Here is a 54,721-nt window from a genome sequence, read left to right as displayed (position 1 = left end):
AACTCTATCTGGATCTGGAACAGGACTGTATCGACCTCTTTGCCCTCCAACAGCCCGTCGCGGGCGACCTGCGCTTCATCGCCGCCTCGTTCAAGATCATCACCGACCTCGAACGGATCGGCGACCTCGCCACGAACCTCGGGGAGTACGCGCTGGAGGCCGAACGCGACGTGTTCCCCGACGTGGACATCCAGTCCATCGGCGACGAGACCCTGGACATGGTCGAGGACGCGATGGCCGCCTACGCCGCACAGGAGCCCGAGGACTGCTTCGAGATCGCCGAGCGCGACGACGACATCGACGCCCACTGCGAGGCCGCCTCGGAGACCGTCGTCCGCGACCTCATCGAGACCGAACTCGACGAGCGCGAGGGCATCGACGAAGACGACATCGAGACGTTCATGACCGAAGTCTCGCGGCTCCTGTTGACCATCCGGGATCTCGAACGCGTCGGCGACCACGCCGTCAACATCGCCGCCCGCACGCTGTACATGGTCGAGAACGACGACGCCCTCATTTACTAGCACCTTTTTTAACGGGGGCATCGCGCTCGCCTCTGACGAGCGCTCAACCCCCGCGAAAAAACGTGCGTGAAAAAAGCCGGACGCTCGGCTTCGCCTCGCGTCCGGTGAACCGCCTCGTGCGCGACGCGCAACCGCTACGGCACGTCCTCGACCGACTGCAGTCCCTCACCGGTGATCGTGAACTGCACCGAGTCGCCCGCGGGTTTGGCCTGGTGTTTCTCCAGCGTCGCCCGGCGGTTCCCGCCACGGAACCGCTCCAGCCGGAGGACGACGCCCGACCAGTGGGTCAGGGTGTGTCCGCCCAGCGGTCGCGCGCGGTCGCTGTCCGGATCGGTGAACACCTGATTTGTGATGACGACCGCCAGGTCGTGTTTGCGGGCCAACGAGAGCAGGTGTGTCACCTGCCTGGCGACGGTCCGGAGGGCGTCGCCGGCCTCCTCGTCCTCGGTGCGGCGGATGCGGTAGAAGCCGGTCGCCGAGTCGAGGACGATCAACTCCACCTGGTCGGCGAACTCCTCGGCGTCCCGGACGGCCTCGCCCTGCTGATCGAAGTCGAGTACGTCCGAGACGATGATTCGGGAGGCCAGGTCGTCTACGTCCGACGTGCGGGCGCTGGCCAGTTGTTCGAGCCGGTCGACGGAGATGCCCTCGGTGTCGATGAAGAGGGCCGACTCACCGCGGGCCGCGGTCTCGACGGCCGCCGAGAGCGCCAGGTTGGTCTTGCCGGCGGCTGGCGGCCCGTACAACTGCGTGACGACGCCGCGCTCGAAGCCGCCGCCCAGCAACTCGTCGACGGCCCCACAGCCAGTCGGGATCGGCTCGCTCACGACTGAGGCTTGTGCGGCACCGCCCAAAAACACTCCCACTCGTCGCTCAGGCCCGTGGCAGGGACTCCGCCAGCGCGTCGAGCAGTTCGTCCTCGTCATCGATCTCGTCGCGCCAGCAGCGGAAGTCGGGCTGCCACCATCCCGCTCGCCGGAGCACGATCGCGTCTTCGGTCACCGAAAACGACTCGAAGGCGTCCCACTCGTAGAGCCGCCGGTGAATGTAGTTGCTCCGCTCGACCCCGACCGGGTCGAGCCGATAGGAACGAGGCTGGCCCAGGCCCAAGAACGCACCGCCCACGACGAACGCCGGCCCACCGAGCCACGAGAGTCGGCCGAGACCGACGAACTCGCCACCCCAGAGCAACGCCATCCCGCCGACGTAACAGATCAAGCCGCCGACCTGGACTCGAGTCCGGAGCGGCTGAGGCCAGCCGGCCTTCCAGGTCGCCCGGACCGCGTCGCCGTCGACGACGGCCGTCGCGTATCGCGTCCGAGACATCGCGACGAGGGCCAGCCCCGTGACGATCCCGACCACCGACAGGCCGATTCCCGCGATCAAAGCGCCGTCGGTGCCCGACGCGTCGACACCGGCCGCGGCGACGCCGTACCCGATCGTACAGAGGCCCGCGACGACGCCGAGTCCCCTGACGAACCGTGACGCACCGAGTCGTTCGGCGATGCCGGGCATCCGGCCGACGGCGACCGTGACCGCGGCTGTGAGTGCGGTCACCGTCGCGAGCAGGCCGATGTATAGCCCACCCGCGCCGAGCGGTATTGCGACCGTCGCCGTGAACACGACGGCGGGCGAGACCAGGAGGGCGACGTACAGCCCGGCGACGAGGGCGAAGACCGTGTCCGGCCGGTCCGGAGACTGGAGGGCGGGCTGACGAACCGTCTCGTGCATATCCGTTCGTTCGATTGACACGGACAAATCCTTTGGGGAAGCCGTGCGCTACGCGGCTGACAGGTGCTGGGAGACGGCCTCACGCACGCGGTCGGGTTCCTCGGTGTCGGTCAGCGAGAACCGGACTGCGGGCCAGGGGCCGGACCGGTAGAGCGTCATCGCCTCGTCGCTGGCCTCGTACCCCTCGAAGTCGCTCCAGTCGTAGGTGCGGGTTCGGAGCCGGCCGCTGCGCCGAACGCCGCTCTCGGAGAGCCGGTAGCTATCGCGGTGGCCCAGCAACCAGCTCCCGAGCAACCAGACGCCGCCGACGAAGATGAGGTTCGTGAGTCCCGGCACGTCGACGACGAACGGACCGAGCGTTCCGACGACCGTCGCCAGCAGGGCCGGAATCCCGGTCAGGATCGTCACGCGGCGGCGCAGGGCGTCGGGCGGCCCGGCCTCGAACTCCACGTCCATGGGCGGGGATTCGGACCTCGCCCCAAAGCGGTTGCGGTTGGATGGGACTAAGACGCCCGCGTGCCAAATCGGGCTGTGATCGTCGTCGCCACCGCGGATTTCGAGGTGTACCACGGCGTGGTCAACGAGCTCCGCGACCGCGGCGTCCATTTCACTACCGTCGAACCCGACGAGGACCTGCCCGACCGCGCGTCGGTCGTCGTCACCGGTCCCGACGGCGACCTCGACGTGTCCGTGCCCGTCGTCGCCGCCGATCCCGACGACCCGCGACGGGCCGTCGAGGACGTGCTGGCCGTCCTCCGCGGCGGTGACGGCCGCACCGTGATCGGGATCGACCCCGGCGACCGGCCCGGCGTCGCGGTCACGGTCGGCGACTCGGTGGTCGCCGCCTTTCACGTCCCGGCCGCACAGACCGGCGACGTGGTGGCCGACGAGTGTGAGGACGCCGTCGATCCGCTGATCCGCATCGGCGACGGCGCGCGGCTGACCGGCGCGCGGATCATCGACGACCTGCCGGACGTGCCGGTCGAACTCGTCGACGAGACGGGGACGACGCCGTATCTGGGCACCGGCGCGCGCGGGATGGGCGACGTACTCGCGGCGGTCAACATCGCTCGCATCGAGGGCGAGGAAGTCGAGTCACGCGACGTCGAACCCACCGCCGGCGAACTCGAGCGGATCAAAGAACGGTCCCGCGAGCAGTCAGAGACCAACCGGGCCATCGACGAGGCCCTGGCCCGCCGGGTGGCCGTGGGAGAACTGACCGTCACGGAAGCACTGGCCGAACACCGCGGCGACGACGGCGGAGACGGCGACGGTTAGTTCTCTTCGCCGCCCTCGTCGCGAACGGTGTCCTCCGCGCGCCGCATCACGTCCCGGACTGGCAGGTCGGTCTCCTGGGCGACGGCCAGTGCATCGTCGTACTCGGCGCTCACGTCGTAGGTCGTTCCCTCGGCGTCGCTCGCGACTTTCACCGCCACGTCGTAGGTCTCGCCGTCCACCGTCACCGTCGTCGTCGTCACGTCCCGCGAGGCGACCCAGCGGTGACCCGCGCCGTGTTCCCGAACGCCCAGGGTCCCGGTCTCCTCGGCCAGTCGCCGGGCGACCCGATCCGCGTCCTCGGGCTTGACGATCACTTTCACCAGGTGGCCCGGCCGGGATTTCTTCATCGTCAGCGGGACGATGGACACGTCCCGTGCGCCGGCGTCGGCGAGGCGGTCCTGCAGGCCGCCCAGCACTTCCGGGGGTGCGTCGTCGAGGTTGGTCTCCAGCACGGTGATCTCGTCGCGCTGGAGGCCGCCGCCACCGTCACCGACGACCGCCCGGAGGACGTTGGGGTGGTCGGCGAAGTCGTAGCCGCCGGCCCCGTAACCCGAGGCGTCGACGCGGAGCGAGGGGAGGCGGTCGACGCCCTCGGCGACGTGTGCGAGGATGCTCGCGCCGGTCGGCGTGAGGAGTTCGACGTCGACCGGGCCGCCACGGAGCGCCCAGTCGGCCCGCTCGGCGATCTCGACGACGGCGGGGGTCGGGACGGGGTAGGTCCCGTGGCTCATCGCCACCTCGCCGCCGCCGGTCGACAGCGGCGTCGTCACGACCCGGTCCACGCCGAGGTCGTCCAGCAACAGGCAGGCGCCGACCACGTCCGCGATGGCGTCGTCGGCCCCGACCTCGTGGAAGTGCGTGTCCGCGAGGTCCGTGCCGTGGACGGCAGCCTCGGCCTCGCCGAGGATCTCGAAGATCGACCGCGCGTCGGCCGCGACGCGGGCGGGCAGGTCCAGTCCGTCGACGATCTCGACGACCTCCGCGTACGTGCGGTGTGGCCCGTGGCCCTCGGCGTGGGTGTGTTCACCCTCGCGGGTGTGAGCGTGTTCGTCGTTCCCGTCACCGTCTCCACCGTGGCCGTGTTCCGCATCCGGCGAGTGGTCGTGCGTGCCGTCGCCGGTGTGGTCGTGGTGGTCTTGGTCGTGACCGTGCTGGTCCTGATCAGCGCCGCTCTCCTCGTCGGTCAACAGCACGTCGACCGCGGTCGCGCTGATGCCGGTCTTCTCGACGGTCCGGAGCGCGTAGGTCACGTCGAGGGTCGGGGCCGTCTCGACGGGCGCGAGGGCGTCGCGGTCGGCACCGGCCGCGAGCAGTGCCCCCAGCAGCATGTCGCCGCTGGCCCCCATCCGGCCGTCGAACGCGAGTGTTCGCATACCCGTGCAACTGTCGCGGTCCCGGAAAACGATTCGGTCCCGCAGTCGCTGATTGGCTCGGGCAGGCCCCGGTATCCCACCCCTGGTAGGTACCCGTCAATATCGGGGGTCAATCTTACCCCTCCCAGAACCGGATGCTCGACTGTCATGTCGCCACCGATCCCGACCGACCCGACGCTGGTGGTCCCCTCGCTCGACCGGTCCGACGCCACGCTACCGGCCGTGTTGCTCGGATACGTCCTGCTGATGCTCCTGTTGCTCGCCCGCGGGGTGAAACGAAGCTGGTTGCGGGATCGAAACCCGAACGCGCACGGAGGTCGCGACGCGTCCGACGCCGACCCCGAGTCCGAACCCGACGACTCGCTCGCCGAGAGCCGTGAGGAGGCCTCGCCGTAACGTTGCCGACGCGAACGGGGAGCCACCCGGCGAAAGAGATTGACAACCAGACCGCCGGGACTGGGCGGTATGGCACCCGTCGATCCCGTGCTGTTCGTGCCCTCCCAGCCGGGCGGCCCGGAACTCCTGCTCCCAGTCATCACGCTCGCGTTCGGCCTCCTGATCGGCTACCTGTTCGGCCGGACCGACTGGCTTCCCGGGACGGAACCGTAACCCGGTAGACCCGGGCGTACCAACTCCGGCCGATGACGGACTCGTTGGGCACACGAGCGACACTGTGGGTCGTCGTCGCCGCGGCCACGCTGACCGTGATGGCCGGCGCGATTCTCGGCCCCGTCGTCCCGGCCATTCAGGACGGACTGGGTGTCTCCGAGTCGGCGGCCGGGCTCATCATCACGACCCACGGCGCGTTGATCGTCCTCGTGAGCCCCATCGCGGGCGCGCTCGTCGACCGGGTGGGTCCGCGGCGGCCGTTCGTCGCCGGCCTCCTGCTGTACGCCGCTGGCGGGAGCGCGGGGCTGGTGATCGACGCCTTCGGCCCCCTCCTGCTCTCTCGGGCGGTGCTGGGCGTCGGCGTGGCCTTCGTCTACACCGGGATCACCGTGCTGATCTACCAGCGATTCGAGGGCCAGCGGATGGACCGGGCGCTGGGCTTGCGCAGCGGAGCCAACAGCGCCGGCGCGGCCGTCTGGCCGCTGGTCGGCGGTGCGCTCGGCACCGTCTCCTGGCAACTCCCCTTCGGCGTCTACCTGATCGCGCTCCCGCTGGGCCTGCTCGCGGTGGCATTGATCCCCGAATCAGCCCGACCCGCCGCGGCCGATGGGGGGGCCGGGCGCGACGGCGGGACCCCGGCAGACGACGAACCGGACCGAAACGACGCCGCAGGTGGGGTGGCGGGCGTCCTCGCGGTCGTCCGGCGACGGCCCGCACTACTCGGGGTGTACCTGCTCTACTTCGGGGCGAACGCGCTCCTGTACAGCATCGTCGTGTTCTACCCGCAGTTGCTCGCGAGGATCGGGACGACCTCCTCGCTGTCGATCAGCCTGTACCTGGCGGCCAACGGCGCGGCCGGCGGGGTCTCGGCCGCGCTGTACGACCGGCTCGTCCAGCGAGTGGGCCGGCACGTCCTCGTGGTCGCGGCCTTCGCCCTGTGGCTCGGTGCGTTCGCGACTGCGACGGCCGCCGATTCGCCGCTCGCGGCCGTCCCGCCCGTCGTCGGGTTCGGCCTGGGTCTGGGGCTGGTCTTCCCCTCGGCCTTCGCCTGGATCGAGGCGCTCGCGCCGGTCGACCGGCAGGGCCAGTTCAGTTCGTACCTCGCCTCGGCGGGCTACGTCGGGCAGTTCCTCTCACCAGTCCTCTTCGGCACGCTGGTGCCGTTGTTCGGCGTCCGTGGCGTGTTCGGGGCCGCGGCTGTCGCCGCCGGTGGTGGCGTGCTCGTGCTCGTCGCTGGGCTCGCCGCTCGCCGGACTGCCTGAACTGGTAGCTCTCTCCTTCCGGATCGACGACACGACGGTATGGACGCGCCGGTGCTGGAGCCGACGAGCGGGAACCTGCGGCGGGCCGCCGACTGCATCGCCGACGGCGGGGTCGTCGTCGCTCCATCGGACACGAACCTCGCGCTCACCGTCGATCCCTGGCAGGACGAGCCAATCGAACGCGTCTACGAGATGACCGACCGGCCGCCCGAGAAACCGCTGACCCTGTTCGTGCGCGACCCCGACGAGTGGCGGACGTACGGCACGCACGCCGACCCGGAGCTGGTCGAGCAGTTCGTCGAGGCGTCTTGGCCCGGGCCGCTCGATCTCGTCTCGCGGGCGACCGACGCGGTGCCCCACGATCGCGTCCGGAAAGACGGCACCGTCGCCCTCGGCTGTCTCTCGAACCCCACCTGGCGGGACCTGGTGAGTCACCTCGACCGCCCGGTCGCGATGACCTCCGCGAACAGGGCGGGCGAGGCCGACGACCGCCTGGTCGACCTGGCGTTCGCGCGCGAGCAGGTCGGCGACCACGTCGACTACCTGATCGAAGGGGGTCCGCGGGGGAGCACCGAGTCGAGTACGATCCTCGACCTCTCCGGGGAGCCGTCGGTCCTCAGACACGGCGACGTGACCGTCGGGGACCTGAACCGGGTCGCGAACGTGATCCCCGAAGTGGAGAACGACCGGTAACCGATCGGCAATGAGTCGGAGAGTGGACCACCGGTAGCAAAAAGCATATCTCTCGGGGTACCCGAGTGTGCTACATCCCCACAGAGTATGAATGAAGTTCAACTAGAGGTGGCGAAGGCGTACCCGAACGACTCGGGTCGTGGAATCGCCCGCCTCGATCCCGATACGTTGTTGCATCTCAAGCTCTCGCCGGGCGACATCATCGAGATCGAAGGCAGCGACACTACCGCAGCGAAGGTGTGGCGCGCGGACCGGCAGGACTGGAACACGGACACCGTCCGCATCGACGGGTTCACGCGTCAGAACGCCGACGTCGGCATCGGCGAACGCGTCACCATCCGCAAAGCTGAGGCACAGAAAGCAGACGAACTCGTGCTCGCACCGCCCGAGGAGGCCTCCGTGCAGTTCGGCTCCGACGCAGCCGGCATGGTCAAACGGCAGATCCTCAAGCGGCCGGTCGTCGAGCGCGACATCGTGCCCGTCATGAGCAGCACGAACCACCCGTTCATGCGCTCGCCGGGCCAGGCGATCCCCCTGATCGCCGTCGAGACCGACCCCGAGGGGGTCGTTCTCATCACAGAAGACACCGACGTGGAACTCCGCGAAGAGCCCATCAGCGGCTTCGAGAAAACTGGCGGCGGCATCACTTACGAGGACATCGGCGGCCTGCAAAACGAGATCCAGCGGGTCCGGGAGATGGTCGAACTCCCGATGAAGCACCCCCAGATCTTCAAGAAACTGGGGATCGAGCCCCCGCAGGGCGTCCTGCTCCACGGACCACCCGGGACCGGGAAGACCCTGCTCGCCAAAGCGGTGGCCAACGAAACCTCCGCGAGTTTCTTCTCCATCGCCGGGCCGGAGATCATCTCGAAGTACTACGGCGAGTCCGAACAACAGCTCAGGGAGATCTTCGAGGACGCCAGCGAGGAAGCCCCCTCGATCATCTTCATCGACGAACTCGACTCCATCGCGCCCAAGCGTGAGGACGTGACCGGCGAGGTCGAGCGCCGGGTCGTCGCCCAGCTGCTGACGATGATGGACGGCCTCGAATCCCGGGGCCAGGTCATCGTCATCGCCGCGACGAACCGCGTCGATTCGGTCGACCCCGCCCTGCGTCGGCCGGGTCGGTTCGACCGCGAGATCGAGATCGGCGTCCCCGACGAGGTTGGTCGCGAGGAGATCCTCCAGATCCACACTCGCGGGATGCCCCTCTCCGACGACGTGAACCTCTCGAAGCTCGCCGAGGAGACCCACGGCTTCGTCGGCGCGGACATCGAGAGCCTGACCAAAGAATCCGCGATGAAGGCCCTGCGGCGGTACCTCCCGGAGATCGATCTCGACGAGGAGGACATCCCGCCGAGCCTGATCGACCGGATGATCATCAAGCGCGACGACTTCCGGGGCGCACTGAACGAGGTCTCCCCGAGCGCGATGCGGGAAGTCCTCGTCGAGCTCCCCAAGATCAACTGGGACCACGTCGGCGGGCTCAACGACGCCAAAGAGCAGGTCCAGGAGTCCGTCGAGTGGCCGATGAACTCCCCGGAGAAGTTCGAGCGCATGGGCGTCACGCCGCCCTCGGGCGTGTTGCTGTACGGCCCGCCCGGGACCGGAAAGACGTTGATGGCCAAAGCGGTAGCCAACGAGACCGACGCCAACTTCATCTCGGTCCGTGGCCCCCAGCTCCTCAGCAAGTGGGTCGGCGAATCGGAGAAGGCGATCCGGCAGACCTTCCGGAAGGCCCGGCAGGTCGCACCGACGATCATCTTCTTCGACGAGCTGGACTCGCTGGCTCCCGGTCGGGGCGGTGACGTGGGCTCGAACGTCTCCGAGCGCGTCGTCAACCAGCTGCTGACCGAGCTGGACGGGCTCGAAGAGATGGAGGACGTGATGGTGATCGGCGCGACCAACCGGCCGGACATGATCGACCCCGCGCTCATCCGGTCGGGGCGGTTCGACCGGCTCACCTACATCGGCGAACCCGACGTGGAAGGCCGCGAGCAGATCCTGAAGATCCACACGCAGGACACGCCGCTGTCGGCGGACGTGAGCCTGCGGGAACTCGCCGAGATCTCGGAGGGCTACGTCGGTTCCGACCTCGAGAGCATCTGCCGCGAGGCGGCCATCGAGGCGCTCCGCGAGGACGACGCCGCCGAGATCGTCGAGATGCGGCACTTCCGCCAGGCGATGGAGGGCGTGCGTCCCACCGTCGACGAGGACATCCGCGACTACTTCCAGCAGATGGAAGAGGAGTTCAAGGGCGGCGGTGGCCAGGCCCAGCGCCGGAGCGGCGGCGGTCGCATCGGCTTCCAGTAACGCCGACTCGCTTTTTCAGTCGTCGTCCGCGTCCGCGGACCGTTCCGCTGTGTTGGCCGACACAGTGTCGAGAGGCTCGTTCGCCGGTTGGCTCGGATCGGCATCGGTCTCGAAGCGGTCGAGTTCCGTCCGCAGATCCGCCGCGTCGGCGGAGAGCCGGTCGGCGCTCGACGCGATGCGTTCGATCTGGTCGCTCTGCGTGGCCACCGCGTCGGCCGCCTGGTTCGCGTCGGCCGCAGTTCGTTCGCCGATCTCGGTGACTGCTTCGACCATCGACACCACGTCCTGACTGGCAGTGGCCTGTTCGTCCGTCGCGTCGCTGATCGACTGGACGCTCTCGTTGGCCCGCTGGACCCGGTCGCCGAGTCGTTCGAGCGATTTCAGCGCCGACTCGACGGTCTCGATCCCCTCGGTGAGCGACGATTGCATCTCCCGGACGTCCGTCGCCGTGGCGTCGGTTCGGGTCTGGAGTCGAGCGACCCGGGTTTCGATGTCGTCGGTCGCCGCCCGCGTCCGGGTCGCGAGCTGTTTGACCTCGTCGGCGACGACGGCGAAGCCCTCGCCGGCTTCCCCGGCCCGTGCGGCTTCGATCGACGCGTTCAGCGCGAGCACGTTGGTCTGCTCGGCCACGTCGTCGATGAGGTCAACGATCTCGACGATCTCGTCCATCTCGGACTCGAGCGCCGCGATGGCCGCGACAGTCTCGTCGGCCGTCGACTCGATGTCGTCCAGCGTCCGAACGGCCTCGGACGCCAGTTTCGCGCCGCGTTCGCCGTCCTCGGCCGCGTCGGCGGTCACCGTCGCCGCGTCGTCGGCTGCGGCGGCGACCTCCTGGACGGTCGCGGAGAGCTCGCTCATCTCGTCGGTGATCGACTGTAGTCGGTCCGCCTGCTCGCCGGCTCCCTGGTCGATCGACTCGATGGCGGTCGCGACCTGTTCGCTCGCGGCTGCGACGTCGTCGGCGCGGTCGACCACTCGGTCGCTCGCGTCACCGACGGTCGCCGCGAACCCCTGTATCTCGCCCACGGTCGTCTCCAGTTCGTCGAGCATGGCATTACACGCCGTGGCGATCTCGCTCATCGCCTCGCTGTGACCGTCCGCGTCGAGCCGTTCGGTGAAATCGCCCTCGGCGGCGCGTGCCATGACGTCGGCGAACTCGTCGGCCTGGGCTTCGAGATGGGCGGTGAGTCGTTCGGCATCGGCGCGTGCGCTCTCTGCCTCCGCGCGGGCCGATTCGAGATCCGTCACCAGCGTCTCCAGATCGCCGGCCATCGTGTCCAGCGAGTCGCCCAGGTCACCCGGCACTCGCTCGTCGAGGACGGGTGCTTCGAAGTTCTGGTGAGCGAGCGCGTCGGCCTGTTCGGCGACCGTCACGAGGTACGAGCGGGTCGCCCGGAACGAGTCGATCACCGCCCCGACCTCGTCGCGTCGATCGGTCTCCTGAACGGTGACGTCGGTCTCGCCCCGGGCGATCGCTCCTGCTGTGTCCGCGAGGTCGGACAGTTCACGGGCGGTGTTCCGGCCCAGCGTGAGTCCGATCAGTCCGAGCCCGCAGAACACGACGACCAGCAGGACGAGCAGGTGCGAGGACACGAGCGATCGGAGGGTGTACGCGCTCTCCGTCGGGGTTCGGACCAGCAGGGCCCACCCTGTTCCGTTGACCGGTGCGTGTGCCACGAGCACGTCGCGGTCGGTGTCGTTTACCCCGCCCGTCCGGACGTCGACTCGCCCGGCGAGCCCCGCCTCGACGGCGGCCGGCACGCCCGACCCGTTACCGTACGTCGCCAGCGTGTTCGCCGTCGACTGATCGAACGCGACCGTTCCGCGCTCGTTCACGACGACTGTCCGGCCGTCTGTGACCGACGTGTCGAGTCGCTCGCTGACGGCCTTGAGCGACACGGTGAGGACGGCCACCCGGTCGGTCCGTGGAACCGGGCTCAGGAACGCGACGACCGGCGTGCCGCCGGTCCCGCGGTAGGGTCGTGAGACGTGGACCGACGAACTGTTGGTGAACGAGTGGTTGCGGTCCGCCCAGGGCGTCGCGCTCCCGTCGATCGTCTGTGATTCGAAGACCGGTGAGGTACTCGCGAGCACCGTCTTCGAATTCGTCTCGACGTAGTGGATCGCGTGGACGTCCGTCGGGAAGTGTGCCTTCCTCGTGTTCAGGTACGGGCCGACCGTGCCGGAGTCGCCCGCCTCGAGAATCCGGGAGTTCGAGAGCATCCCCGCGAGCAGTTTTCGCTGTTTGCGCCACTGTTTCAACTCCGTCGCCTTGGCGGTCGCGACCGTCGTCAACTCGTCGTCCGTGTCGGCAGTAACCGCCTGTCCGACCGCGGCGTAGGTGTACAGTCCGACCAGCCCGGTGAGGAGGGTCACACCGCAGAGACCGAGGAGGAACTTTCGCCAGTAGCTGTCCCGCACCGCGTCCGGAACGACGCCGCGAAATCGTCTCGCGATCCCAGCCAACTTCTCGGGAGGTCCCATCGTTCGACTGGCCGCCACACGGGCAATTATACCCTCGGCTCCCATTTTCGGTCGTAATTTTCGGTATATAACCGTCTATCCCGGTACGAATGCGGTCGTTCCACACGACACGATCCGTGACCCTCGCACCCAGTGCACCGTCCAAAGAATACTGGCGAATTTCCACACATGGCCGAGAGAATAACATGCTACAGTAGAAATACACTGTGCTAGTGTCCTTATACCAAAAACCTACGTCTAATAGTTCCACAAGCGTAAATCGTAATGTCCAAACCGCAGAACCCGTCCACCGGGACCGACCTCTCGTACGCCCCGTCAGCGAGCTACGCCCCCTGTCGCAACTGTGAGGAGGGGACGCTGGTATGGGCCGAAGCGGCCGGCGAGTCACGCTGCCCCTGTTGTGGTGTAGCGGCCTAACCGGGTTCCGACCGTCCACGAACAGCCGTCGATCGACCTCGGGCACGTGGGCCACGTCCGGTGGCCCCGACTTTCTCGTCCGTGTCAGGGATGACATACAAGACACTACGGTCAGTACAGTGTCGCATGACCGAGGAGCTGTTCTATCTCGATGGCGCCTGTTCGGCACGCTGGGACGACCGGGCGGACGCCGTCGTCGTCGAGTGGCAGAACGACGTGGGGGGTGAGACATACCGTGACTGTATGGAACGGACTCTGGACGCCATCGTCGATCGTGGGGCGACGAAACTGCTCACCGACAGCCGGAAACAGGGGTCGATGTCGGAGGCGGACCAGACGTGGACGGTCGAGGACTGGGAGCCCCGCGCCATCGACGCCGGTCTGGGGTACATCGCCGTCGTCTACCCGACAGACCGGACTGCCAGAACGACCGTCGACATGTCCGCACGCATGCGTCCCCACACCGACCTCGACCGGGTATTCACCGAGGACGTCGAAGAAGCGCACAACTGGCTCCGGACGAAGTGACCGGTGCAGGACTCGGTGCCGCCGAGTGTCGCGGGCGGTCCGAGTATCGGACGCGAAAACCGGCGGTGGGGTTACAAATACCCCGAGTGTGCAACGGAGAGTATGGCCCGCGAGCCGTACGCAGACTCGGACGTGTACAGCGTCTCGTGGGACCCGGAACTGGCGGCCGTGGTCCACGAGTGGCACGCGACACCGTCCGAGCAGGCGTTTCGGGACGGGGTGAACGACCTGCTCTCGCTGATCGAGACGCGCGGTGCGAGGAAAGTCTTCAGCGACTGCCGCGCGCTCGACTCGTTCTCAGCCGACGACGAGTGGCTCCGCGAAGAGTGGGCACCACAGCTGGTGGCGGCTGGAATCGAGTACATCGCCATCGTTTATCCGGAAGACGACATGGCGCGGTTCGAACTCGACAAGGTCGCGCGGACGTACACCGATTTCTCCATCGCATCCATGTTCGCATCCGAAATCCCCGAAGCGAAAGCGTGGCTCGAGAGCAAAGAGTAGCCCGACGGACGCCGACCGAACGCGACGGCGGAGCGGGACCCGGGCTGGTCCCTCAGAGTTCCCCGAGTTTCCGGAGCAACTGCCCGCGGTACTCCTCGTCTGAGCGCACGTCTTTCAGTTCCAGCACGTTGCGTTCGAGCTTGTCCAGTGCGACGTTGAACGACTGTTCCGCGCCGTAGCCTTCACCGGAGCCGGCGATCTGCCCCTCCGTGGTGCGCAGTCGGATCTGACACTGGATCAGCGGCGTACCACGCAGTTTCTCCTTGTGTTCGTGGAAGCGGACGTGGGCGTGGCGAACCTGCATGTCGCTGTACTTGTCGACGACGCCTTCGATGTCTACGCGCACGTCTTCCCGCGAGATGGTGTCCAGCAACGTGATGTTGGTGATCTGGACGTCCATGTGCTCCTCTTCGGTGTAGGTCAACGCCCGGAGCACGTCGGTCTTCGTGAGGATGCCCACGACCTGGCTGTCGTCGCCCTCGGGGGTGACGACCAGGCCGTTGTAGTCGTTGTCGAGCATCCGGCTGACGGCCGACCGGACCGACTCGGCGGTCTCGGTGGTGGCGACCGGACTGGACATCACGTCGTACACCGGGATGTCGAGGATGCGGTCGTTCCCACCGGCGCGCTCGCCGCGGGTCGTCTTGTCCATGTCCCGGACGACCACGTCGACGATGTCGTGAGTGGTGAGCATCCCCGAGAGCAGGCCGTCCTCGTCGAGGACGGGCACCCGCGAGATCCCGTGTTCGCGCAGGAGGTTGATCGCCTGCCCGATGTGCGTGTCCTCGGCCACCGTGACGACGTTCTCGGTGTAGATGTCCGCGACGGTCAGCGCGTCGAGGTGCTCGAGTACCGCCTCGAGGATCGCGTTGGTCGTGACGATCCCCCACAGCCGATCGGCCTCGAACACGGGGGCGATCTTCGTGCCGCCCTCGACGAGGACGCGCGCCACCTCGCGCACGTCGTCCGTCCGCTCCACCTGCGGGGCCGAGACCATCAGGGACTCCGCCTTGGCGTCGTCCTGGACGTGGGACTGGAGGAGCTGCCGCCGCCCGATCACTCCCTCGTAGGCCCCGTCGTTCGTGACGATGATTCCCCGGGGGTTCTTGCGCTCGAAGATAGAGCGGACCTTCGCCAGCCGCTCGGTAGCGTCGACTTCTATATAATCGCTGGTCGCGATATCAGCAATATCCATCGTAATCTCCCGTTTTTGCTTGACTGCCTGGGGTAATCAAACTTAGCGGTGCTTCCCGAACTCCGGCGATTACCGCCAGCGACACACCCGCTGGAACCACACCCGCTCCACCGCTCCGATACCGACACGTTTAGATGCGAACCCGACAGTACTTGGAATGTAACTGTTTCACAGGGGTCGCGTGACATTATATCGCTAGTAGGCGTCCCATGGGGTATTATATCAATTAGAGGAACGCTTTAGGAGCGTGATTCACGATTGTTCGATGGGAGGGGACCCCACATGTCATCGAACACCGACCCAATACGACTCGAACTTTACGTGCGGACACTCTCTCCACCGGGTGCGCGCACACGACAGGAGCAGGTAATCAAGCGGCTCCAGCGCCTCGAAGACGAGGGCCACATCGCCGACTTCTACGTGAAAGTCTGGGGCCGTCAGATCGATCCGACGACGAAAGCCGCCGAAACCGACCAGGGCGAGTTCATCCTCAACCGGATCGCCGAGTTCAAACAGTGGGCGCTGGCCAACAACACCACACTGGAATCGTTCTACCAGACCCACGAGCAGTCCTCGTCCATCACCGGGCAGGACCACACCACGATGGTCCTGCCGAAGATGGGACTGGCCGAGTACCGCGGCGGCGAACTCGCACAGGTCGCCCCCTGCACCGACGGGGACGACGTCCACACCGTCGTGAACCACCTCGACGACCTCGAACGTCGACTGGTCGACCAGCCGACGACCAGGACGGCCGCCACGGTCGCCGAGGAGTAACGGTAACCGGGTACACTTCTCTCTCGCCGTCTCCGTCACCGCGAGACAGCACCGGCCGTCGACCAGTCACCGCTCCGCAGTCGTCTGAAACTCGAACCGAGCACCGCCGTCCCAGTCGTCGGTGAGGCTGACGGTCCAGCCGTGGGCCGTCGCGATCTGCTCGACGATCGACAGACCGACCCCGCTCCCGCCGGACCCGGAGTGACCGAACTCGAACACCGACTCCCGCTCGGTCTCGGGAACGCCCGGGCCGTCGTCGGCGACGACGAAGCCGTCGGGGCGGCCCGCGATCTGAACCGTCACACTGTCGTCGCCGTCCTCGTCGGTCCCGTGCTCGACCGCGTTCCGGAACAGGTTCTCCAGCAACTGCTGGAGGCGGCTCCGGTCACAGACAACGACGAGTTCGTCGTCGACTTCGAGCGAGGCGTCGCCGGTCCGGACGTTGTCCCACGCGTCCTCGGCGACCGCCACCATCTCGACGTCGCTGATGTCCTCGACCGTCTCGCCCGCTCGCGCCATCGTGAGCACGTCGTCGATCAACGTCTCCATCCGATCGTGGGCGCGTTCCACCTCCGACAGATGGTCGCTCTCGCAGTCCCGGACGACGAGGTCGAGTCGTTTCTGTGCGACCCCGAGTGGATTGCGCAGGTCGTGCGAGACGATGGTCGCGAACTGTTCGAGCCGTTCGTTCTGTCGGCCCAGTCGTTCGGCCGCGAGCTTGCGTTCCAGCGCCGATCCGATCCACCGGCCCATGGTGTCGACGAGCGTGACCTCCCACTCCGAGAACGACCGCCTCCTCGTCTCCGCGTCGTAGAAACAGAAGGTTCCGTACACGTCACCGTCGACGACGACCGGCGTTCCGAGGTAGCAGTTGATCCCCCACTCCCTGTAGCCCGCGCTGCCGGTCAACTCCGGGTGGTCACTGGCCACGTCCCCCGTGACGAGTCGCTCTTCGCTCACCACGACTCGCTCGCAGTGAGTCTCTTCCAGATCGACCACGTCCCCCGACTCCAGGCTATCGTCCGGGGCCAGCACGACCTCGAACACGTACTCGTCGTCCCGGACCCGCGAGAGCGTCCCGTACTCGACGCCGAGTTCGCGACACCCGATGGCCAGTAATCCCTCGACGCGGTCCTCGAACGAGCGGTCCTGATCCGAGATGACCTCGTACATCTCCCGGAGTACCGTCTCGCGTTTCTCCAACTCCTTGCGCTGTCGTCGCCGCTCGGTCACGTCCCGGAAGTACACAGAGAGCCCCGATTCGGAGGGGTAGGCGTGGACCTCGAACCACGCGTCCAGCGGTTCGTACTCGGCCTCGAAGGACACGGCCGACTGCGTCACCATCGCCTCCCGGTAGTGCTCCTCGAAGACCGTCCCCTCCAGCTCCGGGATCGCTCCCCACATCGTTCGGCCCTGCAGTTCCTCGACCGTCAGGTCCTCGTCCATGGCCTCACAGATGATCTGTCGCCCCTGTTCGTTCAGGTACGTGAATCGCCACTCGTCGTCCAGCCCCATGAACGCGTCCGTCATCCGGTCCAGCAGGTCCTCGACGCTCTCGGTGTCGACCGGTGACGCGTCTTCGCCTGCCATTCTAGTTCGTACTCGGAAGCCACCCTCAAAAGGGTTCGCGCTGGTTCGACTGACGAGGTCCCCTCCGAACATTCAAGTAGCGAAACAGGACGAACCCGGCACGTGACGACCGATGGGTAGACGCTACCGGGATGCGGAATTTCTCCGAACCCAGCACGTCGAGAGCGGGAAGTCCTCGACCGAGATCGCCCAGCCGTGTGGGACCTCGCCCAGCACGATCCGTCGCCGGCTGGCCCGGCACGACATCGAGGACGGTGAGTCACTGACCACCGGCGAGTGTGCGACCTGTGGCGACTCGTTCCGATACTATCCGTCGGTCCGGGACGGACAGTTCTGTTCGAACGACTGTGCCGGGAAACCGCGACGGCGGTAGGTCGGGATCGCCTGTCCGGGCTGTGGGGAGACCTTCGAACGGCGGCAGTCGCTGGATACCGAGTACTGTTCGATGGCGTGCTGGGGTGTGGACAATGGCTTCTCCGTCGAGGACGGTAGTTCGACACACTATCGGGACGGCTGGTACCGACAGCGGCGGCGGGCACTCGAACGCGACGACTACCGCTGTACGACCTGTGGGATCACAAACGAAGAACACGAAGCACGATTCGGCTTCGGCCTCGACGTTCATCACATCGTCCCGCTACGCCTGTTCGTCAACTGGGAGCTCCCGGTACGGGACGCACATCCACTACGAAACCTGACAACAGTCTGTCGAACTCACCACCCCGATGCACCGGGTGAGACTGTCGATCTCGACCAGGAGTAACACAGAAGCCACTACCAAAACAGATCCTGTAAAATTTTTAATGGGTTCGGACGGATTTGAACCGTCGGCCTCCTCCATGTCAAGGAGGTGTCGTAACCGATCTAGACCACGAACCCGTGCTGCCTGCACCACACCGTAATCCGCAGTGGTAATTGAAGGTTTCGGATTGGAGAAAGCCGTTCCGTCCGGCACTCGTGCCCGTTTCACACGGACCCGCTGTGCCGGTCCGGCTGCCGGGGACCCGATACGCTTAAGTCGATGAACGGATTTGTACATCACAACGCGAATACGTCCATTGGTGTCCACAATGCAGGATCACATCGAACGAGTCACGGAGGGCGAGGATCTGACGGTCGCGGCGGCACGCGAGGCCGCGACGGCGATCTTCGAGGAAGCGACGGAGGCACAGATCGGCGCGTTGCTGGCGGCGTTGCGCGCGAAAGGCGAGACGGAAGACGAGATCGCGGGCTTCGCCCAGGGGATGCGCGAGGCCGCGCGGACGATCTCGCCGGACCGGTCGCCGCTGGTCGACACCTGTGGGACGGGTGGCGACGACTACGACACGATCAACGTCTCGACGACCAGCGCTATCGTCGCCAGCGGGGCGGGCGTGCCGATCGCCAAGCACGGCAACTACTCGGTGTCGTCCTCGTCGGGCAGCGCCGACGTGCTGGAGGTCGCCGGTGTCGACGTCGAGGCCGAACCGCCGGCCGTCGAAGCGGCTATCGAGCGTGACGGGATCGGGTTCATGCTCGCGCCGGTCTTCCACCCGGCGATGAAGGCCGTCATCGGCCCGCGCAAGGAACTCGGGATGCGGACGATCTTCAACGTCCTCGGGCCGCTCACGAACCCCGCCGGCGCGGACGCGCAGGTGCTTGGGGTCTACGACCCCGATCTGGTGCCGTTGATCGCCAACTCCCTGACGCACATGCCCGTCGACCACGCGATGGTCGTCCACGGGGCCGGACTGGACGAGATCGCGATCCACGACGAGACGGTCGTCGCCGAGGTGCAGGGCGGTTCCGTCGAGGAGTACCGGATCGGTCCGTCGGATCTGGGGCTCGACCGGGCGGACATCGAGGCGGTCGCCGGCGGGTCCCCCGAGGAGAACGCCGCGGATCTCCGCGGCATCGTCGAAGGCGAGGTGACGGGGCCCAAACGCGACATCATCCTCGCGAACGCGGGGGCGGCCATCTACGTCGCGGGCGAGGCGGACTCCCACCGCGACGGCGTCGAGCGCGCCCGGCAGGCAATCGCCGAGGGCGGGGCCACGGAGAAACTCGCGGATCTCTGTGCGGTCGAGCAATGACGCGGACGAAGATCTGTGGCATCACGCGCGAGTCGGACCTCGACGCCGTGGTCGCCGCCGGCGCGGACGCACTGGGACTCACCGCCGACGTCACCGTCGACACGCCGCGCGAGATTCCGGTCGAGCAGGCCGCGGCCCTCGCGGCCGCCGTCCCGCCGTTCGTCACGAGCGTGCTGGTGACGATGCCCGACACCGTCGAGCGTGCCGTCGAACTGGTCGAACGTGTCGAACCCGACGCCGTCCAGTTGCACGGGGCTCTCGGGCCCGAAGACGTCGCGGCGGTCGGAGAACGCGCGCCGGCGCAGGTGATCGCCGCCGTCGACGCGACCGACGCGGACGTGGCGGCGTACGCCGACGCGGCCGACGCGTTGCTGGTCGACTCCGTGGACGAGCAGGGCGGTGGTGGGACCGGCGAGACACACGACTGGGAGCGCACGGCAGAACTGGTCGCGGACTTCGGGACGCCAGTGATCCTCGCGGGTGGGCTCACCCCGGGCAACGTCGCCGAGGCGGTCGAGACCGTTCGACCGTTCGCCGTCGACGTGGCCAGCGGGGTGGAGTCCGCGGATGGCGTCAAGGACCACGACGCTGTCCGGCGGTTCGTCGAGCGGGCCGAGAGCGCGGTGGTCGGCGTATGATGGACACCAGCCGCGAGGCGTTCGTCGAACTGGCAGACACGGACGAACCGGCGGTCGTCCGCGTCGCCGCGGACCTGCCCGCCGACGTGGAACCGCTGGCCGCCTACGCCGCGCTGACCGGGCGGACGACCGACGCCGAGCCAGCGCCCTACGCCTTCCTGCTGGAGAGCGCGGAGAAGGTCGCCTCCAGCGACCCGGACGGCGCGTTCGCGCCGACCAGGGAGGGACGCCACGCTCGCTACTCCTTCGTCGGGTACGACCCCGAGGCGGTCGTGACCGTCGACTCCGGCGGGGCGAGCGTCGAGACGTTCGACGACCGCTACGCCGGCCGGATCGAGACGGCCGGTCGTGCCGACGCGGACACGGTCGACCACCTCCGGCACGCGCTCCCGGACGCGACCCGGCGCGGGTTCAACGGCGCGGACCGCCAGCACCTCGACGGCGGGCTCGTGGGCTTTCTCTCCTACGACGCCGTCTACGACATGTGGCTCGACGAGGTGGGACTGGATCACCCCGACGGACGGCTCCCCGACGCGCAGTTCGTCCTGAACACGAAGACGCTGGTCTTCGACGACAGGGACGACACCGTCTCGCTGGTGTTCACGCCGCTCGTGACCCACGACGAGGACGCGGGCGAGCGCTACGACGAACTCGAAGCGGAGGCCGAGCGGGTCGCGGCCCTGCTCGACGCCGACGTGGCCGTCGAGACCGGCGGGTTCGCGCTCGAATCCGAGCGGGCCGCTCCGCGCGCCGACTACGAGGCCGCGGTCGAGCGCGCGAAGGAGCACGTCCTCGACGGCGACATCTACCAGGGCGTGATCTCACGGAAACGGGAACTGGACGGCGACGTGGACCCGCTTGCCTTCTACGAGTCGTTGCGGGAGGTGAACCCGTCGCCGTACATGTACCTGCTGGGCTACGACGGACTGACCGTGGTCGGCGCGAGCCCGGAGACGCTGATCTCCGTGCGGGACGACCGGATCGTCTCGAACCCCATCGCAGGGACCTGTGATCGCGGGACCTCGCCGGTCGAGGACCGCCGGCTGGCCGGCGAGATGCTCGCGGACGGCAAAGAGCGGGCCGAACACACGATGCTGGTCGACCTGGCGCGCAACGACGTGCGCCGGGTGGCCCAGCCGGGAAGCGTCCGCGTCGAGGAGTTCATGAACGTCCTGAAGTACAGCCACGTCCAGCACATCGAGTCCACAGTCACCGGGACGCTCGCCGACGACGCCGACCAGTTCGACGCGACGCGGGCCGCCTTCCCCGCGGGGACGCTCTCGGGCGCGCCGAAGATCAGGGCCATGGAGATCATCGACGAGCTCGAACCCGAGCCGCGCGGGCTCTACGGCGGTGGCGTCGGCTACTACTCCTGGACCGGCGACACCGACTTCGCCATCGTGATCCGGACGGCGACGGTCGAACATCGCGCGAGCGGGGAGGGGACCGACCCGCGAGCGGCGGACCGCATCACCGTCCAGGCCGGTGCGGGCATCGTCGCCGATTCGGACCCCGCCAGCGAGTACTACGAGACCGAGAAGAAGATGGACGGCGTGTTGACCGCGCTGGATCGGATCGCCGACCAACCCGTCGAGGCGGACGCACATCCCGATCCTGCTGGTGAGAAAGAGGGTGCCGAGGAGGTGTCCCGATGAGCGCCGCCGAGGACGCCACTGCGGCCGACGACGGTCGCCCGACGGTGCTGTTCGTGGACAACTTCGACTCGTTCACGTACAACCTCGTGGAGTACGTCAGCGAACACGCCGAGACCCAGGTGCTGCGCAACACCGCGTCGCTGGACGACGTGCGCGCGGTGGCTCCCGACGCCATCGTCATCAGTCCCGGGCCCGGTCACCCCGCGAACGAACGGGACGTGGGCGTGACCAACGACGTGTTGCGGGAGGTGAGCCCCGAGGTGCCGACGCTCGGTGTCTGTCTCGGCCTCGAAGCCGCGGCACACGTCTACGGCGGGACGGTCGGACGCGCGCCGGAACCGATCCACGGGAAGGCCTTCGCCATCGACCACGACGGGAACGGCGTGTTCGCCGGCCTCGACCAGGGCTTCCAGGGTGGGCGGTACCACTCCCTTGTCGCGACCGAGGTGCCGGACTGTTTCGACGTGACGGCGACCTGTGAGAACGACGGCGAGGACCTGGTGATGGGGATTCGTCACCGCGAGTACCCCATCGAGTGCGTGCAGTTCCATCCGGAGTCGGTCCTGACCGCCGTGGGTCACGACGTGGTCCGGAACTTCCTCGACTGGGCCGGGGATCAGTAGGGTGCGGCGACCAGCACGTCACCGAGACTGATCGCACCCACCACCCACAGCGCCGTCACGACGACGAGGGCGATCACCACAAGTTTCCAGGCGACACTCAGCAGGATGCGGCCGACCACGATCACGGCGGCCAGCGCCAGCAGACCGAGCAGCAGGGCGGGCGGAGACCCGAGCGGACCCAGTTGGACGGGTAACATGCCCGACAGTACTGTCGCCCCACAATAAAACGTGCCGGCCAGCCCCCCTTTCGTGTCGAGGTTGCGACGCGTGAACACCGTACACCCTCGCGTCTCGCACGGAGCGGCACGCCCCGCCGATATCTGTGGATTCCGACGCGTTTTCTGCGGCTGCGACTACCGGCGAAGAAACGCCGCCAGTCGGGCCCGTTCCGACGCCCGAACCCCCTCCAATTTCCACTGGAAACAGCGGACCCGTCTTCGGGTTCCGAAGGTAACGATTTCACTTTCACTCCGGTCTGCCCAGGCTTAAGAAGCGTCCGTCCGTCGCTACTGGACGTAGCAATCACGCCCGCGAAGCGGTGCTTGCGGGTACGGAATGACAAGCAAGTTACATCTGTATCGACGCGGAAAACGCCCCAACGACAAGGGTTATTTGCCACCCGAGACAACACGAGTTCCGTTACAAATGACAGGTCAGAGGCCCAGGACCCAGTCGCGAATCGCACGTCAGACAGCGCCGGAAGGAGGGGAGCGTCCGTGAGTCGGCACGACCTCTCGACCGACGAGGTAACGCTGCCGATCAAGCGCACCGAGGGCGACACCCTCGAAGAGCGGTTGACCGGGAACGCCTACCACAACATTCTCCCCGCGCGGTATCTGCGGAAAGACGCCGACGGCGAACTGATCGAACAGCAGGAAGACCTCTTCGAGCGAGTCGGGAAGAACATCGCCCTGGCCGAGGCCGTCTTCGAGGCCGGGAAGCGTGATCTGGACATCACCGTCACACCCGACCAGCTCAAGCCCGACCACCCGCGACGGGACGAACTCGCCGCGGAAGTCTTCGGCGCGGGCGTCACGGCCGATTCCGACGCCGAGACGACGCTCTCTATCTACAACGTCAACAAGTTCGCCTACGACACGCTGGTCCCCGAACTCCCCGACCCGGTCCGGGAACACGTCGAAGCGACCGCCGAGGAGTTCCAGAACCTGATGGAGCGACTCGCCTTCATGCCCAATTCGCCGACACTCATGAACGCGGGCGACGAACTCCAGCAGCTCTCGGCCTGTTTCGTCGACTCGCCCGAGGACGACATCGACGACATCCACGAAACAGCGAAAGAAGCCGCCCAAGTCTTCCAGTCCGGCGGCGGCATGGGCTACGCCTTTTGGCGGCTCCGACCGTACGGGGACGCCGTCGGCTCTACGGGCGGGATCGCTTCCGGCCCCATCACGTTCATGCGGACGTACGACCAGATGTGTGAGACCATCGCCCAGGGTGGTGCCCGACGGGGTGCCCAGATGGGCGTCATGCGCGTCTCCCATCCGGACGTGATCCAGTTCATCCACGCCAAGAACAAGGACGTGAGCCTGGCCGAGACCCTGCGCCTGAACGACCCCGACGACTTCACGCACACCTCCTTCGCCGACGCGCTGGAGGAAGCGCGCGAGCTCATCGACGACGACGGCAAGGTCCCGGAACACCTCCGGAACGCCGTCGAGGGCCATCTGTCGAACTTCAACATCTCCGTCGGCATCACCGACGACTTCATGGACGCCGTGAAGGCGGGCGAGGAGTTCACATTCACCAACCCGCGCACCGACGAACCCCACGTCGCCACGCCCGAGACCAAGGAACTGTACGACATGTTCGGACTGGGCGAGCACGTCGAAGTGGGCGAGATCCTCTCGGTGCCCGCCGAGAAGGTCTGGGAACACATCGTCGAGGGCGCCCACGAGAACGGCGAACCCGGCGTGATCTACCTCGAACGCGTCAACAAGGAACACTCCTTCGACGTGGAGGAACATCCGGATCACCAGATCCTCGCGACCAATCCCTGTGGGGAACAGCCCCTCGAAGAGTACGAGGCCTGTAACCTCGGGCACATCAACCTCTCGACGCTGGCCGACGAGGACGCCCCGGACTGGCGTCTCTGGTCCGAGGAACATCTCGACGAGTACGACAGTCTCGAAGACGCCGTCGACGCCTTCCTCGAGGAAGCACTCGACACCGACGAGTTCGACCACCGCATCGAGATGGGGACGCGCTTCCTGGAGAACGTGGTCACCATGTCGGACTTCCCGGTCGAGAAGATCGAGCAGAAGGTCCGGGAGATGCGCAAGATCGGCCTCGGCGTGATGGGGCTGGCCCAGCTGTACGTCCAGCTCGGGATGAAGTACGGCGACGAGGCTTCCAACGAGGTCGCGCGACAGATCATGCGTCAGATCAACCACGGCTCGAAGTGGGCCTCCCACGAACTCGCCGAGGAACGCGACGCGTTCGACGAGTGGGACAACTCGAAGTACGCGAACCCGACGGAGTACCGCGAGTGGTTCGAGAAACAGACCGGCCTCGACGCCGACGAGTGGGAAGACGGCTTCGCCATCCGCAACCACAACACGACGACCATCGCGCCGACCGGCACCACGAGCATGGTCGGCAACACCACCGGCGGCTGTGAGCCCATCTACAACGTCGCCTACTACAAGAACGTCTCCGACGACGTGCAGGGCGACGAGATGCTGGTGGAGTTCGACGACTACTTCCTCCGCGTCCTCGAGGAGAACGGCATCGACGTCGACGCCGTCAAACAGGAGGCCCAGGACCAGATGGCCGAGAACCGGTTCGACGGCATCGACGGCCTCGACACCGTGCCGGACGCCATCGGCGAACTGTTCGTCACCACCCAGGACCTCACGGCCAAACAGCACGCCGCGATCCAGACGGCCTGTCAGGAGGGCGTCGACTCGGCCATCTCGAAGACGGTCAACGCCCCCAACGACTCCTCGGTCGAGGACGCCAAGGAAGTGTTCGAGTACATCTACGAACACGGCGGTAAGGGCGTCACCTACTACCGCGACGGCACCCGCTCGAAGCAGGTGCTGACGACCCGCGCGGACAACACCGAGTTCGCCGAGATGGACGAGGAGGAGGCCGCCGAAGTCCTCAGCGAACAGATCCGGGACATCTTCGGGAGCCTCGACGCGTTCCTCGACCACGAGGACGTGCAGGCCGAACTCGACGTGACCGCCGAGGACCTGTTCGACCTGGACGCCAGCAAGTACGCCGACAAGCGCTCCCGGCCCGACGCGCTCCGGGGCGTCTCCCAGCGCATCGACACCGGCTACGGGAAGGTGTACGTGACCATCAACGAGGACCCCGAGACGGGCGAACCGTTCGAGCTGTTCGCCAACATCGGCCACTCCGGTGGCTTCACCAACTCCTTCACCGAGGCGCTGGCGAAGGTCATCTCGACGGCCCTGCGCAGCGGCGTCGACCCGATGGAGATCGTCGACGAACTCCAGGGCACCCGGAGTCCGAAGGTCGCCTGGGACAAGGGCGAGCAGATCCAGTCCATCCCGGACGCTATCGGGACGGCCCTGCGTCGCTACCTCGACGACGAGATCGACAAGGGCTACCCCGAACAGAAGACCCTCGAGGAGACGGCCGCCGAGACCGAGACCGCCGAGGACCCCAACGCCGAGGCCGTCGCCGACACCGGTGCGGGCGCGCCCGAGCCTGACGGTGGGGCCAAGGCACAGACCAAATCCGGTGACGACGCGACACAGGAACTCATCTCCAGCGGCGAGAGCCCGGAGTGCCCCGACTGTGGCGCAATGACGCTGTACTACTCGGAGGGTTGCAAGACCTGCGAGTCCTGTGGCTGGTCGGAGTGCTGATCTGACGGTCTGGGACCCCCTTCGCACTTGGAGCGTGTGACACTACGGGGAGCGACCGACCGAACGCGGACGCGCCGATTTTCGCTTTCCCTCTGTCGGCAGAGACATCGTTATGTACGCCTCGTCTGAAGCCGAAACGAAATGTATCGGAGCCTCGCGGCAGGCGGACGCACAGTCGACGTCGAACTTCGACCGGAGGGCACGGCGTAACCGTGCCGGACAAACACGGTCCCTACCGGAACGTGCGGTTCCTGCTGGAGATCGAGGGGATCGCCAAGGCCGGCTTCGCGAAGTGTCGCCAGCCAGCCAGCAGTACGGACGTGATCGAGTACCGTGAGGGGACCGACCCGCCGACGGTGCGTCAGCTGGCGGGCCTGAACCGCTACGGCCGGGTCGTCCTCCGGAGCGGCGTCACCGACGACTCCATCGAACTGTCAGAGTGGCGGACGCTGGTCGAACAGGGCAAGGTCGACGAAGCGCGCCGGACGGCCGCGGTCGTCGTCCTCGACCGGGAGGGCAACGCCGGCGCGCGCTGGGAACTCCGGGACGTGTGGCCCGCGACCTACCAGGCCCCGCGACTCGACGCCACCGGCGAGGACGTGGCCATCGAATCGCTCGAACTCGTCTGTGAGGGGTTCGAGCGCGTCGCATGACGGTCGCTGGACCGACGCCTGACCTGCGAGGGCCACCCGATGCCTGGTGACGATCCCTACCCTGGCCACCGGTTCGAGGTCGACATCGGGACGGAGACTCGGCTGGGATTCACCGCCGTCCGCGGCCTCTCCGTTCGCGTCGAGGTGGCACCCGACGAGACGGAGTCGGCCCCCGGCGACACCGACGACAGCCCCTGGTGGGACTTCGGCGACTGGTTCGACCAGTATCGCGAGTCGCTGCCCGCGACCGAGCGCCGCCGTACCCAGTCACCCAACCTGCACCTCCGCCGTGGCGTCGGCGACGACACGACGCTGTGGGACTGGGTGCAAGAGTGGGTGGCGGGGACGGCGAAACCGCGGACGGTCCACGTCCTCCTGTGTGACGGGGCCGGTCGGCCGGTCCGGGGCTGGCGGTGTCTTTCGGCGACGCCTGTCGAGTGGACCGGGCCGGAACTCGTCGCCGACCGGTCCGGGGTCGCCACGGAGGAACTCGAACTCGCCCACGAGGGACTGGAAGCCGTGTCGGATCTCTCCGCCTGGGTCGAGGAGGGCGAGGATCAGGAGTAACGACGGCACGCCCCGCTACTGCCAGGTGACGTACGTCAGGACGGCCAGCGCGACGGTCTCCAGCCCGCGCAGGGCGACGGCGAACTGCTGGGCAATCACGTCGTTGGCGTACAGCATGCCCATCGAGAAGAAAAAGTAGATGGCACCGAGGTTCTCGACGAGCATCACGGCCGAGAAGGCCAGCAGGCCCAGCACCAGTGGCGACTTGAACTGGCGGTAGTTGCGTAACCAGACGAAGCCAAGCGCCGCCAGCAACAGCACGTTCAGTGCGGCGAGCCCGCTCGCGATCGTGATCCAGGTACTCATTGCCATAGGTTACTCCACGTGTTCGATGATTTCCTCGAAGGCGTCGCGGTGGTGTTCGAAGCGGTCCGTGAGGAAATACAGCTGGCCGTAGTCGTCACCGCCCGGTTCGACCACGTCGTGGTCTTCGAGCATCTCCAGGTGGTGACGAATGGTGTTGTAGTCCACGTCCAGATGTTCGGCGAGCTGGTTCGCGTTCCGCGGGCGCTCGTCGAGCGTCCGGATGATCCGGGCGCGGTTCTCACCCCCCCGCGTGCCGGCCAGCAGGTACCACAGGGCCTTTTCCATCGACAGTTGGTCGCAGTTCTCACGGTTCCCGTTTATGGATGCTGGTCTCGATCACTGGACGGTCTCGGACACCCAGCCGGTCGCACCGCTCGGGAAGGAGCCACTCTCCTCGCGGGGCTGGAGCCGTCCCTCCCCGTCGGTGGCGCGAACGACCACTTCGTGGGACCCACTCGGCGGATCGTAGCGGTAGCGCCACTGTCGCCAGGCGTCGATTCCCTCCAGGGGCTCCGTGAGTTCGGCCTCGTTCCAGGTCGATCCGCCGTCGGTCGACACCTCCACCTGCTGGATGCCGCGAACCCCGGCGTAGGCGTGGCCGCCGACTTCCTTGCGCCCGTCGTCGAGGTCGTTGAGAGCGTGCAGTTTCGCGACGGTCTCGACGGGGCCGGTTCCGTGCCAGCCCTTCTTCTCCCAGTAGCCCTCGGCGTCCTGGTCGAGAACCTCGATCTCGCCGAGCCACTTGACCTGGATCTCACCCCAGTGGCCCGGGATCAGCGCTCTGACGGGATAGCCGTGGCCACGCGGGAGCGCGTTGCCGTTCATCCCGTATACGAGCAGGCTGTCTTCCAGCGCGTCCATCGGGAACACCTGGTAGTAGTCGTCGGCCGCCCGGAGACGCACGCAGTCACAGTCGCCGTTCGGGCCGGCCCGTGCGACCAGGTCCTGCAACGGCACGCCCGTCCAGAGGGCGGTGTCCATCTTCTTCCCGTTGAGGTCCTCGCCGACACAGCGGATCGTCTCGAAACGGTCGACCGACTCCATCCCCTTCAGCGCCGCGTAATCGAGCGTCACCTTCTCGTCGACCGCACCGGTGATCGTCAGTTCCCACTCGGACTCGTCGACCGTCGGGTTCACGTTGGCGATGTCGACGGTGTAGAAGTTCTCGCTGACCAGTGGTTCCGCACCGTCCATCGAGAAGGACTTCTCGGCGGCGCCCTGGAGGAGTTGCTGCTGTGTCGAGTTCTCCGCGAGCGGTTTGCCACCGAGATCGGGCGTGCGGCGCTGGCCGACGGCGTACCCGGCGAGACCGAACCCGGCCAGTACGACCCCGCTCGAGAGGATCTGCCGGCGGCGCGAGTCGACAGCCTCCGGCATCGGCAGCGACGGAGCGGCGACGAACAGGAGGACGACCACGCCCGCCGGAAGCGCCGCGCCGAGTGCGAGCAACGCCTGACCCGTCGTGACGGCGACGACCGCCCAGGTCCCGGCCGTCGTCGCGACGACCGGGAGCGCCCGGTTGTTGAGCCGCTTGCCGAGGTATCGCGAGCCGACGACCAGCGCGGCGACACCGCCGACGAACAGCGCGACGGCACTCAGAAAGAGCAGCGACTGGCCGAGACTCCCGAGGTTCTCGATGATCGAGTTGGTGACCACTGCGGGGCTCGTCTCGCGGATCCAGTTCGTGACCGGCGTGACGACGAACGACGGGGTGAACCCGGCGGCCGCGTACGAGCCGACGACGGCGGTGATCCCGGCGACCAGACCGACTACCACCGTCGGTAGTGCGTTCGACACCTGCTCACGGAGCCGTGACATACCTATCCGGAGGTGATACCCACGTAAACCGATTGTCCGAACTCCGTTCGGGATGGTTCTAGAATTGGACCGGGATCGACCCGAAGAGTCAAGCCCGCGCTGTCCTCATCCGGCATATATGAGTGAGGAACGCAGTGGCCCTGGCACCGATGGTCGGGAGTCCGATTCGGCTGGCCGCCCCTGTCCGATGTGTGAGCGGCCGATGTACAGTCGCCACTGCAAGTACGTCTGTCCGGAACACGGCGTCGTCTACGACTGTGCGGACACCTTCTACTGAGCGTCGGCGGTGCCAGGGTGTCGCTCCTCGGTGAGATACCGATAGGCCGGCCCGGCGAGCAACAGCGCCGCGAGCGCAACCAGTCCGACGATTACGTCGGGGCCGACGCTCGCCCCGGACACGGTGAGGTCGTGCATCGACCGTCCCGCGAGGATGGCGGCGACGATCCAGGGAATCTCCCCGACGGTCGAGCCCAGGACGTAGTACCGGACCGGCACCCGCGTCAGCCCGGCCGCGTAGGAGACGGCGTCCGAGGGCAGTGGCAGAAGCCGTGCCACGACGACGCTCCGGAACGCGCCGGCAGTCGCGACGAACCGCCCGGCGTGACTCTCGAACCGAGTCGCCAGCCGCCCGCCCACGTCCGTGTAGCGGGCCAGCAGGAAGACCGGCAGGTTGGTCACGGCCGCACCCACCATCGCGATGGGGATGCCAGCGAGGCCGTAGACGTAGCCGACGAGGACGGAACACACCGCGACCGGAAGGAGTGCGAGCGGGCGAAACAGGTACAGGCCCGCCAGCGCGACCGCGAACAGGGCCGGCTGACCGGCGAGGCTCTCGGCCCACCGGAGGATCGCGGTCGGCGACCGACCGGCGACGGCGACGGCCGCCACGGCGGCGAGTATCGACCCGACGAGTAACCGCTGGCGCGTCACGCCTCGCATCTACACAAGAGGCGACGCCCGCGCCGTATACCTCTTGTGGTGGGCTCACAACGCTTAATTCGATAGCCGTCACAGTATCCGGCGTGCAGGACGTGAACCCGGTGGAACTCGGCCTGGAGTTGCTCGCCAGCCTCGAACACGACTCCCTTTCGGTCGCCGCGGCGCTCGACCGGATCGAGACGGTCTCCACCGACCCGAACGTCCAGCGCGAGATCCTGGACACGGCCGTCGCCCGCGGGGTCGTCGAGCGCGAGGACGGTATCGTCCGCCCGACGAGCCACGACTACGTGAGCTTCGAGACGGACGTGATCACGAAAGAGGGCGAGTTCTCCTGCCGACGGTGTGGGGCCGAAATCTCGACGGGTTACTTCATCACGTTCGACGCCGGCGAACACGGCCCGTTCGGGTCCTCGTGCATCCGGAAAGTTACCGGGCGGGAGAGCTAGCGCCCTTCGCGCAGTTCCTCGATCAACTTCTTGATCGTCCGCTGTTGCTGCTCGAGCAACTCGTTGTGGCGTTCGACCGCCGTCGTCAACTCCGCGAGCTGTGACTCCACGGCGTCGAGGTCCCGTTGACTCGCCGCCGCGGACCCCTGGCTCCGGGCTCCCGACTCGGTGGCGCTCGCCCTACTACCGCCGGCGTCGGCGGCCCGTTCCCGTCGTTCGGCCGCTCCCGACGCGGTGTCGTTCTCGCTGTCGCTCCGGGATCGGGACTCGGCACGGGCGGTCGTCTCGGACGAACCGGACGACCCACTGGCCGTGGGGCCGTCGATGCTCGGACTCCGTTCCTCGTCGTCGGAGACCAGTGGGTCGATGCCGCCCCCGATGTCGATGTCGCTGCTGCCCTCGGTGTCCTCGTGCCCTCCCTCTCCGTCCTCTTCGACGCCGATGGTGGCGTTCAACTCGTCCAGACTGCCCACGCCGTAGAAGTCGAAGACGGCGTTCTCGACGACTTGCTGGACCTTGCGGGCCTGCTCGTTGGGTGTCTTGATCCGTTTGGGTCGGCCGTCGATCTCGAGGACGACCTCCGTGGCGACGTTGCCCTGCTCGAAGGAGAGGCCGGTGAGGTCGGAGAAGGGGTACTCCTCGTAATCCTCGGTCCAGACGGCCGAGCCGATGTGGCGGACGACCCGTTCGTCGGTGACGATCAACACGAGTTCGCTGAACCGGAAGGCACCGGCGACCGACTCGTCGGGGTCGGTCACGCCGTCGGCCCGGAGGATACCGGTCAACAGCAGTTCGAGCACCGCCCCGTCGCGGTTGCCCGGGACGCCGAACTTTCGTGTGCCCTCGACGTACTCGAGGACGAACTTCGTCTTGCGGCGCCCTTCCTTCACGTCCAACCACTCCACGTCGTGGGGGAACTCCTGGACTTTCTCGTCGCTCAACAGCCCTTCGGCTCGGTACAGGAGCGTCCGGGTCGGCGTGAGACAGACGACGTCTTCGTCACCGAGGTTGACGCCCAACTCGACGTCCTCGCCCCCGAGCGCGTCCCGGACGAGGTCAGGAATCTCCATGGTCGTTGTGTACTTGCCGGGTGGCTTAAATCCGCGGGTGGTGTGGCCCGCCGGTCTCCGCGTGCGGTACAACCCGCTTACCCCGACCCCGGCGAGATAAGCCCGGCTTGCCGCTGGAATATCCCCCGCGTAACAATTCTCGTCCTCGCCGAGCCATCGGTCGTGTCACGTCTCGCCTCGCCGCTGGTCACCGGCCTGTCGGTCCTCGCACTGTGCACGCTGGGCGTCTCCGCGGCCCTCGCCGTCACCGCCGCGGCTGACGCCCCCCCATCTTTCGCGGTCCAGGAGAACGACACCGGAGCCACCCCCGCGCCGGACTCCGACGCCGACCCGACCCCCGAAGAGCCCGCCGACGACCCTGCGACGGCCGAGGACCCCGCCGACGACACTGCGACGGACCCCGACCCAGCCACACAGGACGCACCCGCGACGGACGCCGGAACGCCCGAACCCGACATCGACCCCGATCAGGAGCCGACGCCCGCCGAGTCGACGCCGGACGAACCGGGAACTCCGGAACCCGACATCGACCCCGATCAGGAGCCGACGCCCGCCGAGTCGACGCCGGACGAACCGGGAACTCCGGAACCCGACATCGACCCGGAGCAGGCAACCCCGTCCGGTTCCGACGGCGAACCCGCGGGGACCGCGGAGACAGACACCCCTGACGCGGACACACCGGAACCCGACGACGACCCGGAGACGGGGACCCCCGACGACGCTACGGTGCCGGAACCGACCGACGGACCCGAGGGGACAGCCGGCGACGAAGACGTGACCGACGACGGCGAGGCGGACGAAGCGGAGACTGAAGACGACGGCGAGGCGGACGAAGCGGAGACTGAAGACGACGGCGAGGCGGACGAAGCGGAGACTGAAGACGACGGCGAGGAGACCGAGGAGGGCGAGACCGGAAGCGGTGGCCAGCCCACGGATGACGGGGGCGAGGGCCAGCCCGTCGACGATGGCGAGGAAGACGACATCGACGACGAGGATCTGCTCGACCGCATCGAGGACGCCCTCGACGACGAGGACGAAACTGACGACGAGGACGAAACTGACGACGAGGACGGGACCGACGACGACTCGACGACGAGCCAGCCAGCCGACGAGACTCCGCAATCGACGCCCGACCGGGGCGCAGACGACTCGCCCGACGGGGCGACTCCGAACACCGACCAGCCCACGCCACAGTCCACGCCGGAAGAGACGGGGACGCCGGTCGACGGAACGGACGCGGAGACACCCGTCGAATCGACGCCGGCCGACACGGGAACGGACACGCAAGCCGAGCCCGAGCCGACGGCGGAGCCGGACGACGGCACACCGGCAGCGGCGACGCCGAGTGGCGGCACGCCAGCACCGGGAGCGACCCCGACCGAACAGGGTACGGCGGGGACGCCGAACACACCGACCGAACAGGGTACGGTCACCGATCCGGACACGCCGGGCGCGCCGGCGACGCCCGATCCGGCCGCGACCGACACCCCCGAGTCAGCGGGAACGTCAGAGTCACGACAGTCTACCGGCTCGGACGGGTCGGACGGCGGTGACGGCGCGAACGAATCGGCCGGCGGTGGTGGCTCCGACGGCGGTAGTGGTGTCGACGTAGCGCCCGACCCGGCCGGCGGTTCGGGCGCTGACGCCGACGGTGGAAACGACGCTGGCGGTGACGACGCCGTGAACGAGGACGACGACGAAGAGGCCGAGAACGACGGTGGTGAGGACGACGACGAAGAGGCCGAGAACGACGGTGGTGAGGACGACGACGAAGAGGCCGAGAACGACGGTGGTGGCGACGCCGCCGGTGGGGACGGTGGTATTCCCGACCTGAACGATGTGGAGGGGGGAATCTCAGGGCCCGTGCAGTCGCCGCCGGAGCGGCCGACGACGACTACGCCACCGGCGACCACGACCGACCGGACGCGAGTCGAGGTGGCGACGACGGTGGCGCCGGACGGAGCGGCGGCTATCGGCACGGAGAACCGGACGGTGGCGACGCCCACTGGAACCGTCGTCGGTCCGCGCGTCACCGAGGCCGAAGGTGTGGGCTTCGGGGTGGTCGTCGGGCTCGTCGCGCTGGCGATCGTCGTGTGTGGGATTCGCTTGCAGCGGCGGGGATAGCCGCCGGAGATGGGAAGGTTAAAGACGACCACTCGTTTAGGACCGGGTGCACACTGAGCCCGGGTGGCTTAGCTGGACATAGCGCCGCACTCATAGGGTTTCGAGACTCGTGCGCGGCGTCGCTCCCGGTCCCTGAGGCCCGTCAGCCTCGAACCTGGGACATGCGGAGATCGAGGGTTCGGAGCCCTCCCCGGGCATTTCCTTCCGTCGCGAACCTCGTGTGAGCGACTGCTCAGAACACCTCGGTGGTGGGCGGAGAACCCGGTAGGTCCTGCGCGAACGCAGTGAGCGCAGGGCAGGGAAGGCCCGCGGTCTTCCCGTGGTTCGGAGCCCTCCCCGGGCATTTCCTTCCGTCGCGAACCTCGTGTGAGCGACTGCTCAGAACACCTCGGTGGTGGGCGGAGAACCCGGTAGGTCCTGCGCGAACGCAGTGAGCGCAGGGCAGGGAAGGCCCGCGGTCTTCCCGTGGTTCGGAGCCCTCCCCGGGCATTTCCTTCCGTCGCGAACCTCGTGTGAGCGACTGCTCAGACCGACCCGGCGGTGGGCGGGGAACCTGGGGGAGACGAGTGCCGTGGCTGGTCGGCGGTCGGACGACACTCCCAGAGCGGGCGGCTACCGCTGTACGTCGCTGACGTAGTCGGTCGCGATCCAGGCGTCGGTGTTGCCCGCTTCGGTGAACACCGTCCGGTCCGACGAGCCCTCGACCGTCCGCACCGCCGGTGGTCCGTGTGTCTCGGTCCTGGAATCGCTCGCTCCCTCGCCCCCACCAGTCTTGTCAACGCTGCTCATACACCCGAGTGGAGAGACTGGGGGGTAGCCGTTGTGCGAACATTTTGTGGCTGTTTAAGACACCGGCGTCGTCCTGAAGGCTGATGACGGTGGCACCGCTGGGTTCGGGTATGGGCAAAGAAACCCTCCGCGAGCGCGTCTGGGACGACCTCGAGGAGAGTGGCGAAGCACGGTTTCCGTTCCCGCCACACGGGCGCATCCCCAACTTCGCGGGTGCGGACGACGCCGCCGAGCGGCTGACCGACACCAGGGTGTGGCGCGACGCCGAGGTGATCAAGGCGAATCCAGACGCGCCACAGCTTCCGGTCCGGCGTGCGGCCCTGCGACAGGGGAAGACGGTCTACATGGCCGTGCCGCGACTCCGCGACGAAGAGTGTTTCCTGCGGCTCGATCCCGCGGAAGTCGAGGACATCGACCACGCGACGACGGTCGGTGGCTCCGCCGAAGTCGGCGTACAGGTGGGTCCCGACGCGATGGCGCCCGTCGATCTGATCGTCTCGGGGAGCGTCGCCGTCACTGCCGACGGCGCTCGGGTGGGAAAAGGCGAGGGGTACAGCGATCTGGAGTTCGCGGTGCTGCGGGAACTGGGGCTGGTCGACGGTGCGACGCCGGTCGCGACGACCGTCCACGAGCGACAGGTGGTCGAGACGGACGTGCCGACGGGGCACCACGACGTACCGGTCGATCTGGTCGTGACGCCCGAGCGGACCCACCGGACCGAGGGTAGCGAGAAGCCGGCGGGCGTCGACTGGACGCTGCTCACGGCGGAGCGCCGGGCCGAGATTCCGGTGCTCTCACGGGTCGCGCCCGAGTGACGCCGCCGTTCGGTGAGCCCCCGTGTGACGGTTTTCGGGGGTCGACGGCGACCGGCCGAGGGGGATTTTTATGCGTCTGCGGCACCGAAAGGGACTGAATGGAAGTCACCGAATCGATAGCCAGAGCAGCCCTCGATACGCTGTCGAGTCAGATCGCTGTGCTGGACGAGGAGGGACACATTCTGTTCACCAACAGTTCCTGGGGGGCTTCGGGTGACGGGACCGCCGGTGCCGAAGCGGACGCGGAGGGGTTCAACTACTTCGATTCGGTCGATCCGACCGAGGACGACTACGCCATCGAGGCGGTCCGGGGGATCAGGCAGGTTCTCGACGGCGAGTGCGAGGAGTTCACGCTCGAATATCCCTGTCACACGCCCGAGGGACAGAGTTGGTTCCTGATGCGTGCCACGCCGTTCACCATCGGTGACGGCAACTTCGCGACCGTCGCACACATCGACATCACGGACCGACGGCTCGCCGAACTGGAGGCCCAGGACAACGCCCGCCAGGCCCAGCAGGAGCGTCAGAACCTCGAACACCTCGTCGACCGAATCAACGGCCTCGTCCAGGACATCACCCAGTTGCTCGTCGAATCGGTCTCCAGGGACGAGATCGAACACGGCGTCTGTGAGCGCCTGGCCGACACCGATCCCTATCTGTTCGCCTGGATCGGGAGCGCCGGCATCTCCGAGGAACGACTCCGCGTCCGGGCAGCCGCGGGACCGGCCGACGTGGATCTCGACGACGAGACGGTCGCGCTGGAGGCCGACGCACCGACGCCGAGCGCGCGGGCGTTCGCGACCGGGAGCGGACAGATCGTCTCGACGGTCGACGGCGGTTCGGCCGTCGGGCGGCGCTACGGGGACGCGGGCATCGAGGCGGTCATCTCGGTCCCGATCGGCAACCGCGAGAGCGAGTACGGCGTCCTCACCGTCTGTGCGGGCAACCCCGACGCCTTCGACGAGCGCGAGCAGATCGTCCTGGAGGCGCTCGGGCGGGCCACCGCCAACGCCATCGACGCCCTGGAGAGCAAGCGCACGCTCACGGCCGACCGGATCGTCGAGATGGAGTTCACCGTCGACGATTCGACGCTCCTGCTCAACGCGGCCTCGACCGAACTCGACTGTCGGTTCTCCTACTCCGGGTCGGTCTACGGCTCGAACGGCGCGCTCCGCGAGTTCTACACCGTCGAAGGCTGTGACCCCGAAGTGGTCCGCTCGTTCGCGACCGAGCAGGAGGCCGTTTCCGACGTGACGGTGCTGGCCGATCACGACGACGGCTGTCTCCTGCAACTGACGATCTCCGGCTCGCTCGTCGAACTCCTCGTCGACAGGGGCGCAGTCACGAAAGAGATCACCAGTGAGGACGGCGAGATGGCCTTCACCGTCGAACTGTCCCGGGAGGCCGACGCCCGGGCGCTCTTCGAACTCGTCGCGGACCGGTACGAGGGCACCGAACTCGCCGGCTACCACGAACACGAACGCCCCGTCCAGACCCGTCAGGAGTTCCGCGCCGGGCTCGAAGAGCGGCTGACGGACCGACAGCTGACCGCGCTCCGGACGGCGTATTACAGCGGCTTCTTCGACTGGCCGCGTGCCGTCGACGGCGACGAACTCGCCGCGATGATGGACATCTCCCGCTCTACCTTCCACCAGCACCTCCGGGTGGCAGAGCGGAAACTGCTCGACTCCTTCTTCGAGCGCGACCGGCAGTAGCGCGGGACCTGTAAAACGGGCTAACATTCGATTATCAATGCTGACAGCCGGACAGTCACCGTTTTGTTGCAAGTTCCCTTCCATCCGTCAACAATGTCCCGTGACGGCGGTCTCGAAGAAGACATTCAAGACGATATCGAACAGGATATCGACCGTAACGCGGGCTACGACCACGACGCGGCCAGCGAGATCCGGACGTCGATCGCCGAACTGGAGGATTCGTCGGTCGAGATCGCCGAACGGACCCGGGAGATCTCGGCGCTGGCTCGCGAACAACACCAGGGCATGTCCGAAGTGGCAAACGAGGTGTCGACGCTGTCGGCCTCGGTCGAGGAGATCGCCTCGTCGGCCGAGGAGGTCGCTGCCGCCAGCGAAGAGGCCCGGGACCTCGCCGACGAGGGGCAGGACTCGGCGGAGGAGGTCGTCGATGCGATGGAGGAGATCCAGGCGGCGGCCGACAGCGTCGCCGAGGACGTGCGGACGATCCAGTCGAGTGTCCAAGAGATCGACGAGATCGTCGAGATAATCAACGATATCGCCGACCAGACGAACATCCTCGCGCTGAACGCCTCCATCGAGGCCGCCCGTGCCGGCCAGGCTGGCGAGGGCTTCGCGGTCGTCGCGGACGAGATCAAGGACCTCGCTGGCGAGTCACAGACCCAGGCCGGCGAGATCGAGGCCATGATCGAGGAGATCCAAGAGAACACGGAACAGGCCGTCGGCAGCCTCGAGCAGAACAACGAGCGCATCGAGGGGGGAATCGAGTCCGTCGACGACGCCATGGACACGCTCGAAGAGATCAGCGAGACCGTCCGAGAAGTCAACAACGGAATCGAAGAGGTCGCCACCGCGACCGACGAGCAGGCCGCCTCGACCGAGGAAGTCGCCAGCATGATCGACGAATCGACCGAGAACGCCGCCGACATCGTCGACTCAGTCGACGAGATCAGCACCGAACTCGACGACCAGACCGACGAAGTGGGCGATATCAACCAGGCGATCGACGACCTCATCGCGGACGTGCAGCACCAGAGCGTGGCAGGCGACTGAGCGGGGACGGGAACCCTCAATACTGTGGGCCGACATCCACCTCTATGACTGGATCTCCCGATCCGACGGCGATCCGTTCGATCGCGGTCGCCGCCGAGGACGTAGTCACCGCACTGGAGGCGGTCCGGCGGAGCGGGCAGGACCCCGTCCTGCGAGTAACCCCGCCGTTTAGCGGGCGGATGCGCGCCCGGATCCATCGCGACAGCACGACCGAGTACGACGACGAACCGGCACCGATACACGTCGCTCCCGACGCTCTCGTGACCGACGCCGCGCCGTCGTATCCGACGCCCGCCGAGACCGAAGACGCCCTTCGCGGGGACCCCACCGTCGAGTACACGCGCGAACGCCACCGCGACCGGCACACCGAGGCCGTCGCGGCCTGGCGCGACGCCGTCACCGATCAGTTCGTCGACGCCGTCACGCTGGACACGCCGGCCGGCCCCCACGAAGTCTCCGTCACCGTACTGGGGTGACGCCACCGTTTTGCCCGACCGCGTCGAACTATCAGTATGTCCGACGACACCGCCCGCCCATCCATCCTGAGCCACGGCGAACGCGAGATCGCCGCGATGCTGGACGACCACTCCGTCGAGGAGATCGCCGCGACACGAGAGGAGTCCATCGAGTCCGTCGAGAAGGCCATCGACCGCATCGAGTCCAAGACCGACCGCGCGCTCGCGACGCTCCTGGTCTCCCCGTTCACCGACCGTGCCGCCGCCGACCTCGACTCCACGACCCGAGAACGGTTGCTGACCGAACTCGACACGTGCTAACAGCCACCACGTGTATGGTAATCAATCTCTTACACTGGCCGCTCGGTCCACTCTTTCCGGGCAGACGAGTGCGGAATAATAGCCGACTGTAATTCGACGTTACGACCTTAGATGCGGGAATAAAATTTATCGAGCGTTCTGCGCGTGTTGTGAAATGTCCGTACGCTGCTGGTAGTCAGATGAAATGAATCGAAACGGGCCGAAGGCTCGGCCGGTTATAAGGGGTCGGCTATCGAAGGCATTGATAGAACGATACGATGGCATCGTCAAGTCCCTCCAGTAACGAACGACGGCTGTTCCCGCCAGTGAGCGACCTCCGCCCTGCACTGGCGCAGTACGGGACCGGTCTGAAAGCCGGTGTGACCGGTCTCGCCTTCTGGTCCGCGATCGTCCTGCCCTTCCTCTACCTCCCGCTGCTGGCCTACGGTCTCCGGAGTAGCTCGATCGTCGGTGCGTTCGTCGGCCTGCTCGCTCTGAACGTTGTCGCGGCGGTCATCGGTCACCGCTACCACGACTGACGCCGCCCGCCTTACCCCGCCGTCTCCAGTCGCTCGTCGCGGAGCGCCCGCAGTGTGTCCTGCCGGGCGATGATGCCGACGACGCGGCCGTCGCCGGACTGCGTCCGGCTGTCGGAGGCGCTTCGCGCCTCGCTGTCCTCGACGACCGGCAAGCGGTTGATGTCCCGCTCGCGGTCGGCCAGCAGATCGAGCACGCGGTCGATGTCGTCGTCCGGGGCGACCGTCACCACGTCGGCGGTCATCACGTCGCTGATCGACTTCCCGGAGTTGCGAACCATGTCCAGCCCCACGTCCAGGTTGTCCCACGAGAGGTCGATGCCGTAGGTCAGACTCTCCAGGAACGGGGGAAAGCCGACGGGGATCCACAGCGTCCGGTCGGAGGGCTGGAACAGATCGACCAGGTCGCCCTGCGTGACGATGCCGACGAGTTCGTCGCCGTCGGTGACGGGGTAGCCGTTGAACTTCGCCTGAGCCAGTCTCGTGAGGACTTCGGCCACGTCGTCGTCGGGTGCGACCGTCTCCACGTCGGTCGTCATGATGTCGCGAGCGGTGAGCATGCCCGGGGGGACGACCGGCCCGGCCGTAGTCCTTCCGGTGGCTGAATCCCTCCGCAGGCGTCCAGTCGTCACCCTCGAGAGGCCCATATATTTAAATTGTCCCGTGTCCATAGTGGAGATATGGCCGCTTACGGCCGGCCGTCCCTTCGGGACCTGTTCGACGAGTCGCCGACGCCACACATTGCACACCCTCCCCGCACCCACCACCGGGACTTCTATCTCGCCACAGACGGCTCCTACAGAGGCCGGAGTGGCGCGGTCGGGGGCGGGGACGACCCCGACGGCGGTCTCGGCGTGGTCATCGAGACACGCGACGGGGAGCGTGTGGCGCGGCTCTCGGTCGCCGACAGTGCCCCAGACAACAACGTCGCCGAGTACCGTGCACTCCACCTCGGGCTGGACGTCCTCGCGGCGCGAGCGCCCGACGACGCTCGCATCGGCGTCCTGATCGATCACGACGACCTGGCGGGCAACGTCAACCAGGCCGTCATCGACTCCCGCGGTGCCGACTGGAATCCCGCCGTCTCCGTGCCGGCGGCCACGAACCTCCACTGGCGGGGTATCCGCGCCCGGATCAACGGGTTCGACGAGATCCGGGCCGCTCGCATCTCCAGCGACGTGAATCCGGCCCATCCGCTGGCGAACGCGCCCGACCAGTACGCCCACGTCAACCACGAACCCGACCGGTGTGTCATCCCCGAGGACCCGACCGAGAAGCAGGTGCCGCCGCCCTCCCGGTCGGATCGCGGTGCCAGCGATTGACGCGACAAGATTTATTATGCTGGCAGTTGCCACGATGTGTCAATGGGGAGTGACGGGGGGTTCTGGGAGCCGGTCGCGTCAGTCGCACACGCGGGCGTGCTGACACTCGCACTGACGATCTACGTCGTCGTCGAGTTGTGGGGTGGTCCGTTTCCGGACGGGCCCTTGCTCGCGTCGCTCGTCGCGCTCGTCGTCGGCGTCGCCGTCGGCGCGGCCTACGCCTACGTCGACACCGCACTGCTGGCGACGGACCCGCTCGACGAGTACGTCTTCCTGGTGACGTTGCTGGCCGTGGGGCTGGCCGTCGCCGGATTTCTCTCGCCCGTCGGCGTTCCCGGAGCCGTCTCCGTCGTCGTCATCGCCTTCCTCTGGTCGGGCGTGATCGCCGAGTTCTACTTCGAGACCGGGAAGCGCATGTCGTCGCTGGGGACGGAGTGAGTTTCGAAGTTCGAGGTCGGCTGCTAGCATCCGCGCGCCCCCGGCGCGCGGTTCCCTCGGGGCGAACGAAGTGAGCGCCGAGCCTTTTTTCGCCCACGTTTTTGCGAGCCGGGTTCGCGGAGCGCACCCGGCGAAGTAAAAGGTGGTTAGTAGTCGTTCTGTTGCGCGTCCACCACTGCCACACTCGCGAGGTTCACGATGTCCTTCACTTCGTCGCCGCGCTGGAGGACGTGGACGGGCTTGTCCATGCCGACGAGCATCGGGCCGATTGCCTCCGCGCCGCCGAGCCGCTGGAGGAGTTTGTAGCCGATGTTGCCCGCTTCGAGGTTCGGGAACACGAGGATGTTCGCGGGCTCGTCGAGGTCGGAGAACTCGTAGGTGCCGTTGAGGATGTCCTCGACGACGGCGGTGTCGGCCTGCATCTCCCCGTCGACGGGGAAGTCGACCTGCGGGTCGTCACGCAGGAGGTCGGCGGCCCTCCGGGGCTTGCGCGTGCCCTGGTTGTCGACGCTCCCGAAGTTCGAGTACGACAGCATGGCCGCGCGAGGTTCGATATTGAACCGGCGGGCCAGCTCGGCGGTGTGGCAGGTCACTTCCGAGAGGACCTCGGCGTCGGGGTTCTGGTTGACGGTGGTGTCGACGCAGAACACGACGCGGTTCTTGAACGTGAGCATGTAGACGCCCGCGGCGTAGTTGGCGTCCTCGGCGGTGCCGACGATCTGCAGCGGCGGTTTCAGGGCCGAGGGGTAGTTGTGCATCAGCCCGGTCAGCATGGCGTCGGCGTCGCCCATCTCGACCATGACGCTCCCGAGGTAGTTGCCGTCCTGGACGAGTTCGCCGGCTTCGCGGCGAGTGATGCCCTTGCGCTGGCGGAGTTCGTACAGCCGCTCGGCGTAGGGTTCGAGACTCCCCTCGCCGGGGTCGACGATCTCGGGGTCGAAATCGAGCGCCAGCGTCTCCATGATCGCCCAGATGCGTTCGCGGTCGCCGATCAGGATGGGATCGGCGATCCCTTGATCGTCCATCTGGTAGGCCGCACGGATCATCTTCTCGTCGTCGCCTTCCGCGAGGACGACCCGCTTGGGCTCGTTTTTGGCCTTGTTGAGGACGACCCGCATCATCTCGCGGGATTTCCCGAGCCGGGCTTCCAGTTGCTCGACATACTCCTCGTGGTCGAGGTCGACGCGAGCGGCCCCGCTCTCCATGGCAGCTTCAGCGACGGCCGGTGCGACCTCGAAGAGGACGCGGGGGTCGAGCGGTTTCGGGATGACGTACTCCGGACCGTACTTGAGGGGCTGGTCGCCGTAGGCTTTGACCACGGCGTCGGGCACGTCCTGTCGGGCCAACTCGGCCAGTGCCTCGGCGGCGGCGCGTTTCATCTCCTCGTTGATCTCGGTGGCGCGCACGTCCAGCGCACCGCGGAAGATGAAGGGGAAGCCCAGCACGTTGTTGACCTGGTTGGGGTAATCGGAGCGACCCGTGGCCATGATGACGGTGTCGTCGCGAGCCTGTTTGGCGTCCTCGTAGGCGATCTCCGGGTCGGGGTTGGCCATCGCGAAGATGATCGGATCGCTCGCCATCGACCGGACCATCTCCTCGGAGACGATGCCGCCGACCGAGAGCCCGACGAACACGTCGGCGTCGACCATCGCGTCCGCGAGGTCGCCCTCGGGCACGTCGCGGGCGAACTCCTTTTTGAAGTCGTTGACGTCGTCGTTCTCGGCGCGGGCCTGGGTGATGATCCCCGAGGAGTCACACATGGTGATGTTCTCCCGTTTCGCGCCCAGCGAGACGTAGAAGCGAGCGGTTGCGATGGCGCTCGCGCCGGCACCGGAGAAGACGATGTCGAGTTCGGAGAGGTCCTTGCCGGCGATGTCGACGGCGTTGAGCAGCGCGGCCCCGGAGATGATGGCGGTCCCGTGCTGGTCGTCGTGGAAGATGGGAATGTCCATCTCCTCTCGCAACCGGCCCTCGACCTCGAAACATTCGGGCGCTTTGATGTCTTCGAGGTTGATCCCGCCGAAGGTCGGCTCCATCGAACTGATCGAGCGGATCATCTCCTCGGTGTCGGCGTCCTCGAGTTCGATGTCGAAGACGTCGATGTCGGCGAAGCGCTTGAACAGGACGCCTTTCCCCTCCATCACAGGCTTGGAGGCCTGTGCGCCGATGTCGCCCAGGCCGAGCACCGCGGTGCCGTCGGAGACGACGCCGACGAGGTTCCCCTTGGCCGTGTAAGTAAACGCGTCGTTGGGGTTGTCCCGGATCGCACGGCAGGGGGCGGCGACGCCCGGCGAGTAGGCGAGGCTCAGATCACGCTGGGTGTTGGTTGGCTTCGTCGTCGAAATCTCGATCTTCCCCGGGGGGTCCTCCCGGTGATAGTCGAGCGAATCCTCGTCTAGTCCCATGCACTATGGGGACCTTGCCAGCGTAAAAAGGTAACCGAAAATAATGTTCGACGTTCGTCGATCCGGTTCCGGGCCGTGGGAACGAAAGGCGGAACATAAGTAGATGCGAGCCTGAGCGTCGACTATGCGACTGGGCTTTCGCCACCTCGCCGCGACGACGATGGGCATGACGTTCTCGCTCATCCTGCTCGGCGTGTACACCGGTGCCATCGGTGCGGGACTGTCCTGCGCGGCGCGCTGGCCGCTCTGTAACGGAGCCGTGTTCGGCCTGTTCCCGGCAGACTGGCCGAGCTTCGTCGAGTGGTTCCATCGTTTCGTCGCGATGATCACTGGCTTCATGATCATCGGAACGACCTACGCCGCCTGGAAACGCCAGCCACGGACCGACATCCGCTGGGCTTCGACCGTCGCCCTCGTTGTCCTGCCCGTGCAGGTCCTGCTCGGCGCGAACACGATCTGGTTCTACGGACCGGTCGCGCAGGTCCTCCACCACACCGCCGCGCTGACAATCTTCGCGGCCATGACCGCGACGACCGCCTGGGCGTTCCAGAGCGCCACCACCGCGACCGAGGCCGCGACCGACGCGGACACCGACGCCGGCGCAGACGCCAGCGCCGACGGCTCGTCCGGCCCGGTCCGGCTCTGAGATCGGCCCCTTCTCCCCGCCGCTACACGAAGTCGCCGAGCCCCGACTGCTGGTCGTCCTCGCTCGACTCGTTCTCTGCCGACGCCGCGTCGCTCGCGTCGTCTACCGACTCGTCCGCCGCCGCACTCGCGGCGAGCGTCGCCTGGCCCTCGCCGTCCTCGGCTTCCTCGTCTCCCTCTTCGTCGTCGCCGTCCGGGGTGTCCGCGCTCTCTCCGTCTTCGTCGGCGCCGCCAGCGTGAGCGTCCTCGAACGCGCCACCGGAGTGTTCGACGGCGGCTTCCTCCCGGAGTCGTTCGGCGTCCGCGACGATGTCCTGGACCTTGTTGGTGTCCTTGCCCGAGCCGGTGACGAAGGAGACGTGTTCTGCGTCCAGATCGTACCGGGCGGCCATCGCCACGGTGAGTTCGCGGTTCTTGCAGTGGTGGGTCATCGCCGCCAGGTGCGGGATGACCTCGCGGCGGGCGGTGGCCATGCTCACGCCCAGGTTCTCGGCGACCTCGCGGGCCACGTAGTCGCGTTTCTCCCGCGTGCCCCGTGAGCGGCCGAGTTTCGACCAGTAACTCGGCGGGCCGTAGCGGGTCCAGCCACCCTTCTCGCCGTCCCGGGCGGCGGCGACGCCGGCGGTCATGTTGTCGCCGGCGTAGCGCCAGTAGGAGTAGTTCTGAGTCGCCCGTACTCGCCCGAGCCAGCGGTCGGCGTCGGCGAGGTAGTCGTACGCCCGTGCCAGTTCCCGACCCTGGTAGTCCTTGGGCATGTTGTCCTCGATCCAGTTGATCAGGTCGTCGGGCGTCTCGTCCACGTCGTAGGACGCTTTCAGCGCCTCCTCGGCGTCGGCCTCCTTGATGACGGTGTCGAGGTAGTCGAAGACGCCGTTGGTCCGGTCGCGTTCGCCGGTCACCACGTCCTCGGCCCGGAGTTCCGTGCGGCCCTGTGCGAGCGCCTGCAGGTCGTTCATCGCGCCCCGGAGGTCGCCGCTGTTGGACTCGGCGATGGCTTCGAGGGCGTCCTCTTCGAACTCGATGCCCTCCTGGCGGCACACGTCCCGGAGGACGGGGACGATCGACCGGGCGGAGATGTCGCGGAACTCGATCTCCCGGCAGGCGTTCCGAAGGGTGTTCGACATCTCGTAGAAATCGTTGGCGATGAGGACGACCGGCTGGCCCGCCTCCTTGACGATTGACGTGACCGCCCTGGAGCCGCCGCGGTCGACGTTGCCGTGGAAGTTGTCGGCCTCGTCGACGATGATGAGCTGTTTGCCGGTGCCGCCAAGCGTGGTGTTCTTGGCGGCGCGGCCGGCAAGTCGCTCGATGTCGTCTTTGGTCCGGGAGTCGCTGGCGTTGAGTTCGACGGTGTCCCAGCCCATGTCGCTGGCCAGCGCGTGGGCCGCGGAGGTCTTCCCGATGCCGGGACTCCCGTGCAGGATGGCCGCCTCCCCGTGCTCGTCCCAGGTCCGCCCCCACTCTCTCAGGGCGTCGCGGGCCTTGTCGTTGCCCCGGACCTCCGAGAGCGTCGACGGGCGGTATTTCTCGGTCCAGTCACTCATTGACGGACGAACGAACGGACCGCGTTTAGGGGTTGCGGAGCGGGGGTCGTGGCAGATCAGCATCGCGTCCGGCGACGCCCACAGGGCCGAGTCGGCTTTTTCGCTCACGTTTCTGTGCGGGTGGTGACGAGCGGAGTGAGCCTCCCTGGGTAAAGAGTGGGGCCACAAGGCTCATTCCGGGCGGGGGCGACCTGAAAGATATGAGTACTGACCAGATTCGCGAGTGGCCACTGAAAACCGGCGCAATCGCAGGTGCAGGCGCGTACCTGCTCGGGTACGTCTTCACGTACCTGCTGGTCGGCAGTGACATCCGCGAATCGGCCCTGAACCAGGTCTTCCAGGCATTCGGTGGGCAGGACCTGACTTATCAGGCCGTCGGGTGGGTGTTCTACAACGCGCACTTCGTCTCGACGGTCGTCGACGTGCCCATCTTCGGCGAAACCATCAACTTGATCTCCCGGTCCGAGACGGTCTCACCGGGCCTGTATCTGCTCCCGGTCCTCCTGCTGTTCGCTGCGGGCCTGGCCGTGGGGCGTCGCCGAAGCGTCTCGACCGACGCGGCCGAGGCGGCGAAAGCGGGCGCGACGGTCGTCGCGGGCTACCTCCCGCTGGCCGCGGCCGGTGCGTTCCTCGTTCGGGTTCAGGGCGATGCCGGTTCGGTCGGGCCGGACCCTCTGCTGGCGATACTCGTCGCGGGTCTGATCTACCCGCTCGTGCTGGGCGCACTCGGGAGCGTCGTCGCCGGTCAGACGAACTAATCCTGCCGCGCTCGGGTCCACAGGACGACGGGGCTCGTCAGAACGAGGAGGAGTTGCCAGCCCGACTGGGCGACCGGGAACACCCGGTCGACGTTCTCGGGTTCGCTCCCCGCAGTCGGGTCGACGCCGCTGTTGACGTGGTAGTTCTCGGTCGTGCCCAGCGCCCGCGTTCCGGTTCCGTCGCTGACCGGATCGGCACCGATTTCGACGAACGTCTGGACCAGCCCGCGCTGTGTGGAGTACTCCAGGGTCCCACCGATGGAGTAGAACTGATCGTGTAGTGGATAGAACGGGTTCGCCCCCCACGTGGTGAACATGTCGAGGCCGACCGCGGCGAACGTGAACGCGAGCAGCGACACCCAGGCGACCCGCGGTGCTCGTTCCCCGAACCGGCCGGTGAGCCACGGCCGGTCGCGGCGCCGGTCGTAGTACAGCAGGCCGGCGGCGATCGCCGGTAGCAGGAGCGTGTGAAAGGCCGCGCGGTGAGCGCCCGGGACCGCTAACCCGACGAACACGTCCAAGTCGGCGAAGATCACGACGGCGAACACGACGGTCAGAGACCGGCGTGAGAAAGCGTCACCGAGCAGGGCGGCGGCGAGGATGCCCGCGAAGGCGAGATGCACCACCGTCGATGGCATGGAGGGTCATCGGAGCGTCCAGGCAAATCCCTTCCGGTGACTGCGCTGCCGTGCCGGTACGTTAAAGTCCTCGAGTGCGTCCACTGGCGACATGGGACGTGGGCCACGTCGTGAACTCGCCGAGAAGATCGCCGGCGAGATCACGCTCAGCGACGATCCGGGGGCGACCATCCGGAAGTGGCGGACCGACTTCGACGTGTCCCAGACCGAACTGGCCGACACGCTGGAGGTCTCCTCTTCGGTGATCTCCGACTACGAGAGCGGCCGCCGGCAGAGCCCGGGGATCGGCGTCATCGAGCGCATCGTCGGCGCGCTGCTCGACATCGACGAGGCCCGCGGTGGCGGGCGCATCCGCCAGCACGCCAGGGTCCTCTCGGCCGGGTTCGACAGCGAGATCGTCCACGACCTCCGGGAGTACCCGGCGACGATTCCGCTGGAGCGGTACTACGACGCCATCGGCGCGACCGAGATCGTCGAGGGCGCGCAGACGACCGTCGCCGGCCACACCGTCATCGACAGCATCGAGGCGATCACTCGCCTCTCCAGCGAGGAGTTCTACCGGCTCTACGGCCAGTCCACCAATCGCGCGCTGGTATTCACGAACGTCACGCGGGGGGAGTCGCCGCTGGTGGCGATGCGTGTCGTCACGCCGACGCCCAACGCCATCGTCCTCCACGGACTGGACGAGGAGGGTCTCTGGGAGCACGCCCCGCGGCTGGCCCGGATCGACGGCTTCTCGCTGGCCGTGACGACGACGGACCTGCCGACGATGCTCGACGGGATGCGCGAGTTGCCCTGAAGGCGTTCGAAGTCGGCTCGCGTATTCACCACACGTTCGTCGCGGGCGCAACAGTCTCCCACTAGCACTGCACACGACGATTTTTGTGCGAGACTGGAAGTGACCCGATTCCTCGACGTGTCCTCGAGGGACACGATCCGCTCTTCGAGCTCCCGCATAGAGCGAGACAGATTCCAGAGCTGGAGGAGGATCAAGACGAGAAGTGAGATGATTATCACAGCCACTGTAACCTCAATCGGCGAGATGAATGTGCTCGTGAGGCCAACGGAAGCGAGGAGGAGCAAGACCAGCCGAGCGACGGACTGCGAGTCAATACCGCCGGTCGAGTCTGTTTCCCCGTGATCGCTGGACATCGGTGGCAGCTAAATCAAACAGCTGCCAATTATTATCTTGGGTTGAAACGTCGCCAGTCTCCACAATAGCCACTCTCCATCCAACGGGAGCACCCGCGAGCGAAGCGAGCGGTTCACTGAATCGAGGCCGTAGGCCGAGCTTCAGCCTTTTTCGCCCACGTTTTTGCCGCGAACGGTGGCCAAAACTCACCCGCGCGGGAAAGAGGTAGGTCAGCAGAGAGTCTGCTGGTAGTACGCCGACCCCGCCAGTCCGTCGTTCAGGTCCTGTCTGACGGCGTCGGAGAGGAAGGCCTCGTCGGCGTCGACGGTCGGGGAGAGCCAGCCCTCGCTGGTGTGGGTCTTGCCGTCGACTTCGCCGACGACGTTGTGGAGGAGTTCGTGGGTGATGACGTGGACGCGGAAGGGAACGTCGCCGTCGTAGGCCTGCCGTTCGTCGTCGATGACGCCGCCGAAGCCGGGGGCACTGGCGAACCCGACCTGACTGCCACCCCGGACCTCACCGACGACGACCTGGTGGTAGCGACAGCGCCGCGGGCCGAGGTTCCCGCGGGTGTAGTACTGGTGAACGTCCTCGACGCGCTCGCCGGAGACGGACACTTCGCCGCCGATGGCGCCGCCGTACCCGTCGTCACGCTCGTCGTCGATGTGGAGCGTGATGCCGGTCGAGCCGTCGGGGTTCTCGACGGGCATCTCGGCCCAGACCCGCTTGAGTGCCTGTCGTTCACGCTGGGAGAGCGGGTGGGTGTAACTCCCGTAGTCGAACTGGACGTAGAGGTCCATCCGGTCGGGGTCGGCGTTGGGCAGGTCCGCGCCGCCCGGCGTGCGGCCGCGGCGCTCCCAGCTATCCTTCAGGCGGTCGCCGTCCCGGTCCGGTCGCGGCCGGTCGTAGGCGCGTTCGTCGTCACCCGCGCCCTCGGCGCCGCCGTGGGTGGCGACGTCGCCGGACAGCACGTCGTCCATGCGGTCGTTGGCGTCTTCGAGCGCGCTCTGTGGGTCGCTCCCGTTGGTGAAGTTCCCGGCGTCGCTGACGGCGCTGTTCTCGCCGAGGTCACCGATCACGTACGGCAGTGCCCAGACCGATCCGATGAGAAAGAGGATCGTGAAACTGAACGCGAACGCCGCCTTCCCGATGGGTGTGTTCGGTGTGACGAACCGGACGATGCGTTTCGTCCGCGGGCCGGCCCGCCGGACCGCGGCGTAGCCGACCCTGGCGAACTCGTAGGCGACGACCACGGCGACGATCATCGTCCCGAGGAAGATACTCAGGATGAACGCCCAGTAGGGGAGTGCCTCGCTGGCCCAGCGGATCCCGTCGACGACGACCCCGCCCGCCGGCGCGAGCAACCGTCCGACTCGCGTCGGGAACGCGACCAGCGCCGTAACCAGGCCGATGATCGCGCCCACGAACGCGCTCTCCGCTGGGTGTGCCATATTCCGGAGTTGTCCCCCATCCGATTTGAATCCCTCGTTAATTTTATCGTTATCAATACTTTCGATTGGACGGAAAAATTTGATAGAATCGGCCGATACTGGCGCCCGATTGACGAATTGGCCGTATCAGGTTCGAAAATACTCGTTCCTGACGGGTCGTCACTCCACGTAGCGATACTTCCGTTCGGCCATCCGATCTTTTTCTTCTCGGGTGGCTCGTTCCACTCGCCACCGCTCGTCGAAAAACGTCGATGAAAAAGTAGGTCGCTCACTTCGTTCGCGACCTGTGCTCTGGATTCACCCCACGTAGCGATACTTCCGCTCGCCCATCCGGCCCCACCCGTCGAAGACGAACTCTTCGTCGGGCGTCGTGAACTCCTCGGCGTCGGCCTGGGTGTCCGTGTCGTGGTTGTGGACGTCGTGGATGTGCTCGTACTCCTCGAAGGAGATGGAGTACCGCGAGTCGAGCTGTTCGTCGACGTTCAGCTCGGCGATTTCCTCCTCCCAGCCGGGCTGGACGGTCTCGGCGTGGATCTCCGCCTGTGCGCCGCTGCCGTAGGAGCCGACGAGCAGGCGCTCGCCGGTCAGATCCTCGCCGGCCTCCAGTGCCTGCTTGAGGCCGCTGATGCGGGCGACGTGGACCGAACCGGTGTACCAGTTGCCGACCTGCCGGGAGATGGTGAGTGTGGGTTCGATCACGTCGTCGTACCACGCCGCGTAGGTGTCGGTCTCTTTGAGTTTGTCCGTGTACTCGCTGATGGCGTCCCGGAACGCCTCCTCGTCGTCGAACGCCTCGTGTCGTGGCTGGCGACCGATCTCCTCGGCCAGTTCCTCCTCGATGTGTGTGTTCCGGGTCATGTGCCGGAAGCCAAGCAGTGCGGCCTTCCGGACCATCCCCGGGAACGGCGTGTGGAACGGAACCAGCGTGAAGTCACCGGGCTCGATCTCGCCCCACACCGACTCGAAGTCCTCGACGGCCTCGCGCATCCGCGCCAGGTACACCTGCACCGACCGCTTCCCGTCCACGGAGGGGAACTGCTGGTTGGGTTTCAGGAAGTCCGTCTCGTCGGCACTGCCGAAGCCCTGCTCGGGCGACAACTCGACCAGATCCGGGTCCTCGCTGATCAACAGCGCCACCGCGCCCGCGCCCTGGGTCGCTTCGCCCGGATCACCGCGAGCGTACAGCGCCGTGTCCGTCGCCACGACGATAGCCTTCCGGCCACGGTGCCGGCCGGCGCGGATCCAGTTGTAGGCGTCGTCGATACTCTGAGTGCCCGCCACGCACGCGAACTTCCGTTCGCCCTTGTTCGCGTGGTGGAAGTCACCATCGTAAACCTGCTCCAGACAGCCCGCGATGTACGTCGACACGGGCTTTGAGTTGTCGAAGGCGCTCTCGGTGGCCACGTCGATCCGGCCGATATCGTCGGGTTCGAGCCCCTTCCGCTCCATCAGCCGGTGGGCGGCGTTTGCCCCCATCGTCACGATGTCCTCGTACGTGTCCGGGAACGAACTGGCGTGCAGGCCCAGGCCCTTCGTGTACTTCTCCGGCGACTCGCCCTTCGCGGGCGCGAACGTCTCCGCCAGGTCCAGTTCCAGCTTCCCCGTCCTGATCTCCACGGCGTCGATGCCGACCGCTGTCATACCTACTCCTCCGTGAACGTGGTATAATATATTGTCGACTAAACTATCGACAGCTGTCGAAACCAGTTCGCTCCGTTCACTCTGGAGTGTCGATCGGTTCCCACTCGACCTCGAAGTCGACGAGCACGTCGTCTTCGAGCTGGGAGTACTGTTCGCCCCCGCTCGGGACGGCCCGTGGCCAGTCGGTGTTGTTGACGACGATCCGGTACTCGCCCGGTGGAACAGTCACCGTCTTGTTCGCGACGTTCGTCGTGTGGAAGGTGCTCACTTCGGCCAGGTGACGCGCGCGGTGGCGGCGCTGGAACGCGCCGAACTCCTCGGGAGTGAACACGAGCACGTCCACCGGAGGACCGCGCCGCACGATCATGTCGTAGGTGATGTCCGCCGTCGATTCCAGGACCACGTCGAAGTTCTCGTAGCTGTTCTCGTCGAGGAGGAACTGTCCACCGGTCGTGCGGGACCGGCGCTGTCGGTCACCGACCGTGAACCGCGCTTCCGGGCCGTCGGTCGTCGTCTCCGTTCTGATTTCGGGTTCGGCCACTGTATCGGTCGTCCCGTCTGCCGTAGCCGTCGGCTGACGGTCGGCCTGTGGTGCTACTGACGCCTCACCCGTCTCGCTCTCTCGTGGCGATCGCTCGCTGACACACCCGGCGGAGAGTACCGACAGAACGGCCAGCCCGAACCGGCGACGCGACAGCCTACTCATACGCTCGCTTTCGGAGCCAGCGCAAAGATGTTTTCGGGCGTTTCGGGCCCAGAGTGGCGATTTTGTGCGTATCTGCCTGTGAAAGACGCGAAACATATTTCATCGCGCCGTCCGAGTGTCCGGAGAGAACATCGTTTCCATGAGGACCGGCCCACCGCGAGACTGTCGCGCACGTAATCGCACCGACGGCCCGCCCGTCTCCCATTCGACAGCATGAAGCGGGCGATCGCCGCGTCGATCCTCCTTCTCACGGTCGCCGTGTCGCTACCGGTCGTCGCCGACGGACTGCAGTCGACCCCTGACCGGCTCACCGATACCCGATCCGGAACACCACCGGTAACGACCACTGATCCCGGTAGAACTACTGCCCCGGAGGCTGTCTCCGATTCGGTCACGGTTGCCCCCGCTCGCGAGTCCGCGGCGGTCAGTGCGCAGGACGAAGGGGACGGAACCGCGCCAAACGAGACTGCCCTCGAACGAGCGCTCGCCACTGCGATCAACGACTACCGCGATAACCCCATCCGTACCGACGCGATGGACGGGACCCTCGAAACGAACACCGTGGTTGCACAGCGACTCGGGACCCTCGCACGCAACCACAGCGCCCGCATGGCCCGTCTGAACCTCGCCGCGCCAACGGCCGGCGAGACGACGCCAGCGGACCACTACGCAGCAGTCGACCTGGACGCCTCATGTCGGATGCGTCACCAGTACGAGTCGTACCTGCGCCCGCTCTCGGACCTCGAACTCGTCACGAGCGTCGACCCCAACGGCGCGAACGCGACGGTGACGGCAAACGCCGTGGTCGACCGCTGGTTCGCGGATCGAGCGTCACGCGAGACCCTGACGATCCGGAACGCCAACCACGTCGGTACAGGAGTAGCGACGGCCGACGGGATCGTCTACGTTACCGTCGCACTCTGCTGACGATCAGGGCACGGCCTTGGTCTCCGTATCCGCATCGCCGCTGTCGTCTGTCACGCGGAGCGAGACGCGACTCGCGTCGATCTTGGTCTTTCCAGGTGTCTGACCGGTGGCGTCGTCGAATATTCCGTCGTCGTCCAGGTCCCACTCGTAGGTCGTGATCGAGCCGTCGGGATCGGACGAACCACTCCCGTCGAGGTTGTACTGGTTGTTGCCGCTCGCGGTGGTGATCTGGAGGTCGGCCGTCGGGACCTGATTCCCGCCGGTCCCGCCGGGCCGGATCGTGAACGTCGAGCGTTCGGTTGGGCCGCCAGCTGTCGGATTGTAGAACACGGTGATGGTGACGCTCCGGCCGTCCATGTCGATCCGGTCGTCGTTGCCATCACGGAACTCGTACGTGTCGAAGGTCGCATCCGACCCGGCCGCGAGTTCTGGATTCCCGTTGCTCAGCGAGTAGCTACCGTCGTCGAGGTCGAACGACACCGGGAGGTCCGTCCCACCGCCCACGTCGACGTATCCGTCACTGTCGGCAGTCACGTAGAGTTCGTTCCGTCCCGGAGCAGGCGGCTCGAAGTTCGAGACCGCGTCGCTGAGCCGCTGAATGGTGCTCCCGACTGGATCGATCGAAACCTCGGTGATCTCGATGCGCTCGCCGACCTCGTTGGTGACGGTAAAGCCCACACCGCCGGTCGTGGTCGGGTCCTGCGTCGCGTCGTCGTTGTATATCAGGCCGGTCTCCTCGGGGCCGTCGGGGCCCGACGTGCCACCGGCCGTCACGTCCACGGTCAGGGATACGTCGGTCGCCCGATCGTCTGCGAACGCGGGGCCGAGTGGCTGGAGGCTGAAGTTGAGCTGTTCCGTCCCCGTCGAGCTGGGGGCCTCGTACTCGAACTGCACACGTCCGTCGTCTTCCGACACGGCCTGCCCGTCGACGGTTCCGCCGTCGCCGGGCGCAACTCCGCCCTCGACCGTCACACCCTCGACCGGGTTGTTGTACTGGTCACGAACTTCGAGGACGATGTCGGTCGTCGAATCCGTCGTCACGCTCGGGTCGGTCGTGGCCGCGGTCAGGTACGCGTCGGACTCGTCCGTGGTTCCCGTCCCGACACCGACTTTCGTCATGGTGAGATCGTACTCGCCGGATTCGAGCGTCAGCGTGATTTCGTAGGTTCCATCCGAGAGGGGTGTGGCACTGACGCCGCTGACGTATTTATCGGGGGCAGAGCCATCATCGTCGTACTCCGATTCGAGGAGCTGTTGTTGCCACTGGGTTCCCGACAGACCGGACTGAAAAGTCAACTCGATGGGGTCGGTCCCGTCCTCGATGTCGATCGCGCCCCCACCGGTGCTGATGGGACGCACGTCGACGGCGGTGGCATCAGCCGCGGTCCGGCCGAGCGACCCGTTGAGA

Annotated in this window: 56 protein-coding genes and 2 tRNA genes (2 of these 58 only partly in view); 35 read left to right on the top strand and 23 right to left on the bottom strand. The window is 66.8% G+C overall.

The genetic code is table 11. The features are described from left to right. Positions 1-524, top strand: the 3' portion of a protein-coding gene (gene phoU, locus EAF64_RS03080; RefSeq protein WP_129067492.1) for a phosphate signaling complex protein PhoU. 163 nt of this gene lie to the left of the window's left edge; the window shows 524 of its 687 coding nt (coding positions 164-687); the start codon falls outside the window, past its left edge; its stop codon occupies positions 522-524. A gap of 134 nt (positions 525-658) precedes the next feature. Here the strand turns inward: phoU and radB are convergent, their stop codons facing one another. From radB to EAF64_RS03065, 3 genes are read right to left on the bottom strand one after another with little or no spacing between them, the layout of a single operon-like run. Further along, positions 659-1,450, bottom strand: a complete 792-nt coding sequence (gene radB / locus EAF64_RS03075) for a DNA repair and recombination protein RadB (RefSeq protein ID WP_129067491.1) — start codon at positions 1,448-1,450, stop codon at positions 659-661. Then, a complete protein-coding gene (locus EAF64_RS03070; protein ID WP_129067490.1) occupies positions 1,398-2,255 on the bottom strand; it encodes a hypothetical protein in 858 nt (285 codons plus the stop codon). The genes radB and EAF64_RS03070 overlap by 53 nt, the downstream gene beginning before the upstream one ends. A gap of 48 nt (positions 2,256-2,303) precedes the next feature. Next, entirely contained in the window at positions 2,304-2,711 is a 408-nt protein-coding gene (locus EAF64_RS03065; RefSeq protein ID WP_129067489.1) for a hypothetical protein, read from the bottom strand. A gap of 75 nt (positions 2,712-2,786) precedes the next feature. Here EAF64_RS03065 and EAF64_RS03060 point away from each other — a divergent pair, with 75 nt between their 5' ends. Beyond that, complete coding sequence (locus EAF64_RS03060; RefSeq protein ID WP_129067488.1) at positions 2,787-3,533, top strand: hypothetical protein; 747 nt, start codon at positions 2,787-2,789, stop codon at positions 3,531-3,533. On the opposite strand, the gene larC is transcribed toward EAF64_RS03060, so the two are convergent. Beyond that, positions 3,530-4,906: a nickel pincer cofactor biosynthesis protein LarC gene (larC, locus tag EAF64_RS03055; RefSeq protein ID WP_129067487.1), complete on the bottom strand. Its 1,377-nt coding sequence runs from the start codon at positions 4,904-4,906 to the stop codon at positions 3,530-3,532. The two genes, EAF64_RS03060 and larC, sit on opposite strands and share 4 nt — an antisense overlap. Before the next feature lie 147 nt (positions 4,907-5,053). On the opposite strand from larC, the gene EAF64_RS03050 reads away from it, so the two are divergent. From EAF64_RS03050 to EAF64_RS03035, 5 genes are all read left to right on the top strand, one after another. Continuing rightward, positions 5,054-5,302, top strand: coding sequence for a hypothetical protein (locus EAF64_RS03050; protein ID WP_129067486.1), 249 nt, complete (start codon positions 5,054-5,056; stop codon positions 5,300-5,302). Positions 5,303-5,371: 69 nt separating this feature from the next. After that, positions 5,372-5,515 (top strand): hypothetical protein, encoded by a 144-nt coding sequence (locus tag EAF64_RS20760; protein WP_193767553.1) that lies wholly within the window; start codon positions 5,372-5,374, stop codon positions 5,513-5,515. A gap of 32 nt (positions 5,516-5,547) precedes the next feature. Further along, positions 5,548-6,777, top strand: coding sequence for an MFS transporter (locus EAF64_RS03045; RefSeq protein ID WP_129067485.1), 1,230 nt, complete (start codon positions 5,548-5,550; stop codon positions 6,775-6,777). Between the two features lie 39 nt (positions 6,778-6,816). Beyond that, positions 6,817-7,470, top strand: a complete 654-nt coding sequence (locus EAF64_RS03040; protein WP_129067484.1) for an L-threonylcarbamoyladenylate synthase — start codon at positions 6,817-6,819, stop codon at positions 7,468-7,470. Between the two features lie 87 nt (positions 7,471-7,557). Then, positions 7,558-9,783: a CDC48 family AAA ATPase gene (locus EAF64_RS03035; protein WP_129067483.1), complete on the top strand. Its 2,226-nt coding sequence runs from the start codon at positions 7,558-7,560 to the stop codon at positions 9,781-9,783. 15 nt (positions 9,784-9,798) lie between these two features. Here the strand turns inward: EAF64_RS03035 and EAF64_RS03030 are convergent, their stop codons facing one another. Next, the gene (locus tag EAF64_RS03030) at positions 9,799-12,267 is read right to left on the bottom strand and encodes a methyl-accepting chemotaxis protein (protein ID WP_193767552.1); all 2,469 of its coding nucleotides are present in this window, start codon (positions 12,265-12,267) and stop codon (positions 9,799-9,801) included. Between the two features lie 543 nt (positions 12,268-12,810). Between EAF64_RS03030 and EAF64_RS03025 the strand changes: the two genes are divergently transcribed. Together EAF64_RS03025 and EAF64_RS03020 are read left to right on the top strand one after the other, a co-directional pair. After that, positions 12,811-13,212 carry an STAS/SEC14 domain-containing protein gene (locus tag EAF64_RS03025; RefSeq protein ID WP_129067481.1) on the top strand — a complete coding sequence of 134 codons (402 nt, stop codon included), beginning with the start codon at positions 12,811-12,813 and terminating at the stop codon, positions 13,210-13,212. Positions 13,213-13,314: 102 nt separating this feature from the next. Then, on the top strand, positions 13,315-13,716 hold the full coding sequence (locus EAF64_RS03020; RefSeq protein ID WP_129067480.1) for a hypothetical protein: 402 nt from the start codon (positions 13,315-13,317) through the stop codon (positions 13,714-13,716). A 52-nt stretch (positions 13,717-13,768) separates the two neighbouring features. Here EAF64_RS03020 and EAF64_RS03015 read toward each other — a convergent pair whose 3' ends face one another. Continuing rightward, complete coding sequence (locus EAF64_RS03015) at positions 13,769-14,911, bottom strand: CBS domain-containing protein (RefSeq protein ID WP_129067479.1); 1,143 nt, start codon at positions 14,909-14,911, stop codon at positions 13,769-13,771. 282 nt (positions 14,912-15,193) lie between these two features. Here EAF64_RS03015 and EAF64_RS03010 point away from each other — a divergent pair, with 282 nt between their 5' ends. Then, positions 15,194-15,688 (top strand): HTH domain-containing protein, encoded by a 495-nt coding sequence (locus EAF64_RS03010; protein ID WP_129067478.1) that lies wholly within the window; start codon positions 15,194-15,196, stop codon positions 15,686-15,688. Between the two features lie 66 nt (positions 15,689-15,754). Here the strand turns inward: EAF64_RS03010 and EAF64_RS03005 are convergent, their stop codons facing one another. Beyond that, positions 15,755-17,278 (bottom strand): sensor histidine kinase, encoded by a 1,524-nt coding sequence (locus EAF64_RS03005; protein WP_193767551.1) that lies wholly within the window; start codon positions 17,276-17,278, stop codon positions 15,755-15,757. Between the two features lie 112 nt (positions 17,279-17,390). Here EAF64_RS03005 and EAF64_RS03000 point away from each other — a divergent pair, with 112 nt between their 5' ends. Then, complete coding sequence (locus EAF64_RS03000; protein ID WP_129067476.1) at positions 17,391-17,651, top strand: hypothetical protein; 261 nt, start codon at positions 17,391-17,393, stop codon at positions 17,649-17,651. Between the two features lie 72 nt (positions 17,652-17,723). Then, complete coding sequence (locus EAF64_RS02995) at positions 17,724-18,041, top strand: HNH endonuclease (RefSeq protein WP_193767550.1); 318 nt, start codon at positions 17,724-17,726, stop codon at positions 18,039-18,041. A 41-nt stretch (positions 18,042-18,082) separates the two neighbouring features. Here the strand turns inward: EAF64_RS02995 and EAF64_RS02990 are convergent. Continuing rightward, positions 18,083-18,157: transfer RNA gene (locus tag EAF64_RS02990), tRNA-Val, on the bottom strand. Between the two features lie 191 nt (positions 18,158-18,348). On the opposite strand from EAF64_RS02990, the gene trpD reads away from it, so the two are divergent. The 4 genes from trpD to trpG are packed head-to-tail and all read left to right on the top strand — an operon-like array spanning position 18,349 to position 22,266. Further along, positions 18,349-19,350 (top strand): anthranilate phosphoribosyltransferase, encoded by a 1,002-nt coding sequence (trpD, locus tag EAF64_RS02985; protein WP_129067474.1) that lies wholly within the window; start codon positions 18,349-18,351, stop codon positions 19,348-19,350. Next, positions 19,347-19,988: a phosphoribosylanthranilate isomerase gene (locus EAF64_RS02980; protein WP_129067473.1), complete on the top strand. Its 642-nt coding sequence runs from the start codon at positions 19,347-19,349 to the stop codon at positions 19,986-19,988. Before trpD ends, EAF64_RS02980 begins: the two co-directional genes overlap by 4 nt. Further along, positions 19,985-21,643, top strand: coding sequence for an anthranilate synthase component I (gene trpE, locus EAF64_RS02975; RefSeq protein WP_129067472.1), 1,659 nt, complete (start codon positions 19,985-19,987; stop codon positions 21,641-21,643). The genes EAF64_RS02980 and trpE overlap by 4 nt, the downstream gene beginning before the upstream one ends. After that, a complete protein-coding gene (gene trpG, locus EAF64_RS02970) occupies positions 21,640-22,266 on the top strand; it encodes an anthranilate synthase component II (RefSeq protein WP_129067471.1) in 627 nt (208 codons plus the stop codon). Before trpE ends, trpG begins: the two co-directional genes overlap by 4 nt. On the opposite strand, the gene EAF64_RS02965 is transcribed toward trpG, so the two are convergent. Continuing rightward, positions 22,260-22,463 (bottom strand): hypothetical protein, encoded by a 204-nt coding sequence (locus EAF64_RS02965; protein WP_129067470.1) that lies wholly within the window; start codon positions 22,461-22,463, stop codon positions 22,260-22,262. The two genes, trpG and EAF64_RS02965, sit on opposite strands and share 7 nt — an antisense overlap. A gap of 519 nt (positions 22,464-22,982) precedes the next feature. On the opposite strand from EAF64_RS02965, the gene EAF64_RS02960 reads away from it, so the two are divergent. From EAF64_RS02960 to EAF64_RS02950, 3 genes are all read left to right on the top strand, one after another. After that, complete coding sequence (locus tag EAF64_RS02960) at positions 22,983-26,123, top strand: adenosylcobalamin-dependent ribonucleoside-diphosphate reductase (protein ID WP_129067469.1); 3,141 nt, start codon at positions 22,983-22,985, stop codon at positions 26,121-26,123. A 212-nt stretch (positions 26,124-26,335) separates the two neighbouring features. Continuing rightward, positions 26,336-26,776, top strand: a complete 441-nt coding sequence (locus tag EAF64_RS02955; protein ID WP_129067468.1) for a phage tail protein — start codon at positions 26,336-26,338, stop codon at positions 26,774-26,776. Positions 26,777-26,815: 39 nt separating this feature from the next. After that, positions 26,816-27,343: a phage tail protein gene (locus EAF64_RS02950; protein ID WP_129067467.1), complete on the top strand. Its 528-nt coding sequence runs from the start codon at positions 26,816-26,818 to the stop codon at positions 27,341-27,343. A gap of 15 nt (positions 27,344-27,358) precedes the next feature. On the opposite strand, the gene EAF64_RS02945 is transcribed toward EAF64_RS02950, so the two are convergent. Genes EAF64_RS02945 through EAF64_RS02935 form a run of 3 tightly spaced genes read right to left on the bottom strand, consistent with a single transcriptional unit; the run spans position 27,359 to position 29,467 of the window. Beyond that, on the bottom strand, positions 27,359-27,649 hold the full coding sequence (locus EAF64_RS02945; RefSeq protein WP_193767549.1) for a hypothetical protein: 291 nt from the start codon (positions 27,647-27,649) through the stop codon (positions 27,359-27,361). Between the two features lie 9 nt (positions 27,650-27,658). After that, positions 27,659-27,934, bottom strand: coding sequence for a winged helix-turn-helix domain-containing protein (locus EAF64_RS02940; protein WP_129067465.1), 276 nt, complete (start codon positions 27,932-27,934; stop codon positions 27,659-27,661). Between the two features lie 51 nt (positions 27,935-27,985). After that, entirely contained in the window at positions 27,986-29,467 is a 1,482-nt protein-coding gene (locus tag EAF64_RS02935; RefSeq protein WP_129067464.1) for a molybdopterin-dependent oxidoreductase, read from the bottom strand. A gap of 187 nt (positions 29,468-29,654) precedes the next feature. On the opposite strand from EAF64_RS02935, the gene EAF64_RS21660 reads away from it, so the two are divergent. After that, complete coding sequence (locus tag EAF64_RS21660) at positions 29,655-29,744, top strand: HVO_2523 family zinc finger protein (protein WP_325051201.1); 90 nt, start codon at positions 29,655-29,657, stop codon at positions 29,742-29,744. Here the strand turns inward: EAF64_RS21660 and EAF64_RS02930 are convergent. Further along, on the bottom strand, positions 29,738-30,406 hold the full coding sequence (locus EAF64_RS02930) for a TVP38/TMEM64 family protein (protein ID WP_129067463.1): 669 nt from the start codon (positions 30,404-30,406) through the stop codon (positions 29,738-29,740). The two genes, EAF64_RS21660 and EAF64_RS02930, sit on opposite strands and share 7 nt — an antisense overlap. 83 nt (positions 30,407-30,489) lie before the next feature. On the opposite strand from EAF64_RS02930, the gene EAF64_RS02925 reads away from it, so the two are divergent. Further along, positions 30,490-30,852 carry a DUF5830 family protein gene (locus EAF64_RS02925; protein ID WP_227738867.1) on the top strand — a complete coding sequence of 121 codons (363 nt, stop codon included), beginning with the start codon at positions 30,490-30,492 and terminating at the stop codon, positions 30,850-30,852. Here the strand turns inward: EAF64_RS02925 and EAF64_RS02920 are convergent. Continuing rightward, a complete protein-coding gene (locus EAF64_RS02920) occupies positions 30,849-31,922 on the bottom strand; it encodes a DUF7115 domain-containing protein (protein WP_129067462.1) in 1,074 nt (357 codons plus the stop codon). The two genes, EAF64_RS02925 and EAF64_RS02920, sit on opposite strands and share 4 nt — an antisense overlap. A gap of 162 nt (positions 31,923-32,084) precedes the next feature. Here EAF64_RS02920 and EAF64_RS02915 point away from each other — a divergent pair, with 162 nt between their 5' ends. Both EAF64_RS02915 and EAF64_RS20660 read left to right on the top strand, forming a co-directional pair. Further along, positions 32,085-34,046, top strand: a complete 1,962-nt coding sequence (locus tag EAF64_RS02915) for a hypothetical protein (protein ID WP_129067461.1) — start codon at positions 32,085-32,087, stop codon at positions 34,044-34,046. Between the two features lie 57 nt (positions 34,047-34,103). Next, positions 34,104-34,243: transfer RNA gene (locus EAF64_RS20660), tRNA-Met, on the top strand. Positions 34,244-34,658: 415 nt separating this feature from the next. Here the strand turns inward: EAF64_RS20660 and EAF64_RS20750 are convergent. After that, positions 34,659-34,835 carry a hypothetical protein gene (locus EAF64_RS20750; protein WP_193767579.1) on the bottom strand — a complete coding sequence of 59 codons (177 nt, stop codon included), beginning with the start codon at positions 34,833-34,835 and terminating at the stop codon, positions 34,659-34,661. Between the two features lie 110 nt (positions 34,836-34,945). Between EAF64_RS20750 and EAF64_RS02910 the strand changes: the two genes are divergently transcribed. The 6 genes from EAF64_RS02910 to EAF64_RS02885 all read left to right on the top strand — a co-directional run bounded on the left by EAF64_RS02910 (position 34,946) and on the right by EAF64_RS02885 (position 39,709). Further along, positions 34,946-35,650, top strand: a complete 705-nt coding sequence (locus EAF64_RS02910; RefSeq protein ID WP_129067460.1) for a 5-formyltetrahydrofolate cyclo-ligase — start codon at positions 34,946-34,948, stop codon at positions 35,648-35,650. Positions 35,651-35,748: 98 nt separating this feature from the next. Then, positions 35,749-37,365: a bacterio-opsin activator domain-containing protein gene (locus tag EAF64_RS02905; protein WP_129067459.1), complete on the top strand. Its 1,617-nt coding sequence runs from the start codon at positions 35,749-35,751 to the stop codon at positions 37,363-37,365. A gap of 93 nt (positions 37,366-37,458) precedes the next feature. Further along, entirely contained in the window at positions 37,459-38,415 is a 957-nt protein-coding gene (locus tag EAF64_RS02900) for a methyl-accepting chemotaxis protein (RefSeq protein ID WP_129067458.1), read from the top strand. A 44-nt stretch (positions 38,416-38,459) separates the two neighbouring features. After that, the gene (locus tag EAF64_RS02895) at positions 38,460-38,891 is read left to right on the top strand and encodes a hypothetical protein (RefSeq protein WP_129067457.1); all 432 of its coding nucleotides are present in this window, start codon (positions 38,460-38,462) and stop codon (positions 38,889-38,891) included. A 36-nt stretch (positions 38,892-38,927) separates the two neighbouring features. After that, positions 38,928-39,191 carry a hypothetical protein gene (locus EAF64_RS02890; RefSeq protein ID WP_129067456.1) on the top strand — a complete coding sequence of 88 codons (264 nt, stop codon included), beginning with the start codon at positions 38,928-38,930 and terminating at the stop codon, positions 39,189-39,191. Positions 39,192-39,448: 257 nt separating this feature from the next. Beyond that, a complete protein-coding gene (locus tag EAF64_RS02885) occupies positions 39,449-39,709 on the top strand; it encodes a hypothetical protein (protein WP_129067455.1) in 261 nt (86 codons plus the stop codon). 11 nt (positions 39,710-39,720) lie between these two features. Here EAF64_RS02885 and EAF64_RS02880 read toward each other — a convergent pair whose 3' ends face one another. Continuing rightward, positions 39,721-40,266: a CBS domain-containing protein gene (locus EAF64_RS02880; protein ID WP_129067454.1), complete on the bottom strand. Its 546-nt coding sequence runs from the start codon at positions 40,264-40,266 to the stop codon at positions 39,721-39,723. A gap of 120 nt (positions 40,267-40,386) precedes the next feature. Between EAF64_RS02880 and EAF64_RS02875 the strand changes: the two genes are divergently transcribed. Both EAF64_RS02875 and EAF64_RS02870 read left to right on the top strand, forming a co-directional pair. Then, the gene (locus EAF64_RS02875) at positions 40,387-41,028 is read left to right on the top strand and encodes a ribonuclease H (protein WP_129067453.1); all 642 of its coding nucleotides are present in this window, start codon (positions 40,387-40,389) and stop codon (positions 41,026-41,028) included. Between the two features lie 42 nt (positions 41,029-41,070). Continuing rightward, positions 41,071-41,466, top strand: a complete 396-nt coding sequence (locus tag EAF64_RS02870) for a hypothetical protein (protein ID WP_129067452.1) — start codon at positions 41,071-41,073, stop codon at positions 41,464-41,466. Positions 41,467-41,612: 146 nt separating this feature from the next. Here EAF64_RS02870 and EAF64_RS02865 read toward each other — a convergent pair whose 3' ends face one another. Next, positions 41,613-43,871, bottom strand: coding sequence for an NADP-dependent malic enzyme (locus tag EAF64_RS02865; RefSeq protein WP_129067451.1), 2,259 nt, complete (start codon positions 43,869-43,871; stop codon positions 41,613-41,615). Between the two features lie 124 nt (positions 43,872-43,995). Between EAF64_RS02865 and EAF64_RS02860 the strand changes: the two genes are divergently transcribed. Then, a complete protein-coding gene (locus EAF64_RS02860) occupies positions 43,996-44,517 on the top strand; it encodes a COX15/CtaA family protein (RefSeq protein WP_129067450.1) in 522 nt (173 codons plus the stop codon). 22 nt (positions 44,518-44,539) lie between these two features. Here the strand turns inward: EAF64_RS02860 and EAF64_RS02855 are convergent, their stop codons facing one another. Continuing rightward, positions 44,540-46,060, bottom strand: a complete 1,521-nt coding sequence (locus tag EAF64_RS02855) for a replication factor C large subunit (RefSeq protein ID WP_129067449.1) — start codon at positions 46,058-46,060, stop codon at positions 44,540-44,542. Positions 46,061-46,260: 200 nt separating this feature from the next. On the opposite strand from EAF64_RS02855, the gene EAF64_RS02850 reads away from it, so the two are divergent. Continuing rightward, positions 46,261-46,818, top strand: coding sequence for a hypothetical protein (locus tag EAF64_RS02850; protein ID WP_129067448.1), 558 nt, complete (start codon positions 46,261-46,263; stop codon positions 46,816-46,818). Here the strand turns inward: EAF64_RS02850 and EAF64_RS02845 are convergent. Then, positions 46,815-47,456 carry a metal-dependent hydrolase gene (locus EAF64_RS02845; RefSeq protein WP_129067447.1) on the bottom strand — a complete coding sequence of 214 codons (642 nt, stop codon included), beginning with the start codon at positions 47,454-47,456 and terminating at the stop codon, positions 46,815-46,817. The genes EAF64_RS02850 and EAF64_RS02845 overlap by 4 nt on opposite strands. Positions 47,457-47,547: 91 nt before the next feature. On the opposite strand from EAF64_RS02845, the gene EAF64_RS02840 reads away from it, so the two are divergent. After that, the gene (locus tag EAF64_RS02840; RefSeq protein WP_129067446.1) at positions 47,548-48,255 is read left to right on the top strand and encodes a helix-turn-helix domain-containing protein; all 708 of its coding nucleotides are present in this window, start codon (positions 47,548-47,550) and stop codon (positions 48,253-48,255) included. 563 nt (positions 48,256-48,818) lie between these two features. Here EAF64_RS02840 and EAF64_RS02835 read toward each other — a convergent pair. From EAF64_RS02835 to EAF64_RS02825, 3 genes are all read right to left on the bottom strand, one after another. Further along, positions 48,819-50,039: a hypothetical protein gene (locus EAF64_RS02835; RefSeq protein ID WP_129067445.1), complete on the bottom strand. Its 1,221-nt coding sequence runs from the start codon at positions 50,037-50,039 to the stop codon at positions 48,819-48,821. Positions 50,040-50,336: 297 nt separating this feature from the next. Then, positions 50,337-51,680 carry a hydroxymethylglutaryl-CoA synthase gene (hmgB, locus tag EAF64_RS02830; protein ID WP_129067444.1) on the bottom strand — a complete coding sequence of 448 codons (1,344 nt, stop codon included), beginning with the start codon at positions 51,678-51,680 and terminating at the stop codon, positions 50,337-50,339. A 76-nt stretch (positions 51,681-51,756) separates the two neighbouring features. Beyond that, on the bottom strand, positions 51,757-52,386 hold the full coding sequence (locus EAF64_RS02825) for a hypothetical protein (protein ID WP_129067443.1): 630 nt from the start codon (positions 52,384-52,386) through the stop codon (positions 51,757-51,759). Between the two features lie 213 nt (positions 52,387-52,599). On the opposite strand from EAF64_RS02825, the gene EAF64_RS02820 reads away from it, so the two are divergent. Further along, positions 52,600-53,313 (top strand): CAP domain-containing protein, encoded by a 714-nt coding sequence (locus tag EAF64_RS02820; RefSeq protein ID WP_129067442.1) that lies wholly within the window; start codon positions 52,600-52,602, stop codon positions 53,311-53,313. A 3-nt stretch (positions 53,314-53,316) separates the two neighbouring features. Here the strand turns inward: EAF64_RS02820 and EAF64_RS02815 are convergent, their stop codons facing one another. Then, positions 53,317-54,721, bottom strand: the 3' portion of a protein-coding gene (locus EAF64_RS02815; protein ID WP_129067441.1) for a PKD domain-containing protein. 554 nt of this gene lie beyond the right edge of the window; only the last 1,405 of its 1,959 coding nucleotides appear in the window; its start codon lies off the right edge, out of view — the gene reads right to left on this strand; the stop codon is at positions 53,317-53,319.

This window comes from Halorientalis pallida (assembly GCF_004118325.1).
Taxonomy (GTDB): domain Archaea; phylum Halobacteriota; class Halobacteria; order Halobacteriales; family Haloarculaceae; genus Halorientalis; species Halorientalis pallida.
This window is presented reverse-complemented; position numbering and strand designations above follow the sequence as displayed.

What these genes read in the sequence shown, in the direction of transcription:
- radB (WP_129067491.1), bottom strand. Translation starts at nt 1,450, where the DNA reads ATGACGAGGACGAACTGCTCGACGCGCTGGCGGAGTCCCTGCCACGGG.
- EAF64_RS03070 (WP_129067490.1), bottom strand. Translation starts at nt 2,255, where the DNA reads ATGCACGAGACGGTTCGTCAGCCCGCCCTCCAGTCTCCGGACCGGCCG.
- EAF64_RS03065 (WP_129067489.1), bottom strand. Translation starts at nt 2,711, where the DNA reads ATGGACGTGGAGTTCGAGGCCGGGCCGCCCGACGCCCTGCGCCGCCGC.
- larC (WP_129067487.1), bottom strand. Translation starts at nt 4,906, where the DNA reads ATGCGAACACTCGCGTTCGACGGCCGGATGGGGGCCAGCGGCGACATG.
- EAF64_RS03050 (WP_129067486.1), top strand. Translation starts at nt 5,054, where the DNA reads ATGTCGCCACCGATCCCGACCGACCCGACGCTGGTGGTCCCCTCGCTC.
- EAF64_RS20760 (WP_193767553.1), top strand. Translation starts at nt 5,372, where the DNA reads ATGGCACCCGTCGATCCCGTGCTGTTCGTGCCCTCCCAGCCGGGCGGC.
- EAF64_RS03045 (WP_129067485.1), top strand. Translation starts at nt 5,548, where the DNA reads ATGACGGACTCGTTGGGCACACGAGCGACACTGTGGGTCGTCGTCGCC.
- EAF64_RS03040 (WP_129067484.1), top strand. Translation starts at nt 6,817, where the DNA reads ATGGACGCGCCGGTGCTGGAGCCGACGAGCGGGAACCTGCGGCGGGCC.
- EAF64_RS03035 (WP_129067483.1), top strand. Translation starts at nt 7,558, where the DNA reads ATGAATGAAGTTCAACTAGAGGTGGCGAAGGCGTACCCGAACGACTCG.
- EAF64_RS03030 (WP_193767552.1), bottom strand. Translation starts at nt 12,267, where the DNA reads ATGGGACCTCCCGAGAAGTTGGCTGGGATCGCGAGACGATTTCGCGGC.
- EAF64_RS03025 (WP_129067481.1), top strand. Translation starts at nt 12,811, where the DNA reads ATGACCGAGGAGCTGTTCTATCTCGATGGCGCCTGTTCGGCACGCTGG.
- EAF64_RS03020 (WP_129067480.1), top strand. Translation starts at nt 13,315, where the DNA reads ATGGCCCGCGAGCCGTACGCAGACTCGGACGTGTACAGCGTCTCGTGG.
- EAF64_RS03015 (WP_129067479.1), bottom strand. Translation starts at nt 14,911, where the DNA reads ATGGATATTGCTGATATCGCGACCAGCGATTATATAGAAGTCGACGCT.
- EAF64_RS03010 (WP_129067478.1), top strand. Translation starts at nt 15,194, where the DNA reads ATGTCATCGAACACCGACCCAATACGACTCGAACTTTACGTGCGGACA.
- EAF64_RS03005 (WP_193767551.1), bottom strand. Translation starts at nt 17,278, where the DNA reads ATGGCAGGCGAAGACGCGTCACCGGTCGACACCGAGAGCGTCGAGGAC.
- EAF64_RS03000 (WP_129067476.1), top strand. Translation starts at nt 17,391, where the DNA reads ATGGGTAGACGCTACCGGGATGCGGAATTTCTCCGAACCCAGCACGTC.
- EAF64_RS02995 (WP_193767550.1), top strand. Translation starts at nt 17,724, where the DNA reads ATGGCGTGCTGGGGTGTGGACAATGGCTTCTCCGTCGAGGACGGTAGT.
- trpD (WP_129067474.1), top strand. Translation starts at nt 18,349, where the DNA reads ATGCAGGATCACATCGAACGAGTCACGGAGGGCGAGGATCTGACGGTC.
- EAF64_RS02980 (WP_129067473.1), top strand. Translation starts at nt 19,347, where the DNA reads ATGACGCGGACGAAGATCTGTGGCATCACGCGCGAGTCGGACCTCGAC.
- trpE (WP_129067472.1), top strand. Translation starts at nt 19,985, where the DNA reads ATGATGGACACCAGCCGCGAGGCGTTCGTCGAACTGGCAGACACGGAC.
- trpG (WP_129067471.1), top strand. Translation starts at nt 21,640, where the DNA reads ATGAGCGCCGCCGAGGACGCCACTGCGGCCGACGACGGTCGCCCGACG.
- EAF64_RS02965 (WP_129067470.1), bottom strand. Translation starts at nt 22,463, where the DNA reads ATGTTACCCGTCCAACTGGGTCCGCTCGGGTCTCCGCCCGCCCTGCTG.
- EAF64_RS02950 (WP_129067467.1), top strand. Translation starts at nt 26,816, where the DNA reads ATGCCTGGTGACGATCCCTACCCTGGCCACCGGTTCGAGGTCGACATC.
- EAF64_RS02945 (WP_193767549.1), bottom strand. Translation starts at nt 27,649, where the DNA reads ATGAGTACCTGGATCACGATCGCGAGCGGGCTCGCCGCACTGAACGTG.
- EAF64_RS02940 (WP_129067465.1), bottom strand. Translation starts at nt 27,934, where the DNA reads ATGGAAAAGGCCCTGTGGTACCTGCTGGCCGGCACGCGGGGGGGTGAG.
- EAF64_RS02935 (WP_129067464.1), bottom strand. Translation starts at nt 29,467, where the DNA reads ATGTCACGGCTCCGTGAGCAGGTGTCGAACGCACTACCGACGGTGGTA.
- EAF64_RS21660 (WP_325051201.1), top strand. Translation starts at nt 29,655, where the DNA reads ATGTGTGAGCGGCCGATGTACAGTCGCCACTGCAAGTACGTCTGTCCG.
- EAF64_RS02930 (WP_129067463.1), bottom strand. Translation starts at nt 30,406, where the DNA reads ATGCGAGGCGTGACGCGCCAGCGGTTACTCGTCGGGTCGATACTCGCC.
- EAF64_RS02920 (WP_129067462.1), bottom strand. Translation starts at nt 31,922, where the DNA reads ATGGAGATTCCTGACCTCGTCCGGGACGCGCTCGGGGGCGAGGACGTC.
- EAF64_RS20750 (WP_193767579.1), bottom strand. Translation starts at nt 34,835, where the DNA reads ATGAGCAGCGTTGACAAGACTGGTGGGGGCGAGGGAGCGAGCGATTCC.
- EAF64_RS02910 (WP_129067460.1), top strand. Translation starts at nt 34,946, where the DNA reads ATGGGCAAAGAAACCCTCCGCGAGCGCGTCTGGGACGACCTCGAGGAG.
- EAF64_RS02905 (WP_129067459.1), top strand. Translation starts at nt 35,749, where the DNA reads ATGGAAGTCACCGAATCGATAGCCAGAGCAGCCCTCGATACGCTGTCG.
- EAF64_RS02900 (WP_129067458.1), top strand. Translation starts at nt 37,459, where the DNA reads ATGTCCCGTGACGGCGGTCTCGAAGAAGACATTCAAGACGATATCGAA.
- EAF64_RS02895 (WP_129067457.1), top strand. Translation starts at nt 38,460, where the DNA reads ATGACTGGATCTCCCGATCCGACGGCGATCCGTTCGATCGCGGTCGCC.
- EAF64_RS02890 (WP_129067456.1), top strand. Translation starts at nt 38,928, where the DNA reads ATGTCCGACGACACCGCCCGCCCATCCATCCTGAGCCACGGCGAACGC.
- EAF64_RS02885 (WP_129067455.1), top strand. Translation starts at nt 39,449, where the DNA reads ATGGCATCGTCAAGTCCCTCCAGTAACGAACGACGGCTGTTCCCGCCA.
- EAF64_RS02880 (WP_129067454.1), bottom strand. Translation starts at nt 40,266, where the DNA reads ATGCTCACCGCTCGCGACATCATGACGACCGACGTGGAGACGGTCGCA.
- EAF64_RS02875 (WP_129067453.1), top strand. Translation starts at nt 40,387, where the DNA reads ATGGCCGCTTACGGCCGGCCGTCCCTTCGGGACCTGTTCGACGAGTCG.
- EAF64_RS02870 (WP_129067452.1), top strand. Translation starts at nt 41,071, where the DNA reads ATGGGGAGTGACGGGGGGTTCTGGGAGCCGGTCGCGTCAGTCGCACAC.
- EAF64_RS02865 (WP_129067451.1), bottom strand. Translation starts at nt 43,871, where the DNA reads ATGGGACTAGACGAGGATTCGCTCGACTATCACCGGGAGGACCCCCCG.
- EAF64_RS02860 (WP_129067450.1), top strand. Translation starts at nt 43,996, where the DNA reads ATGCGACTGGGCTTTCGCCACCTCGCCGCGACGACGATGGGCATGACG.
- EAF64_RS02855 (WP_129067449.1), bottom strand. Translation starts at nt 46,060, where the DNA reads ATGAGTGACTGGACCGAGAAATACCGCCCGTCGACGCTCTCGGAGGTC.
- EAF64_RS02850 (WP_129067448.1), top strand. Translation starts at nt 46,261, where the DNA reads ATGAGTACTGACCAGATTCGCGAGTGGCCACTGAAAACCGGCGCAATC.
- EAF64_RS02845 (WP_129067447.1), bottom strand. Translation starts at nt 47,456, where the DNA reads ATGCCATCGACGGTGGTGCATCTCGCCTTCGCGGGCATCCTCGCCGCC.
- EAF64_RS02840 (WP_129067446.1), top strand. Translation starts at nt 47,548, where the DNA reads ATGGGACGTGGGCCACGTCGTGAACTCGCCGAGAAGATCGCCGGCGAG.
- EAF64_RS02835 (WP_129067445.1), bottom strand. Translation starts at nt 50,039, where the DNA reads ATGGCACACCCAGCGGAGAGCGCGTTCGTGGGCGCGATCATCGGCCTG.
- hmgB (WP_129067444.1), bottom strand. Translation starts at nt 51,680, where the DNA reads ATGACAGCGGTCGGCATCGACGCCGTGGAGATCAGGACGGGGAAGCTG.
- EAF64_RS02825 (WP_129067443.1), bottom strand. Translation starts at nt 52,386, where the DNA reads ATGAGTAGGCTGTCGCGTCGCCGGTTCGGGCTGGCCGTTCTGTCGGTA.
- EAF64_RS02820 (WP_129067442.1), top strand. Translation starts at nt 52,600, where the DNA reads ATGAAGCGGGCGATCGCCGCGTCGATCCTCCTTCTCACGGTCGCCGTG.